The organism is Pseudomonas sp. LAMO17WK12:I1 (assembly GCF_900177315.1).
Lineage (GTDB): Bacteria > Pseudomonadota > Gammaproteobacteria > Pseudomonadales > Pseudomonadaceae > Aquipseudomonas > Aquipseudomonas marginalis.
Genome location: NZ_FWZV01000027.1, coordinates 1 through 51820, shown reverse-complemented (window position 1 = coordinate 51820; position 51820 = coordinate 1). Strand labels below are relative to the sequence as shown.

The 51820-nt window shown below is 62.1% G+C and carries 36 protein-coding genes and 1 rRNA gene; 30 read left to right on the top strand and 7 right to left on the bottom strand.

All coding sequences use genetic code 11. The features are described 5' to 3' along the window. The first annotated feature begins 6 nt into the window (after window positions 1-6). Window positions 7-122 (top strand): 5S ribosomal RNA (rrf, locus tag B9N88_RS32000). 375 nt (window positions 123-497) lie between these two features. Next, a complete protein-coding gene (locus tag B9N88_RS31995; RefSeq protein ID WP_027608051.1) occupies window positions 498-2378 on the top strand; it encodes a methyl-accepting chemotaxis protein in 1881 nt (626 codons plus the stop codon). Window positions 2379-2416: 38 nt separating this feature from the next. Here B9N88_RS31995 and B9N88_RS31990 read toward each other — a convergent pair whose 3' ends face one another. The 5 genes from B9N88_RS31990 to B9N88_RS31970 all read right to left on the bottom strand — a co-directional run bounded on the left by B9N88_RS31990 (window position 2417) and on the right by B9N88_RS31970 (window position 9016). After that, window positions 2417-2881: an SRPBCC family protein gene (locus B9N88_RS31990; RefSeq protein ID WP_027608052.1), complete on the bottom strand. Its 465-nt coding sequence runs from the start codon at window positions 2879-2881 to the stop codon at window positions 2417-2419. 19 nt (window positions 2882-2900) lie between these two features. Further along, a complete protein-coding gene (locus B9N88_RS31985; RefSeq protein WP_027608053.1) occupies window positions 2901-6278 on the bottom strand; it encodes an amino acid adenylation domain-containing protein in 3378 nt (1125 codons plus the stop codon). After that, a complete protein-coding gene (locus tag B9N88_RS31980) occupies window positions 6275-7213 on the bottom strand; it encodes a diiron oxygenase (RefSeq protein WP_027608054.1) in 939 nt (312 codons plus the stop codon). Before B9N88_RS31980 ends, B9N88_RS31985 begins: the two co-directional genes overlap by 4 nt. Next, window positions 7210-7968 (bottom strand): DUF3050 domain-containing protein, encoded by a 759-nt coding sequence (locus B9N88_RS31975; RefSeq protein WP_027608055.1) that lies wholly within the window; start codon window positions 7966-7968, stop codon window positions 7210-7212. The genes B9N88_RS31980 and B9N88_RS31975 overlap by 4 nt, the downstream gene beginning before the upstream one ends. 340 nt (window positions 7969-8308) lie before the next feature. Further along, window positions 8309-9016 carry a GntR family transcriptional regulator gene (locus tag B9N88_RS31970; RefSeq protein ID WP_027608056.1) on the bottom strand — a complete coding sequence of 236 codons (708 nt, stop codon included), beginning with the start codon at window positions 9014-9016 and terminating at the stop codon, window positions 8309-8311. A gap of 265 nt (window positions 9017-9281) precedes the next feature. Between B9N88_RS31970 and B9N88_RS31965 the strand changes: the two genes are divergently transcribed. The 11 genes from B9N88_RS31965 (at window position 9282) to B9N88_RS31915 (ending at window position 22269) form a co-directional block, all read left to right on the top strand. Next, the gene (locus tag B9N88_RS31965) at window positions 9282-10175 is read left to right on the top strand and encodes a TauD/TfdA dioxygenase family protein (RefSeq protein WP_027608057.1); all 894 of its coding nucleotides are present in this window, start codon (window positions 9282-9284) and stop codon (window positions 10173-10175) included. A gap of 14 nt (window positions 10176-10189) precedes the next feature. Then, on the top strand, window positions 10190-11215 hold the full coding sequence (locus B9N88_RS31960; protein ID WP_027608058.1) for an ABC transporter substrate-binding protein: 1026 nt from the start codon (window positions 10190-10192) through the stop codon (window positions 11213-11215). A gap of 1 nt (window position 11216) precedes the next feature. Then, window positions 11217-12068, top strand: a complete 852-nt coding sequence (locus B9N88_RS31955) for an ABC transporter ATP-binding protein (protein ID WP_027608059.1) — start codon at window positions 11217-11219, stop codon at window positions 12066-12068. A 12-nt stretch (window positions 12069-12080) separates the two neighbouring features. Then, a complete protein-coding gene (locus B9N88_RS31950) occupies window positions 12081-12929 on the top strand; it encodes an ABC transporter permease (protein WP_027608060.1) in 849 nt (282 codons plus the stop codon). A 59-nt stretch (window positions 12930-12988) separates the two neighbouring features. Next, window positions 12989-13909 (top strand): LysR family transcriptional regulator, encoded by a 921-nt coding sequence (locus B9N88_RS31945; RefSeq protein WP_027608061.1) that lies wholly within the window; start codon window positions 12989-12991, stop codon window positions 13907-13909. Window positions 13910-14144: 235 nt separating this feature from the next. Next, a complete protein-coding gene (locus tag B9N88_RS31940) occupies window positions 14145-15680 on the top strand; it encodes an MFS transporter (RefSeq protein ID WP_027608062.1) in 1536 nt (511 codons plus the stop codon). Window positions 15681-15695: 15 nt separating this feature from the next. Beyond that, a complete protein-coding gene (locus tag B9N88_RS31935) occupies window positions 15696-16754 on the top strand; it encodes an HlyD family secretion protein (protein ID WP_027608063.1) in 1059 nt (352 codons plus the stop codon). Further along, window positions 16751-18196, top strand: a complete 1446-nt coding sequence (locus B9N88_RS31930; protein ID WP_027608064.1) for an efflux transporter outer membrane subunit — start codon at window positions 16751-16753, stop codon at window positions 18194-18196. The genes B9N88_RS31935 and B9N88_RS31930 overlap by 4 nt, the downstream gene beginning before the upstream one ends. Before the next feature lie 73 nt (window positions 18197-18269). Beyond that, entirely contained in the window at window positions 18270-18779 is a 510-nt protein-coding gene (locus B9N88_RS31925) for a sigma-70 family RNA polymerase sigma factor (protein WP_027608065.1), read from the top strand. Next, a complete protein-coding gene (locus tag B9N88_RS31920; protein WP_027608066.1) occupies window positions 18776-19726 on the top strand; it encodes a FecR domain-containing protein in 951 nt (316 codons plus the stop codon). Before B9N88_RS31925 ends, B9N88_RS31920 begins: the two co-directional genes overlap by 4 nt. A gap of 92 nt (window positions 19727-19818) precedes the next feature. Further along, window positions 19819-22269 (top strand): TonB-dependent siderophore receptor, encoded by a 2451-nt coding sequence (locus B9N88_RS31915; protein ID WP_027608067.1) that lies wholly within the window; start codon window positions 19819-19821, stop codon window positions 22267-22269. Window positions 22270-22374: 105 nt separating this feature from the next. Here B9N88_RS31915 and B9N88_RS31910 read toward each other — a convergent pair whose 3' ends face one another. Next, window positions 22375-23079 carry a DUF3142 domain-containing protein gene (locus B9N88_RS31910; RefSeq protein WP_027608068.1) on the bottom strand — a complete coding sequence of 235 codons (705 nt, stop codon included), beginning with the start codon at window positions 23077-23079 and terminating at the stop codon, window positions 22375-22377. Then, entirely contained in the window at window positions 23076-25238 is a 2163-nt protein-coding gene (locus tag B9N88_RS31905) for a PA5441 family protein (RefSeq protein WP_027608069.1), read from the bottom strand. Before B9N88_RS31905 ends, B9N88_RS31910 begins: the two co-directional genes overlap by 4 nt. A gap of 179 nt (window positions 25239-25417) precedes the next feature. Between B9N88_RS31905 and B9N88_RS31900 the strand changes: the two genes are divergently transcribed. The 17 genes from B9N88_RS31900 to B9N88_RS31820 form a co-directional block, all read left to right on the top strand. Then, window positions 25418-27022, top strand: coding sequence for a glycosyltransferase family 39 protein (locus B9N88_RS31900; RefSeq protein WP_027608070.1), 1605 nt, complete (start codon window positions 25418-25420; stop codon window positions 27020-27022). Between the two features lie 33 nt (window positions 27023-27055). Continuing rightward, complete coding sequence (locus B9N88_RS31895; protein WP_027608071.1) at window positions 27056-27301, top strand: DUF2789 domain-containing protein; 246 nt, start codon at window positions 27056-27058, stop codon at window positions 27299-27301. Window positions 27302-27401: 100 nt separating this feature from the next. Beyond that, window positions 27402-28895 carry a Fic family protein gene (locus tag B9N88_RS31890; protein ID WP_043293823.1) on the top strand — a complete coding sequence of 498 codons (1494 nt, stop codon included), beginning with the start codon at window positions 27402-27404 and terminating at the stop codon, window positions 28893-28895. 644 nt (window positions 28896-29539) lie between these two features. Further along, window positions 29540-29956, top strand: a complete 417-nt coding sequence (locus tag B9N88_RS31885) for a hypothetical protein (protein ID WP_027608072.1) — start codon at window positions 29540-29542, stop codon at window positions 29954-29956. A gap of 412 nt (window positions 29957-30368) precedes the next feature. Then, window positions 30369-30779, top strand: coding sequence for a MarR family winged helix-turn-helix transcriptional regulator (locus B9N88_RS31880; RefSeq protein ID WP_027608073.1), 411 nt, complete (start codon window positions 30369-30371; stop codon window positions 30777-30779). Next, window positions 30776-32854, top strand: a complete 2079-nt coding sequence (locus B9N88_RS31875) for an FUSC family protein (RefSeq protein ID WP_027608074.1) — start codon at window positions 30776-30778, stop codon at window positions 32852-32854. Before B9N88_RS31880 ends, B9N88_RS31875 begins: the two co-directional genes overlap by 4 nt. Beyond that, window positions 32851-33060 carry a DUF1656 domain-containing protein gene (locus B9N88_RS31870; protein WP_012721577.1) on the top strand — a complete coding sequence of 70 codons (210 nt, stop codon included), beginning with the start codon at window positions 32851-32853 and terminating at the stop codon, window positions 33058-33060. The genes B9N88_RS31875 and B9N88_RS31870 overlap by 4 nt, the downstream gene beginning before the upstream one ends. Continuing rightward, window positions 33057-33947: an efflux RND transporter periplasmic adaptor subunit gene (locus B9N88_RS31865; protein ID WP_027608075.1), complete on the top strand. Its 891-nt coding sequence runs from the start codon at window positions 33057-33059 to the stop codon at window positions 33945-33947. The genes B9N88_RS31870 and B9N88_RS31865 overlap by 4 nt, the downstream gene beginning before the upstream one ends. Then, entirely contained in the window at window positions 33944-35386 is a 1443-nt protein-coding gene (locus tag B9N88_RS31860) for an efflux transporter outer membrane subunit (RefSeq protein ID WP_027608076.1), read from the top strand. The genes B9N88_RS31865 and B9N88_RS31860 overlap by 4 nt, the downstream gene beginning before the upstream one ends. Before the next feature lie 81 nt (window positions 35387-35467). Then, on the top strand, window positions 35468-36100 hold the full coding sequence (locus B9N88_RS31855) for a hypothetical protein (protein ID WP_027608077.1): 633 nt from the start codon (window positions 35468-35470) through the stop codon (window positions 36098-36100). A gap of 148 nt (window positions 36101-36248) precedes the next feature. Continuing rightward, the gene (locus tag B9N88_RS31850) at window positions 36249-37745 is read left to right on the top strand and encodes a YdgA family protein (RefSeq protein ID WP_027608078.1); all 1497 of its coding nucleotides are present in this window, start codon (window positions 36249-36251) and stop codon (window positions 37743-37745) included. Between the two features lie 300 nt (window positions 37746-38045). Then, entirely contained in the window at window positions 38046-40526 is a 2481-nt protein-coding gene (pgaA, locus tag B9N88_RS31845) for a poly-beta-1,6 N-acetyl-D-glucosamine export porin PgaA (RefSeq protein WP_027608079.1), read from the top strand. A 12-nt stretch (window positions 40527-40538) separates the two neighbouring features. After that, window positions 40539-42536, top strand: coding sequence for a poly-beta-1,6-N-acetyl-D-glucosamine N-deacetylase PgaB (pgaB, locus tag B9N88_RS31840; protein ID WP_027608080.1), 1998 nt, complete (start codon window positions 40539-40541; stop codon window positions 42534-42536). Window positions 42537-42538: 2 nt separating this feature from the next. Further along, a complete protein-coding gene (pgaC, locus tag B9N88_RS31835; RefSeq protein WP_027608081.1) occupies window positions 42539-43879 on the top strand; it encodes a poly-beta-1,6-N-acetyl-D-glucosamine synthase in 1341 nt (446 codons plus the stop codon). A 2-nt stretch (window positions 43880-43881) separates the two neighbouring features. Continuing rightward, window positions 43882-44364: a poly-beta-1,6-N-acetyl-D-glucosamine biosynthesis protein PgaD gene (gene pgaD / locus B9N88_RS31830; protein WP_027608082.1), complete on the top strand. Its 483-nt coding sequence runs from the start codon at window positions 43882-43884 to the stop codon at window positions 44362-44364. 422 nt (window positions 44365-44786) lie between these two features. Next, on the top strand, window positions 44787-46508 hold the full coding sequence (locus tag B9N88_RS31825; protein WP_027608083.1) for a ShlB/FhaC/HecB family hemolysin secretion/activation protein: 1722 nt from the start codon (window positions 44787-44789) through the stop codon (window positions 46506-46508). 29 nt (window positions 46509-46537) lie between these two features. Next, window positions 46538-51820, top strand: a 5283-nt coding sequence (locus B9N88_RS31820) for a two-partner secretion domain-containing protein (RefSeq protein WP_027608084.1), incomplete at its 3' end; no start/stop codon positions are given.

Here is a 51820-nt window from a genome sequence, read left to right as displayed (position 1 = left end):
GAATTTCTTGACGACCATAGAGCATTGGAACCACCTGATCCCATCCCGAACTCAGCAGTGAAACGATGCATCGCCGATGGTAGTGTGGGGTTTCCCCATGTGAGAGTAGGTCATCGTCAAGATTAAATCCCAGAACCCCTGTCTGCTCATGCAGACAGGGGTTTTGTCGTTTAGAGGGTTTATGAACTCTGTAAGCGAGCAGCAACTACGCCTACCTAACTCCAAAATCAGGTTCATGGCACTGACCTGCTTTAAGAGCACGACGCAGGTAATAGGGAAGAATTTTTACTTCTAAATCTTGTACGACAACCTTTGGTCGGTTTCCTACGTAAAAGGACGATTCATCCCACAATTCCCTAAGCTTTCCTCCAGCTTGGCCGAAAGCCTGATGAGCCATGCGTGCACCGAAATAGAGCGGCCCGAGACGCCGCCTATACCGTACATGGAATGTTCCTCTCGGCACGCTCACCCCCATTTGGCAAAAAGAAGTCGATGAAATGAATCTCAAATTCAGTCATAAAATTCTGTTGGCCGCGTCAGGCGTTGTGGTTCTGGCCTTCGCGTTATTCACGCTTTACAACGATTACCTGCAGCGCAGCACCATCAAACAGAATCTGGAGTCGTCTATCCAGCAGTCCGGTGAGCTCACCGCGAGTAGTGTGCAGAACTGGCTTAGCGGTCGAATACTGGTGCTCGAAAGTCTGACGCAAAACGTTGCCCATCAGGGTAGTGCTGCTGATCTTCCAGGGTTGGTTGATCAACCGGCGTTCACCTCGAACTTCCAGTTCACCTACGTTGGCCAAACCAACGGTGTGTTCACCCAGCGCCCGGACGCAAAAATGCCTGACGGCTACGACCCTCGTCAGCGTCCCTGGTACAAGCAAGCCGTGGCTGCCGATAAACCCATGCTCACGCCGCCCTATATGGCCGCCGTGGGTGGGCAGATCGTAACTATCGCTATGCCGGTGAAAAAGAACGGCGAGTTGCTCGGCGTGGTCGGCGGAGACCTGAGCCTGCAAACCCTGGTGAAAATCATCAATTCGGTGGACTTCGGCGGCATCGGCCATGCGTTTCTGGTCAGCGGCGACGGCCAAGTCATCGTAAGTCCTGACGAAGACCAGGTGATGAAAAACCTCAAGGACATCTACCCGGGCACTAACGTCCGTATTGAGAAAGTTAATCAGGACGTAGTTCTCAAGGGCCAGGATCGCATCCTGTCGTTCACACCTATCAGTGGCTTGCCCGGTGCAGATTGGTATATCGGCCTGTCGATTGATAAAGACAAAGCCTACGCACCGTTGGGCAAATTCCGTACGTCTGCATTGATCGCCATGCTGATCGCCGTAGTCGCGATTGCCGTGCTCTTGAGCCTGCTGATTCAAGTGTTACTGCGGCCCCTGACCACCATGGGTATTGCCATGCAGGACATTGCCCAAGGTGAGGGCGACCTGACCCGCCGCTTGACGGTCACCAGTAAAGACGAGTTCGGTGAAGTGGGCAGCGCGTTCAACCGGTTCGTAGAGCGTATCCACGCCTCGATTTCCGAAGTGTCTTCTGCAACACGTCAGGTGCATGACCTGTCTCAGCGTGTGATGGCGTCATCCAACGCCTCGATCATCGGCTCTGATGAGCAAAGCGCACGCACCAACAGCGTGGCCGCCGCAATCAACGAACTGGGGGCTGCCACCCAGGAAATCGCGCGTAACGCCGCCGATGCCTCACAGCACGCCAGCGGTGCCAGCGAGCAGGCCGATGATGGGCGCAAAGTGGTCGAGCAAACCATCCTGGCAATGTCGGAGCTGTCGCAGAAAATCAGCCTGTCCTGCACTCAGATCGAAACCCTGAACGCCAGCACCGACAATATCGGCCACATCCTTGATGTGATCAAAGGCATCTCCCAGCAAACCAACTTGCTGGCACTGAACGCTGCGATTGAAGCAGCACGTGCCGGGGAAGCCGGACGCGGGTTTGCCGTGGTCGCCGACGAGGTGCGTAACCTGGCTCACCGTACCCAGGAGTCGGCTGAGGAGATTCATAAAATGATCACTTCGCTGCAAGTGGGGTCGCGTGAAGCAGTGACCACCATGAATGCCAGCCAGACCTCCAGTGAGGAAAGTGTCCAGGTGGCCAACCAGGCCGGTGAGCGCCTGGTCAGCGTAACGCAGCGAATTGTCGAGATCGACGGCATGAACCAGTCCGTCGCTGCGGCCACCGAGGAACAAACTGCCGTGGTGGAAACCCTCAACGTCGATATCAACCAGATCAACCTGCTGAACCAGCAGGGCGTGACCAACCTCAACGAAACCCTGAAAGACTGCGATGCGTTGTCGCAACAGGCCAATCGGTTGAAGCAGCTGGTCGACAGCTTCAAGATCTGAGCCGCTGAGTGTACGAGTAGGAGCGAGCCGGTTCGCTCCTACTGCTTACCCAGCAAGCGGCGAACATTGTCCAGCGCGCTGTCTGCGAAGCCTTGTACAAACTGTTCAAATCCTTCCTGTGCCGTCTCCAGGGGGTCGGCAATGATGGTCCAGGTTACCTTGGAGCAGTGTGCTCCAAGCGCTTCCACTTTGATTGCGGCCCACAACCTGGCCACGCCCAGGGTGTTGTAGATCGTGGTCCAGGTCATGTGCATCGCTTGCTCATCCCGGCTATTGAGTTGTTCTACGACGCGGTTGCCATCGCGGAAAAATTTCGTGCGTAAAGCGCCCACTCCGGTGCCGATCATTTCGATATGCGTCAAGGAAGGGATGAACGCATCGAAGCCTGCAAACTGCCCCACCATGTTCCATAGACGATTGGCATGGCAGTCGATCACCATAGAGGACACTATCGGCTGGCCGTTCGGGTTATGAATTAACGTATCGGGTTGCAGCGGTTTCATGAAGTTGTCCTGAAGCGGTTCAAAGAAAGCCGATGGCCTTGAGGTAGTTGCAGCCTTTACTCAGCAGTGCCGGGTCTTTTTCGGGGTATTGCTCACCCATCTGCTGAACGCCGCGTTGCGCGTTGTCATGGAGGATCATCGAGGTGTCACCGATGTCTTCATCCAGTCGATCAAGGTAAAACCCGAGTACACCAAACATCGCATTGTCCTGGCTTACCGTTCGCAGCGCCTGCTGCCAATGCGCAGTACTGACCCGCTCGAACCGGTGGCCCGCCCGGTTGAATGCATCCAGGTAGTGCTCCCAGCTCAGTGGTTGTGGGTTATGCAGGTTGAATACGCTTCTATCGGCTTGAAAGCGATTGCAGTGGAACGCAATGAAGCGAGCCAGAAAGTCCACGGGCATCAGGTCGAAATTCAGGTCCAACCTCGGCAGCATGCCCAACTGCAGCGATCCCTTGAGCATCAACATCAGGCGATTCTTCTGTGGTTGGCAGATACCGTTATGGCTGTTGAAGCTGATATTTCCAGGGCGATGGATGTTCACCCAGGCCCCTTGCTCGATTGCACGCCCCAGGATCCGCTCGGCGACCCACTTGGACAGGTTGTAGCCATTTCGGATGTACAGCGGCAGGGTGGTTGCCGCCGGAGCTTCGAGCACATGCCCCGTCGTGCTGATGCTGCTGGCGGCCGACAATGTCGAGACAAAGTTGAAGACTTTCTTGCAGCGGGTTTCGCACAGACGCAGGCATTCGAATATGGGGTCGACGTTGTCCCTGGCCAGTGAGGCGTAGTCCAGCACGTGGTTGACCCGTGCTGCGTTGTGCACCAGCGTGCCAAAGTCTGCGGCGAGTGCGTCATACGCGTCACAGGCCAAACCCAACCGCGGCAGGCTGACATCGGCGGCGAATACTCGCACCCTGCTCAAGTCCAGATGTTCCAGTTGGTAGTCACGCAACGCCTGGGTAAAACGAGCCATCGCAGGACTCCCCGGCAAGTCACGCACCAGGCACGCCACCTCGGTGGCCCCGGCGTTCAACAACGCCTCGACAATATGGACGCCGACGAAGCTGTTGGCCCCTGTCACGATCACCTTGTGCGGATTGCCTGCGCGGTCCCCTTGCAACGGATTGATTTCCCACTCCCGTTGAGCGTCCACGGCTGCTCGGGCAGAGGATGCGTCTGGCAGTTCACCTTCCTCCATCAGCGTTGCGAGCGTACGAATAGTCGGTACTTCAATGAAATGGCTTAACGCGAAACTACGGCCAAATTGCTCGCGAACGCGCAACAACAGCGTCGACAGCAAAATCGAATGGCCGCCCAGTGCAAAGAAGCTTTCATCGATGGGCAACTGGCTGGTGGGCAAGCCCAGCAGCTCACCCCAAAGGTCGCTCAATCGCGCTTGAAGCGGCGTGTGCGCGGCGCCGGGAGTGGCCTGCAAAATGGGGAGGAAGGGGCGCGACAGCAGCCCCTTGCGGTCGACCTTGCCGTTGTCGCTGTGCGGAATGGCTGGCAGTTCCACCCAGAAACCAGGTTGCATGTAGCCCGGTAGCCACTGGCGCGCATGCTGCTGCAAGGCCACCAGCGTAGCGTTGGGTTCGGGCTGGGCGACAAAGGCGCAGATCCTGCTTTCATGGTCGATCACCACGGCCAGCTCGCGATACAGCCTGCTGCTGCGCAGGCATTGTTCAATCTCCCGGGGGTCGACCCGAAAACCGCGGATCTTTACCTGGTCGTCGCGACGCCCACCCAGCACAATCCCTGCGGCGCTCCACTGCGCCAAGTCGCCGCTGCGGTAGGCCCGCAGCCTTTGGCCGCCCGGCACCAGCAGTTCGACGAACGGGCTGTCAGCCTGCCGCGGCGCATTCACATACCCCAGGCTCACTCCGGGCCCGACGATGTACAACTCGCCCATCACCTGTTCATCCACCGGTTGCAGATCGTCATCGAGGATCAGCACCTGGCTATTGGCGATGGGGTAGCCGACATTACGATTATTGTCATCGGGGGCGAACGTCCGGTGCGTAATCAGTACCGTGGTTTCGGTGGGGCCATAGAGGTTGTGCAACTGGCACCGTCCCGCCAGCCGCTCGATTACATGGGGTTCGCAGGCATCGCCACCGGTGAGCAGATGCGTCACGCCCAGGGGGGGATCCGGCGGCAGGATATTGAGCAGCGCAGGCGGCAGGAAGGCATGAGTGACACGCTGTCGGCGGAGCAATTCCAACAGTTGCCCAGGGTCGCGTCGCTGTTCCTCACTGGGTACGATCAACTCGGCGCCGGCAATCAGGGCGGGGAAGATTTCGATCAATGACGAGTCGAAACCCAAGGGCGAAAACTGCAGGACGCGGCTCCGTTCATCCTGCGTCATGCAGGACCCGAACCAAGCGGTGAAATGCGCCAGGTTAGCTTGGCTGAGCAGCACACCCTTGGGCTGGCCCGTACTGCCCGATGTATAGAGCACCATGCACGGCATATCCGAACAGGGGCGATCGTGCATCAGCGAGGATGCGGAATTGGCGTTGTGCGCCTCGACTGTGCTGACATCCAGTGAAATGAAACGCTCCCGCAATGGATGTTGGCCGGCGTCCAGCAATACGCGGGCCCCGGCGTTTTCGAGCATGGCCCGATGGCGTTTTGTGGGTTGATCAGGTCCCAGTGGCAGGTACACCGCGCCACTGCCCAGTACGGCAAGAATGCTGGCATACAATTCCACGGATTTTTCCAGGCATACAGCGATCACCGGTGGCGCCTCAAGCGTCTCCAGCAGCGGGCGCAATCGCAGCTGAATCGCCATGGCCTGTAGGTGCAGTTGGCGGTAGGTCACGGTGTGCCCCGCAATGTTCAGCGCCGGCCGGTCGGTGAACAGGTGAAGGCTGGCCTGCACCCGTTCGATCACCGGTACCTGGGCTTCCTGGATCAGGGCAGGGTTTGCCGTACGATTGAATCGATGCATAAATGCCAACGGCTCAAGCTCGTGCAGGCCGTGGTCGGGCCAGTCAGTGGCAATCGCGCGTGTAGAGAGAGACTCGGGGTCACGTGAGAAGCCACTGACCAGCAGCGCGACCCAATCCACCAGCGCGGTTGTTGCCTGCCGACGCAATCGCTGGCCGTTGCCACTGGGCTCCTCGGCGATGTCCAGCACGGCGAACAAACGTCGGCCATAGTCATAGGCGCGCACTTGCAGCGCAGGCAACCCACCGTCGCTCAACGGGCCAATCCCCAGGCGCAGACTTATACAGGTGGTTTCGCCCACGTCATCCGGCAACGGCAGGCTGCCGTCTTCAATCCACAGGTCGGTGGCCTCATCCCCTGAAACATGGCCGTACTGTTCCAGCATTGGCCTGATTTCGCCCAGTGCCTTGCTTGTGCCGCACCAGCCGATGGTCAGGCACCTCATGGCGACACCGACAGGTAGTCGTTCAGCACTTGTCCCACGCTCGGCGTTTGCAGCACGCCGCTGTGTTGCAGGAAGCCCATGATATTGGCCATCAACGGGTGCTGGCGGGTGATGGGGAACGCCAGCGCTGATATTTCATCGCGCAGCACACCGCGCAGGCGCTCGCTGATGTCCAGATGTTCGATCAGGCGCAGGTCGAAGTTTTTCTGCAGGTCGTTGGTCAGGTAATGTGCCAGGAATATCGGCAGTACGTGAGCGATGCTGTCACGGTCCTCCGGGCTCGCGGCTTGCCAGTAGATGCGCACCAGCCGCGTCCAGAACTGCGCGTGGCGACCTTCGTCAAACAGGTGGTCGTCCATCAAGCCCCGTATGGAGGCCTTGACACTGCGGTCCTTGGAAAACGCTGCGACATCGTGGGTCACGGTGTTTTCGGCGATGGCTACGCCAATCAGCTCCACAGCATCGCTCAGGTGTTCCGGAGCCTGCGCCTGCGCCGCCGGCAGCGCGCGACTCAGTTCGATATGCCCGGGCAGGTCAATCGGCTGTATGCCCGTCATTGCGACAGTCTGTTGCATGAAATCCAAGGCCACCAAGGCGTGATAGTCCTCGTCCACCACAACCGTCATCGCATCAACGCGACAGGCAAGCGGGAAGGGCAGCGAGAAGCGATTCTTGGCAATGCTGCGCGCGGTCTTGTCGACGATTTCGGTTTCGAAAATCACCACATCGTGGATGAACTTATAGAAGCTTTGCACCAGCACGAAGTCGCGCCATTGCGAGCAATGTTCCATGAAGGTCGCGTTGAGTACCAAGGGCTGACGGCACAGTGGGTAGATCAGCTTGTTGTCGTCTTCCAGCAGGCGACGAGGGCGGGTTCGGATGGTGGCGCGGCGTTCCCAGTCGTCGGCGATGGTGGTGTAGCCGGCGGTATTCATGGGTGCACCTCGTGCAGCGCGGCGCGCACCTCGTCCCAGAACGTGATACGGCTTTCTACGGCGGCAAGGGCTGCGTCATGGGCCTGTTGCGGATAAGCCGGGTCTGCACCCACCAGGCGTTCGAGCAGCTCCTCAGCTGCTGGCCCGTGATGTTCAGTATCCAACTCGATGTGGCGCCTGAAATAGCCACACAGGGCCGGTGCCTGGCGATGGATGAGCGTATCGGGCTGCAGGAGGTGTTCGAACATACTTGGTATGACACGCTCACGCCCATGAAGGAATGCGGCGGCTACGCAATGGGTAGGGGCTTGCAGCGCAATGTGCAGCGTGTCGCTGACGAAGCGCGCGGCCCCAGCAGGAACATCGGCCATGCGCAGGGCCGTGCTTGCTTCCACGCCCTGGTGCAGCAGTGCAATGAAACGGTGTATCGCCGAGGTGCTGGCGCCGACTTCGACCATGGCTTCCAGGTACCACTCGAAGTGGCTGCAATGGCCTTGCCTGGGGCGTGAGTCTGATTCTTCGCCCAGCACAATCTCATTGATCAAGCGTGCTGCTTGCGGGTCGGCCGGTGGCAGCCAGGGTAGGCGAGTGCAGGTCAGGTCCTGCTGCAGGCGTTTGGTGAGCGTCATGAAGTCCCAGACAGCGAATACATGGTTTTCCATGAACAGTCGTAACTTTTCCAGCGAAGTTATTTCCAGAAATAACGGATGGCTGCACAACAGCCGTTTTCTTTGTTCCAGTAAAGGTGGGTACATAGTTGATGCCTATAAATTATTGCGTCGTCGCTAAAACAACGTTGGACTTTTGTATGCCGCAAAAAAAGATAAGAAAGATGTAAACCAGGCTTTGCGCGCACGCGCGCTCACGCAAGTGGGGCTGCACGGTCGAATTAAGTGGCTGGTTTAGTAATGAAAGATAATAAGCGGGTTAAACAAGTTGGCCAGTATATGAATGCATTAGATGTTTTTCTAAATAATATAAGCTGTCGGTAACTTACTTTATAAGAGTGGGAAGTTTCTTCTGCGCGGGGCGCTACTTGGCCAGGTAGGGAACCCCGCAGTGCTCGACGGGCAAGCCGAGCGACCTTACGCCATGTTAGAGCGTCTTCTTTGCGGCGGCGTCGAGGTTATCGAGATAGGTTGTGATCACGTCCATCCCGCGCATCAGGTGATTACGCAGCGTCAGGATGCTTTCCTCGACCTTCTTTTGTGTCACCAGGTTCAGCAGTTCACGATGGTCTTCCTGGGAAGTTTCGCCCAGCCCCATCGCCTCGAGGTTGAAACGCAGGAAGCGCTCCTCCTCATTCAGCCCGTGCTCCACCAGCTTGAGCAGCCGCTGGTTGGGGGCCTTGCCATACAGGGTCATGTGGAACAGGCGATTGAGACGGCCAATCTCGGTGTAGTCTTTTTCCTGTTCCAGGGCACAGATGAGCGTGTCTGCCTCGGCGATATCGGCTTCGCTCAGCAAGGGAATCGACAAACGCAGGGCTTCAGACTCCAGCAACATTCGCAGCTCATAGGTCTCAGCCGAATTGTCTTCGATCAACGGTGCAACCACGGCGCCCTTGTGGGTGACCACATGCAGCAGTGACTGCGCCTCCAACTGACGCAAGGCTTCACGCACCGGCATGCGGCTGACCCCGAACAGGCTGGCCAGCTCCTGCTGACGCATGGCGGTACCGCAGGGCAAGCGGCCATCAAGGATGGCATTGCGCAAGGTTTCTTCAATCACGGAGCGAGCAAGATGGGCGGGAATAGGGCCGGTGATCTTGATGCTGTTCAACGGGTTCGGCTTCTGCGTCACGGTTACGCTATCCTCCTTATTAAAATAGGGTGGCTAATTGGATCCAATGCACACTAGAGGCTGCCCATAGGCTTGTCAAACGGGCACGGTTTCGGCTTGTAAGCGTTTCAACGCTCGACTCCGGCGGCCCACGCGCGGGTTTTGCCAGGTCTGACACGCCGCTGGTGTATTGCGACATTACCGCATATATATATTCCCTAACGGTATTTAAATTACCGTTCTTATGCCTATAAAGTCACTCTCCTGTCTGACCGGGAGTGAACTCATGTCCGCCACCTCTACTGTTCCAACAGCGACCCTTGCCACTCAAACGTTCGAGATTCGACCACTGCCCGGCAGCGTCGGTGCCGAGATTGTCGGCCTGGATTTGTCCCGGCCAGTCAACGACCAGGATTTCGCCCGCATTCATCGCGCGCACCTGGATCACCACGTGGTGGTGTTCCGCGATCAACGCATCACGCCCGAACAACAGATCGCTTTCAGCCGCCGCTTTGGCGTCCTGCAGATCCACGTGCTCAAGCAGTTCCTGCTGGCCAACCACCCGGAAATCCTGATCGTCTCCAACATCATCGAAAACGGCCAATCCATCGGCCTGGGTGACGCAGGCAAATTCTGGCACTCGGACCTGTCCTATAAAGAGCTGCCGAGCCTGGGCTCGATGCTCCACGCCCAGGAGCTGCCGTCCGAAGGCGGCGATACCCTGTTTGCCGACATGCACAAAGCCTGGGACCAACTGCCCGAGCACCTGCGCAAAGCCGTGGAAGGCCGCAGTGCCGCACACTCTTATACCGCGCGCTACAGCGAAACCAAATTCGAAGGCAACTGGCGCCCGACGTTGACGCCCGAGCAGCTTGCCCAAGTCGCGGAAGTGGTTCACCCCATCGTGCGCACCCATCCGGAAAACGGCCGCAGGGCGCTGTTCGTCAGCGAAGGCTTCACCACCCGCATCGTCGGCCTGCCGGAAGATGAAAGCCGCGAACTGCTGGCCCAGCTCTACGCCCACAGTGTGCTGCCGCACAACATCTACCGCCACCAATGGCAGCCCCACGACCTGGTGTTCTGGGACAACCGCTCGCTGATCCACCTGGCCGCCGGTTGCCCGAGCCATCTGCGCCGCAAGCTGTTTCGCACCACCATCCAGGGCGACGCGCCTTTCTGATTCGGAGCATGACCATGTCCAGGAAAACCCCATTTGCACGGCTGGCCATGACCGTCGGCCTCGGTATGAGCCTGTTGGCCGGCAGCCTGCTGGCTCCGACGGCTGCGCAGGCCGAAGGCGAGATCCGCATCGCCGAACAGTTCGGTATCGTCTACCTGCTGCTTAACGTAGTGCGCGACCAGAACCTGATCGAAAAATACGGCAAGCAGGAAGGTCTCGACATCAAGGTCGATTGGACCCAGCTGTCCGGCGGCGCAGCGGTCAACGACGCACTGCTCTCCGGCTCGATCGATATCGCCGGTGCCGGCGTCGGCCCGCTGTTGACCATCTGGGACCGCACCCATGGCAAGCAGAACGTCAAGGCCGTGGCCTCCCTGGGTAACTTCCCCTACTACCTGGTCAGTAACAATCCCAAGGTCAAGACCATTGCCGATTTCACCGACAAGGACCGTATCGCCGTGCCCGCGGTGGGCGTGTCGGTGCAGTCGCGCTTCCTGCAATACGCCGCCGCCAAGCAATGGGGCGACAAGGAATTCAATCGCCTCGACAAGTACACCGTCGCCGTCCCGCACCCGGATGCCACCGCCGCCCTGATCGCCGGCGGCACTGAACTGACCGGGCACTTCTCCAACCCGCCGTTCCAGGATCAGGCCTTGGCCAACCCGAACGTGCATGTGGTGCTGAACACCTACGACCTGCTGGGGCCGAACTCGCCAACGGTGCTGTTCGCCACCGAGAAATTCCGCAACGACAACCCGAAAACCTACAAGGCATTTGTCGAGGCGTTGACCGAAGCCGCGCAATTCGCCCAGAACGATAAAGGCGCGGCGGCCGACACTTACATCCGCGTCACCAAGGCCAAGATCGACCGCGCCGAATTGCTGAAAATCATCGACAACCCTCAGTTCGAATTCAGCGTCACGCCAAAAAACACCTACCCGCTGGCGGAATTCCTCTACCGCGTCGGCGCCATCAAAAACAAGCCTGAATCGTGGAAGGACTACTTCTTCCAGGATGCCAAGCCCCTGCAAGGAAGTTGAGATGAACGCGCCCTTGCAAGGCCACACGGCCAGCAACCTGCACACCGCCGCACCATTGCTGGCGGTGGATAACGTCAGCCTGGAATACCGCACCCCCGAGCGCGTGGTGCGCGCCACTCACCAAGTCAGCTTCGAGATCGACCCGGCGGATCGCTACGTGTTGCTCGGCCCATCGGGTTGCGGCAAATCCACACTGCTCAAGTCCATTGCCGGGTTTATCAAGCCCTGCGAAGGCGAGATCCGCCTGCTGGGGCAAAAGGTCGAACAGCCGGGCCCGGACCGCATCGTGGTGTTCCAGGAGTTCGACCAGCTGCCGCCGTGGAAAACCGTCAAGCAGAACGTGATGTTTCCGCTGCTGGCGTCGAAGACCTTAGCGCGTCGCGAAGCCGAAGAACGGGCGCTGCACTACCTCGACAAAGTCGGCCTCAGCGCCTTTGCCGACGCTTACCCGCACACCCTTTCCGGCGGTATGAAAGCCCGCGTGGCCATCGCCCGCGCCCTGGCCATGCAGCCGAAAATCCTGCTCATGGACGAACCCTTCGCCGCCCTCGACGCCCTGACCCGGCGCAAGATGCAGGAGGAATTGCTGCTGCTCTGGGAAGAAGTGCGCTTCACCCTGCTGTTCGTCACCCACTCCATCGAAGAAGCGCTGGTGGTGGGCAATCGCATCCTGCTGCTGTCGCCGCATCCGGGGCGTGTGCGCGCGGAAATCCACAGCCATCAATACGACCTGCACAGCCTCGGTGGCGTGGAGTTCCAGGCGTCGGCGCGGCGGATTCATCGCCTGTTGTTCGATGAAGCGCCCGAGGCCGAACGTGAGTTGGGTTTCGCCGACATCCGAATCGCTTACTAAGGGGACAACCCAATGCGCCAGGAATACGAAATCAACCTTGAGCCGCTGCTCAGCGTCCCCGTGGAACGCGAACTGCCCCTGCGCCAACGCCTGTGGCAGCAAGGCTGGCTACGCAAGGGCCTGATCCTGATCGTGCTCGCGATCCTTTGGGAAGCCGTCGCGCGCTACCAGAACAACGACCTGCTGCTGCCGAGTTTCCTGCAGACCTTTCACGCGCTCTATGACGGCCTGCTCAGTGGCGAACTGCTGGGCAAGGTGAGCATCTCGCTGGTGGTGCTGGTCAAGGGCTACCTGATCGGCATCGTGCTGGCGTTTGCCCTGACCACCCTGGCGGTGTCGACGCAACTGGGCCGTGACCTGCTGAGCACCCTGACCTCGATGTTCAACCCACTGCCGGCCATTGCGTTATTGCCGCTGGCGCTGCTGTGGTTCGGCCTGGGCCAGAACAGCCTGATTTTCGTGCTGGTGCATTCGGTGTTGTGGGCGCTGGCGCTCAACACCTATTCCGGGTTTCTCGGTGTGTCCGAAACCCTGCGCATGGCCGGTCGCAACTATGGCCTCAAGGGCATGCGTTTCGTGTTGTTCATCCTGATCCCGGCGGCACTGCCGTCGATCCTCGCCGGGCTGAAAATCGGCTGGGCCTTCGCCTGGCGCACCCTGATCGCCGCCGAGCTGGTATTCGGTGCGACCAGCGGCAAGGGCGGCCTGGGCTGGTACATCTTCCAGAACCGCAACGAGCTGTACACCGACAAGGTATTCGCCGGCCTGGCGGTGGTGATCCTGATCGGCCTGCTGGTGGAAAACCTGGTGTTCGACACCTTCGAGCGCCTCACCGTGAAACGGTGGGGCATGCAGCGCTGATACCCCCAGCCTGCTACGATTGCGGCCAGCTCACTCCCGACTGACCACGAGTGCTTGGCATGCAACTACCCGACATGAACCTGTTGGTCGCCCTCGACGCCTTGCTCGACGAGGGCAGCGTGGTGGGCGCCGCGCGGCGGATGAACCTCAGTCCGGCGGCCATGAGCCGTACCCTCACACGTATTCGCGAAGCGGTGGGCGATCCGATCCTGGTGCGCGCCGGTCGCGGCCTGGTGCCGACGCCCAAGGCCTTGCAGTTGCAAGGCCAGGTGCGCAACGTGGTGGAGCAGGCGGCGTTGCTGTTTCGCTCGGCGGATCAGGTTGATTTGAGCACCTTGCGCCGTCGCTTCAGTGTGCGCGCCAATGACTTTTTCATCGGCGTGTATGGCGGTCGGCTGTTCGACACCATGGAGCGCATGGCGCCACTGTGCGAGCTGTGTTTCGTGCCTGAAGGCGACACCGATGATGAAGCCCTGCGCGAAGGGCGGCTGGACCTGCGCGTGAGCAACACCATGCCGGTCACTCCGGAAGTGAAGGTGCAGAACCTGTTTTCCACCACCTTCGTGGGCCTCGCGCGGGAGGACCATCCGTTGTTTGACGACGAGATCACCGCCGCGCGCTTCGCCAGCTATTCCCATATCAGTATCTCGCGACGTGGCATCGCCCGTGGGCCGATCGACACCGCGTTGAATGCCCAGGGCCTGGAGCGGCGGGTGGCGATGATTGCGCCGGGTTTTCACGGTGCGATGTTCATGTTGCCCGATTCCGACCTGATTCTGCCGGTGCCCAAGGAAGCCCTGTTGAGCGCCAACCGCTTGAAGCTGCCACTGCGCGCGTTTGCGTTGCCGATCTCGCTGCCGACGTTGGTATTGGCCCAATCCTGGCACCCGCGCTTCGACAAAGACCCGGCTCATAAGTGGCTGCGCGAAACCATGCGCGAAAGTTGCCACGCCACCTGGCTGGAAGCCCAACCCACCTGATCTACAAGCCATGCGCGGTCAAAATGTGGGAGGGGGCTTGCTCCCGATTGCTGTGTGCCAGACCCAGATTTTCTATCTAATCCAGCGCAATCGGGAGCAAGCCCCCTCCCACAAGGGTTCTATAGTGAGTCCAGGATTGCGCCTGGCGCACTTATATCCTGCCAACATGTAACTTTTTGTCATGGATGTGCCTGATTAAACTGCTCGGGTATTTCTAATCCCGAGCTGCCTGTTCATGACTTCCCTCGCTGCCCCCACCCTTGCGGCCGCAGCCAGACCCACCGCCATCACCCCGCCTGTATTCGGCCCGCGCATCATCATCGGCCTGGTCGGCGTGTTGCTCGCGGTGCTGGTGTCCGGCCTCAACGAGATGGTCACCAAGGTGGCCCTCGCGGATATTCGCGGTGCGCTGTACATCGGCTTTGACGAAGGCACCTGGCTGGTGGCCGCGTACACGGCCACTTCCGTGTCGGCCATGGCCTTTGCGCCCTGGTGTTCGGTGACGTTTTCCCTGCGGCGCTTCACCCTGTGCGCCATTGGCCTGTTCACCGTGCTCGGGATCCTGTGCCCGTTTGCGCCGAACTACCAAAGCCTGCTGCTGCTGCGTACCGTCCAGGGCCTGGCGGGCGGTGCCTTGCCGCCGATGCTGATGACCGTGGCGCTGCGCTTCCTGCCGGCCAACGTCAAGCTGTATGGTCTGGCTGGCTACGCACTTACCGCCACGTTCGGGCCGAGCCTCGGCACGCCGTTGGCGGCACTGTGGACCGAATACGTCGGTTGGCAGTGGGCGTTCTGGCAGATCGTCGGGCCGTGCCTGCTGGCCATGGCCGCCGTGGCCTACGGTTTGCCGCAAGACCCGCTGCGCCTGGAGCGCTTCAAGCAGTTCAACTGGCGCGGACTGCTGCTGGGGTTTCCGGCGATCTGCATGCTGGTGATCGGCATTCTGCAGGGCAATCGCCTGGACTGGTTCGAGTCGGGCCTGATCACCTTCCTGCTGTGCGGCGGCAGCGTGCTGCTGGTGCTGTTCATGTTCAATGAATGGTCGCACCCGATGCCGTTTTTCAAATTGCAGATGCTAGGCCTGCGCAACCTGGCGTTTGCCCTGATCGTGCTGGCAGGCGTGCTGATGGTGCTGACCTCGGTGATCATCATCCCCTCGAGTTTCCTCGCCCAGGTCCAGGGTTATCGCCCATTGCAAACCGCGCCGGTGATGCTGCTGATGGCGCTGCCGCAATTGATCGCGCTGCCGCTGGTGGCGGCGTTGTGCAACCTGCGCTGGGTCGATTGCCGCTGGGTCCTGGGGATCGGGCTGGGGATGTTGGTGCTGTGTTGCGTGGGCAGTGCGCACCTGACCTCGGCATGGATTCGCGACGATTTCTACGGCCTGTACCTGCTGCAAATCTTCGGGCAGCCCATGGCGGTGTTGCCGCTGCTGATGCTCTCCACCGGCAGCATTCAACCGGCGGATGGGCCGTTCGCCTCGGCCTGGTTCAACACCGTCAAAGGCCTGGCTGCCGTGATTGCCACCGGCGTGCTGGATGCGTTGACCACCCAGCGCCTGCACTTTCACTCGACCATGCTGGTGGACCGCCTGGGTAACTCGCCGCTGGCCGACGGCGATGCACCGGGCCTGGCCCAGCGCCTGCACGAGCAGGCCGTGGTGCTGACTTCTTCGGACCTCTATTACGTCATGGCCGCTGTCGCGGTGGCGTTGATCCTGCTGATTTTCTGGATGCCCACGCGGATTTTTCCGCCTCGCGCACCGACCTAGCCACAAGGACTTCCCATGAAACGCAAAGACAAAATCGCCGTCTCCGTTATCGCCGTGTTTGCCGTCGGCGTGCTGGTCTACCTGGTCGCGCCCGGCCTGTTGGGCAACAAGCGCCAGGCCACCAACGACGCCTTCGTCGCCGCCGATTTCACCCTGGTGGCGCCACGTGTGGCGGGCTTTATCAAGGAAGTGCTGGTGGAAGACAACCAGCGCGTCAAGGCCGGGCAACTGCTGGCGCTGATCGACGACCGCGATTTTCGCGCCGCCGCCCAGGCCGCCGACGCCGACACCCTGGTCGCCCAGGCCCAGCTGAAGAACGCCACCGCGACCCTGGAGCGCCAAACCTCGGTGATCGCCCAGGCCCAGGCCACCGTGGCGGCAGACCGCGCCGAAGTGGCCTTCGCCGAACATGAGCTGAACCGCTACAACCACCTCGCCGGCGTGGGCGCGGGCACCGTGCAAAACGCCCAGCAAGCCAAGACCCGCATCGACCAGGCCACCGCGCGCCTGGCTAACGCCACGGCGGTGCTGGCGGCCGAGCGCAAGCAGGTGGAAATCCTCACGGCCCAGCGCGATGCCGCCGAAGGTGGGCTCAAGCGTGCCCAGGCCGCGTTGGAAATGGCCAGTTATCAGCTGTCCTACACGCGCATCGTCGCGCCGGTGGATGGCATGGTCGGTGAGCGCGCGGTGCGGGTGGGGGCCTATGTGACCCCGGGCAGCAAGATCCTCGCGGTGGTGCCGTTGGCCGAGGCCTACGTGGTCGCCAATTTCCAGGAAACCCAGCTGTCCCATATGCACGCCGGCCAGACAGTGCAGGTGCGGGTCGACAGCCTCGACGGGGAGCTGCTCAACGGCCACCTGGAGAGCCTCGCACCTGCCACGGGTGTGACCTTCGCATCGGTCAAGCCGGACAACGCGACCGGCAACTTCACCAAGGTGGTGCAGCGTATCCCTGTGAAAATCGTCCTCGAACCCAACCAACCGCTGACCGAGCGCCTGCGGGTCGGCATGTCGGTCGAGGCCAGCGTCGACACCCAGCCGGTCGCGCCGCAGCGTGAGGTGGCCCAGCAATGAGACACCTAGCCTGGCTCACCTTGAGCGTTATCAGCCTGAGCGCCTGCACCGTCGGCCCGGACTTTCAGCGCCCGCACACGCCGCAAGCCACGCGATGGAGCGAACCTCAAGGGCGACAAGCCGCCAGCCGAGCAGTGAGTGATCCGCTGCAAGAGCGCTGGTGGGACGTGTTCCACGACGAGCAACTGTCGGCCCTCACGCGCCGCGCGCTGACCGATAACCTCGACCTGAAACTGGCCAGCAGCCGCCTGCAACAAAGCCGTGCGGTGCGCCAGGTGACTACCGCCGAGCGCTATCCCACTGTCGACGCCACGGGCGCCTACCAGCGCAAACGCAACAGCGGCAAAGGCTTGAACGACCCCTCCGGCGAAAACGGGCGTTCCGCGTTCAACCAGTGGGACGCGGGCTTCTCGGCGTCGTGGGAGCTGGACTTCTGGGGACGGGTCAAACGCGAAACCGAAGCCGCCGACGCCACCCTGCAAGTGGCGGAAAACGACCGCCGCGCCGTGCTGTTGTCGGTACTGGCCGAGACCGCCCAGGACTACATCCAGCTGCGTGGCGTACAGAACACCCGCGCGGTGACCGAGCAAAACCTCGACGTCGCCCGCCACAGCCTCAAGCTCTCGCAGTTGCGCCTGGCCGACGGCGTGGCCACCGATCTGGATGTCGCCGAAGCGGCCGCCCAGGTCGCCGCCATCGAAGCGCGGCTGCCGGATCTGCAGCAACGCCAGGACCAGTTGATCAACGCCCTCAGCCTGCTGATGGGCGAGCCACCCCAGGCCCTGCACGCGCAATTGTCCAAGTACGCCGCCGTACCGCAGACCCAACGCCAGGTCGCCATCGGCCTGCCGTCGGAACTCGCCGAGCGCCGTCCGGATATACGCCAGGCCGAGGCGCGCCTGCACGTCGCCACCGCCAGCATCGGCGTGGCCAAGGGCGATTTTTACCCGCGTATTACCTTGTCCGGCAGCCTCGGCTCCCAGGCCATGCAACTGTCGGATTTCGGCTCCTGGGGCTCCCGCGCGTTTGCCTTCGGCCCGCAAGTGAGCCTGCCACTGTTCAACGGCGGCCGCCTGCAAGGCATGCTGGACCTGCGCGAAGCCCAGCAACAGGAAGCGGCCCTGGCCTACCAGCACACCGTGCTGCGAGCCTGGCATGAAATCGACGACCAACTGACCCGCTACAACGCCAGCCAACTGCGTCGCGATAGCCTCGCCGAAGCCGTGCGCCAGAACCAGATCGCCCTGACCACCGCGCAGCACCAATACGTTGAAGGTGTGGTGGATTTCGTCAACGTGCTCACCGTGCAAAGCGCGCTGCTGGCCACGCAGGAGCAGTGGGTGGAGAGTTCTACTGGCGTGTCGTTGGCCATGGTCGGCTTGTACAAGGCGTTGGGCGGGGGGTGGGAATCGGTGTATCCGCTGCAAACCGCCGAGCGCTGAACCACAAAGAGTTTTGCCAGCCGCGAAACAAGGTGTAATGATAATTGCTCTCAATAATGTATCTGAGCTTTTCATGGACACCGCGACTGACGGCCAGCAACAGCTTCACCTCCTGTACCGTGACCATCACGGCTGGCTGCAAGGCTGGCTGCGCAAGCGCCTGGGCGACCGCGAACACGCCGCCGATGTGGCGCAGGACACCTTCCTGCGCCTGCTGGTCTCCGGTCGTTACCCCGGTGACAAGGAAAGCCGCAGCTACCTGGTGCAGATCGCACGCAACCTGGTGATCGACCAATGGCGCCGCCTGCGTATCGAGCGTGCCTACCTGGAAAGCATCGCGCATTTACCCGAGCCCGAGTCGCCGAGCCTGGAAACCCGTGCGCTGATTCTCGAAACCCTGATGCAGATCGACGCCATGCTCGACCGCATGCCCGACAACGTACGCCGCGCGTTCCTGCTCTCGCAGTTCGAAGGCCTGAGCTACGCGCAGATCGCCGAGCGCCTGGGCGTCACGGTCAGTTCGGTGCAGAAGTACATGACCCGCGCGATCGTCGCCTGTTACCAGGTGGCGTACGCAGAATGAGGCCCGACGCCCCCATCGCCCCGGCCATTGTCGAGCAAGCCAGCGAATGGCTGATGCTGCATTGGAGCGGCGAGCTGCAAGGCGAGCAACGCCAGGCGTTTGTGCAATGGCAGGCGGCGGATCCGGAACACCGTCGCGCCTGGCAACGTCTGCAGCACCTGCAACAAACCCTTGGCAGCGTGCCTATCGACAGCGCCCGTGCGGTGTTGCGCGACACCCCGGACACCCAGCGCCGCGCCGCGTTGAAACTGCTCGGCCTGCTGCTGGTGGCGGGTGGCAGCGGCTACCTGGTGCAGCGCAGCGAACCCTGGCAGGCAGCCTTTGCCGACTACCGCACCACCACCGGCGAGATTCGCCACGTGACCCTCAGCGACGGCACGCGCCTGGACCTCAACAGCGACAGTGCAGTGGACCTGCGTTTCAGCGCCAGCGAGCGGCGCATTCGCCTGATCCGTGGCGAGATCCTGTTGACCAGCGGCCACGACCCGGTGTGCCCTTTGATCGTCGAAACCCCGGCCGGTGACGTGCAGGCGCTGGGCACCCGTTTTGCCGTGTGCGAACTGCCCGATGGCAGCCGCGTCGACCTGTATGAAGGCCGCGTGCGGGTCACCCCGTTGCAGGGCCCGGCGGTGCAGATGAATGCCGGCGACAGCCTGTGGTTCAACTCGCGCCAAAGCTCGGCGTTGCCTGCGGTAAGTGCCAATGCCAGCAGTTGGACCGAGCATCGGCTGATCGCCGAGCGCCAGCCATTGGGCGAGTTTGTCGCGCAACTGAGCCGCTATCGTCCAGGCCTGTTGCGTTGTGATCAGGCGGTGTCTGGCCTGCTGCTGACGGGGGTGTTCCCGTTGAACGATACCGACGCGATCCTCGCGGCTCTGGAGCGTTCGCTGCCGGTGCAGGTGCAGTCGGTGACGCGCTACTGGGTGACCATCAAGGCACGGGCCTGAAAATTTTTTTATCGATGCTTGTCGGTTTGCGCGCCCCGTTCGGGATACCTCTTGAAAGCCAATCAAGAAGCGTTCTCACGGGGAGTCCTGCAATGCCGCACCACCCAATCCAACCCTTGGCCCGCGCCTTGCGCCGTGGCCTGTTTGTCAGCCTGCTGGCGACGGTGCCGATGCTGCCGACCCAGGTACATGCCGAAGACAGCACCGAAGCGCTGCGTGCCTACAACATTCCGGCGGGCAGTCTCGATCAGGCCTTGAACCAGTTCGCCAGTGCGTCGGGCATCTTGTTGTCGGTCGATGCTTCCCTTACCCAAGGCAAGCGCACCACAGGCCTGCAGGGAAGTTATGGCGTCGGGTCCGGCCTGGAGCGGCTGCTGGCAGGCAGCGGCCTGGTGGCGGTGCAGGCCCAGGGTGGTTGGTCGTTGCAGGCGATGCCATCCGCCGGGCCGTTGCAGCTCGGCGCGACTCAGATCAGCGCCCAGCAGGCCGAGGAAAGCGCCTGGGGCCCGGTGGACGGCCTTGTCGCCACGCGCAGTGCGTCCGGCAGCAAGACCGATTCGGCATTGGTGGAAATCCCCCAGACCATCAACGTGATCACCGCCGCCGAGATCAAGGCTCGCGGCGCCCAGAGCGTCACCCAGGCGTTGCTCTACACCCCGGGCATGACCGCCGGTGGCTTTGCCGACCGGGTCAAGTTATTCGACGAACCTACCTCGCGCGGCTTCACCCCCACGCCCTTGTACCTTGACGGTTTGCACCTGCCCTACGGCGGCGGCAGCACGGGTGGCGCGCTGCAGATCGAGCCCTACTCCCTGGAGCGCATCGAAGTGCTCAAGGGCCCGGCCTCGGTGCTGTATGGGCAAAACCAGCCTGGCGGTATCGTCAATATGGTCAGCAAGCGCCCCAGCGAAACCCCGGTGCACCGGGTGGTGCTGGAAGCCGGCACCTACGAGCACAAGAGTGCGGCCATCGACCTCAGCGGCCCGCTGGATGAACAGGGGCAATTCCTCTACCGCCTCACCGGCCTGGCCAACGACGGTCAGGACGAGATCAACTACGTCGAGAACAAACGCCAGTTCATCGCCCCCAGCCTCACCTGGCGCCCCAACGACGACACCCGTGTGACGCTGTTCGCCCAATACCAGAAGGACAAGGGCGTGCCCGAGGCCCAAGGGTTGCCGGCGTCCGGCACCTTGTGGGCCAACCCCAACGGCAAGATCAAGCGCGATGTGTTTATCGGCGAGCCCGGCGTCAACCAGTACAACCGCGAGCAGTACGTGCTGGGCTACGAGATTTCCCATCGCCTCAACGACACCTGGACCCTCAAGCAGAACGCGCGCTACGCCGAAGTGGACGACCGCTACACCGCACCGCTGCACGGCTACCGCTTCGTCGCCAACCCGGCCACCGGTGTGCAGGACCAACGCTACCTGCAACGCTTCGGCGTGGACTGGGCGCAGAACAACAAAGTGTTTGGCGTGGACAGCATCGCCCAGGCCGAATTCGACACCGGTGCGTTGTCCCATACGGTGATCGTCGGCCTGGATTACTACCACTCCGGCTCGCTGTTCCATGGCCTGTATGACCGCAACCCACCGGTAATCGACCTGTTCAAGCCGGTCTACGGCCAGCGCCTGAATTTCGGCCAACCGTACCGCTGGGACCGCACCCTGAGCCAGACCGGCCTGTATGTGCAGGACCAGATCAAACTGGATAAGTGGGCCCTGGTGCTCGGTGGGCGTTATGACTGGGCCAGCGTGGTGAACAAGGAGCCGCTGCAAGGCACCCGCTTCGCCAGCAAGGACGAAGCCTTCACCGGCCGCGCCGGCCTGGTGTACCTGTTCGATAACGGCCTGGCGCCTTTTATCAGCTATTCCGAATCGTTCCTGCCGCTGACCGGCACCGACGCCCAGCGCAAACCGTTCGACCCCTCCACCGGCAAGCAATACGAAGTGGGCATGAAGTACCAGCCGCCGGGCCAGAAGAGTTTCGTGCAGGTCGCGGTCTACCAGCTCGACCAGGAAAACGTGCTCACCACCAACCCCAACGACACCTTCAGTACCCAGAGCGGCGCCATGCGTTCCCGCGGCGTAGAGCTGGAAGCCAAGGCCGCCCTCAGCGACGCCTGGGAGATCATCGCCTCGGCCGCGCGCAACGACATCAAGTACACCAAGGACGAAGAAGGTCGCCAAGGCCGCCACCCCGCTGGCATCTCGCCGCTCACGGCGTCGATGTGGGTCAACTACACCGTACTGGGCGACACCCCGCTCGCCGGCCTCGGTGCCGGCCTGGGCGTCCGCTACGCGCGCCAAAGCCTGGGCGATTACTACGAAGGCGCGTTCAGCGTGCCGTCGTACAGCGTCTACGACGCCAGCCTGAACTACGACCTGGGCGCCTCGCCGCTCAAGCTCAAAGGCGTGAAACTGGCGATGAACGTGCAGAACCTCACCAACAAGACCTATGTCTCGCAGTGCACCAGCGACCTGGATTGCTACTACGGGGAGGGGCGTACGGTGGTGTCCAGCCTGACCTATGACTGGTAACCACCTTCCAATGTAGGAGCGAGCTTGCTCGCGAAAAACGTTAACGATGACGCGGGTCTTTCTGAATGCTCGCGGCAATCTCAGGTTTTCGCGAGCAAGCATCCATCAAGGATTGCGTAAAAACACCACATACCCCCGAAACCACTCACTCCCCTGCAAATACCCCGGCTCCTCCCACTCTCCACCCTGAATCAAACCGATCTTGAACGGCAGCCCCATCCGGTTCATCCGTGGCAAATACGCCGCGTAATCCGGGATGCTCTGGCGCCCTTGATAGGTCTGCACCACCACCTCATCCACCACGTCTTTGAGCTGGGCGATGGCGGTGGGGTCGGCGTTGCTGCTCCAGTCCATCAGGCCGGTGATACTCAGTTTCAGATCGGCCGGCAGGCGCTGGCGCAGGTCGCGCAGGAAGTCGGCGTATTCGTGCAGGTATTGGGTGCGAGCATCGAAGTCGATCTGGATGCCGACCACCGGGTTGCCTGCGTCGCGCCAGCGTTGTACCTGGCCGAGCAGTTGGGTGTAGACCTGTTCGGGCCAGCGCAGGGTGTGGGCGCGGTAGACCACCCAGACGTCGCCTCGGGTGAGGCGCGGCACGCTGATGCCTTGGGCGATCAGTTGCACACCGCGCAGGGGCGCGCGGCGGGTGGCGTTGATCTGGCCCTGGAGGATGTACAGGGTCTTGGCCTGCTTGAGTACCGGCTGGGGCGTGACGCCGCTCCACAGCCAGAAGGCGTCGTAGTCGCGGGCATCGACGGCACCGAAGGCCGGGCTTGCCAGCAACAGCACGCCCAGCCACAGGTGCTTCACCAGTAGTACTGCAGCGATTTGCCCCACTGGGTGTCGGCGAAACCACTTTTCAGTTGGCGGAACCAGGCTTTGCGCACGCCAGGTTCGACGTCCTTGCCGCCGCAGCTGTTGTAGCCGGCCGGCGCGTAGCAGTTGATGGCGCGGAACAGGGCGTAGGCCTTGTCGTTTTTCGGCGCCTTGGCGTTGCCGATGACCTGCTGGTAACCGTCGAGCCGCGAGAAGGTTTCACCCTTGAAGTCCGAAGCGGTGCTGCCCAGGCTGCCGGCGGCGCGGGCCTGCTCCAGAGGCATGCCGTCCAGGCCGTTGCGCAGGATGAATTCGCCGAAGCAGTTCAAGGCCTGGGGGTTTTTCGCGTCTGTCTGCAAGGCCGCTGCGGTTTGCGCGATGCTCGGGCAGGCGTAGCCGGATTCGGCCTTGTCGCCGTTCCACTGGAACAGCTTAAGCGTCTGGCTGGCGCTGTAGACATAACCCAGGCTGGTGCCCAGCTTGTCCTCGGGGGCCTGGGCCGGCAGTTGCTTGAGGTCTTCGGCGAAGGTGGCGAACTGGCCGTGCAGCAGGTCTTTGTAGAGCAGCACGAATTGCGCGGTCTGGCGTTCCAGCGGATCGCTCGCCTGGGCGATCTGCTGGCGCAGCAGTTCAGGCCCGGCGATGTTGCGCAGCAGGATGTAGCGCACCTGTTTGGCGCTGATCGGCGAATCGCTGGCGAACACCTTGGCCAACTGGCCGCTGCGCTCGTAGTTCATGGCCAGGGCCAACTCCAGCTGGTCGCGTTGCAGCGGCAGTTTTGCCAGCGGCAACAGTTGCAGCCACAGCGCTTCGGCGCCTTTCCAGTCCTGCTTGGCTTCCAGGGCCAGGGCGCGCAGGGTCTGTTGGCTGAAGGCGAAGTAGTTGAGGCTTGCCGGCACGCTCTGCGGCAACTGCTTCAAGGCGGCGTCCGGTTGATGCTCGATGTACAGCGCACACACGGCCAGCAAATACTCATAGAGCTCCGGCTCGCTGGCGAACGCGGCTTTTTGCTTCTCGAGGTCTGCGCGGTTGAGGGCCGGCTGGTTGCCGCCGCGCATCACCATCAGGTCGCTGACGAGCTGGATCATCGGGGTCTTGACGGTATCGCTGTTGACCATCAACAGCTTGAGGTCAGCTTCTTCTACCAGCTCATCCTCAGACACATTGCGCTGCTCGTCGGTGGCCGTCAGTGCCCAGGCGAACGCGTCGGCGAGCTGGGTGTTGTCGTCGGCCAGCCAGTACACCCGGCGCAGCAGGCCGTGGGCCGAGGCCGCGTATTCGCCCTGTGGATAAGTCTTCAGGTAGGCCTTGAAGCCCTGTTCGGCCGTGGCCAATGCGGGTTTATCCACACGGTCCAGGTGCGGCACGCCGTCTTCGTCATAGGTGTCGGCCTGGGCCTGGTTGAGCGCTGTGCGGGCGGTCATGTACAGCGCAGTTTCCTTCAGCCACGGCGACTGTGCACTGCCGACGCCAGCAAAGCCTTGCGCGGCCTCGGCGAAGCGGCCGCTGTAGAAATCGGCGGCGGCTTGCAGGTAGGTGCGAAACAGTTGGCCGTCGGCTGACTGGATCTGCTGCGCCTCGGCGATCACCGGGCCATCCCAGGTGCAGGTGGTGAGCAGTTGCAGCCGCGCCTTTGCCAGCAGCGCGCGCTCGGCCGCCGGCATGTCGGCCTTGACCACCTGGCGGATAAACGCCGTGGCGCTGTCATCGTCGTTGCTGCGGCAGCGGCTGCCTTCGCCATTGAGGAAGGCTTCGCCGGCGGTTTTGTACGCCTCGCGCTTGATGCCCAGGGGCGTCAGCAGGGTGTCCAGCTCGGCGGTAGGCGAATCGTCCGAGTCGGGCTCGGTCTCTGCACTGGAGGCAGCGGCCAGGCGATACACCGGGAACGGCACCGGGCCGAAACCCTGGGCCAGGTCATCTTCGCTCAACGCCCTGGGCGCCAACGGCGCGGCCTTTTTGTCCGCCAGCAACAGGCGCAGGTTGGCCCGGCTGTCATTGCCCGGGCTCAGGAACGGCACGTTGTTGCAAGGGTCGAGGCTGTCACGCGAGACACGCCAATCGGGGTAGCACGAATCGTCGGAACTGGCCTGGGCCTGCTGGGAAATACCGGCCAGCAGGGCCAGTGCCAGGGGGGAGAGAAAACCGATACGCATGACGTGTCCTTGATCCTGGGTCCTTGGAGGGCGGCAATCATAGCGTGTTCCTGCGGGCGCTTCGGTGAAGCCCTACACAAATTGCTGATTTGTCCGATTCCAGAAGCGAACCGGGGGCTTTTGTCCTAGAGTGGCGGTGTTTGCGCTGAGGCACTCAAGGCAACAGCGGGGGAATCGAGGTGCGCCGGTCTGTGGTAGAGCAAAACGAAAAGGTCGGGGCGTTGCCCGCATTCAATCGTCTTACGTGGGAACGCGTCGGTTGGCTGAGCCGACTGTGGTGGGTGCCGATCCTGGGACTGGCCATGGCCCTGCGGTTTTACCGCCTGACATCGGCGGCGATCTGGGGCGACGAGGGCTCCAGCCTGCTGCTCAGTGAATACGCCGCTGCCGACCTGTGGTTTCACGCCGCTCACGATGTGCACCCGCCGTTGTACTTCTTCATGCTGCGCGGCTGGATCGAGCTGTTCGGCGACAGTATCTGGTCGATTCGTGGCATGAGTGCCATCCCCGGCGTGGTTGCGGTGGGCCTGGGTGTCTGGCTGACACGGCAACTGTCTACCCGGCGTGCTGCCGTGCTGGCGGGGATCCTGCTGGCGCTGCTGCCCACGGCGGTGCGCTACAGCCAGGAAGTGCGCATGTATTCGCTGCTGGGCGTGTGGCTGCTGGGGGCCACGCTGGCGCTGGTGTACTGGGTACGCCAGCCCGAGCGGCTGCGCTACCTGGCCATGTATGTGGCGTTGATGAGCGCCGGGTTCTACACACATTACTTCACCGCCCTGTGCGTGCTGGTGCATTGGGCTTACCTGGGGGTGCTGTGGCAGGCGCAGCCGCGAGGCCGACGGCTGATCGCACGCCCGGCCTGGTGGGTAGCCAATGCCGCGATTGTGCTGTTGTACGTACCGTGGCTGCCGAACCTGCTGGACCTGGTGCAGCACGTCGAACAACTCAAGGTAGGCGGGGACATAGGCTGGGAAGAACCGGTCAGCCTGTTTTCCCTGCCTTCGATGATCTGGCAGTTCGTGTTACAGGATGAAGGTATCGGCTTCTGGCCACCGCTGTTCTGGTTTGTCCCGCTGTTACTGATGGCCGTGGTCGTGATGACGGCCGCGCGAGACCGCGAACGCCATCGGCCCGCTTGCCTGCTGGCGCTGTTTTTCCTGCTGCCGCTGTTGCTGGTCTACGGGGTATCGTTTATCTCCCCGGTGTTTATCGAGCGCTACCTTACGGTGTACGCCTTGGGTTTGCCGATCCTTGTCGCCATGGCGATCGACCGCCTGCCTGCGCGCTTGTCGCTGCTGGGTGCGGCGCTGTTCGTGCTGTTTGTCGGCGTGGAGCTGGTGGGCCTCAAAAACAACTTCACGGTGGATGAGCACGACCAATTCAATGTGCCGGTGGAGTTCGTCAATCGCAATTACCAGGAAGACGATCGCATCGTCCTCAGCGACATGATGTGGTACCTCAGCTATGTGTATTACGACCAGACCGACGCCCAACTGCAGCTCTACACCCCGCCCAAGCCCGATGGCACGCCGACCCGGCCCAACGCCTACGGCTTCGGCACCCTGGTGGACCAGGACGGCGGGCGCATTTACCTCGACCGCCTGTCGGCACTGCCCGCCGACACCCGCCGCGTATGGCTGATCAGCAGCAACGAAGTGCTGGACGATTTCGCGCCACTGCCCCAGGGCTGGCGCGAACTCAGTCGCCAGGACGGTGGTGGTGCCAGGGTGCGTTTGTTCGTGTTGTGCAACGTGCCGCCACCACAACCCGAGGGCTGCCGCTAGACTCGGTTAAATACCTTTTTTCAGGAGTCCGTCATGGAATCGCCCGTGCACAGCTTGCCGTCACTGTTCAAACAGCTTGGGCTGCCGGATGACCCGGTCGGTATTGATCAGTTTGTGACCGCCCACTCGCCACTCAAGCCGGATTTGAAGTTGGCTGAGGCGTTTTTCTGGACAGACAGCCAGAAAGCATTTTTGCGTGAGGAAATCTTGGACGATGCGGATTGGGCGGAGGTGGTGGATGAGTTGAATCTGATGTTGCGGGGTGGGCGAGGGGTGTAAAAAAATCTTTTGAAAATTGTGTTTTTGTAAAAAAAAAAGGTGAGCAGTAAAAAAATCTGGGCTTTAATCGCCTGGGTTATTTTTTCTTGGGGGATTCACCTTGGCAACAGTCGGATATGCCCATCTATGTGAAGTCCTGGACCTAAAGATTATTGCGCCCTCCCGTGTTGCGATGATTAAACCCGTGACCAGAATCACTCGAATCGGCACTTGTCTGGCTGTGCCGGCCGCTGTGGCGCCCGCGCATGCTGCGTTATTTGAGCATGTGCTATTTGCTCTCAAGCATGAAGGCGTGAACCTGGCCGTGCTCGCCCAGGCTTTTGAACGGCTTGGTCCTGAGCCCTTTTTGGTTGCCTTGGCGGATTCGCCCAATGGTGCGTTCATTCGCAAAGCTTGTTTTCTATGGGAGGGATTTACCGGGCAGGCCCTGGATTATTCAAAGCCCGTTCGAGGCCGCGTCGTTGCCTTATTCGATCCCGAGCGCTACGTAACCGGACCCAGCATCCGCAACAGCCGCTGGCGCGTGGATTTCAACGGCTTGGGTTCTTTGCATTACTGCGCCACCGTGGAGCGAACGCCTGAGCTGGACGCGTTGTTGGCGCTCAATGTGCTGGCCCGCGCCAAATCCTTCATGGCCACCCTCCCACCCGAAATGATGGACCGTGCCATCCAGTGGGCCTACCTCCACGAAACCCGTGATTCGTTTGCCATCGAAAAAGAACAACCCAGCGAAGAAAAATCCCGCCGCTTCGTTCAACTGTTACGCCAGGCCCACGAAGGCCGCTTGCTGACCGAGGACTACCTGGTAGATCTGCAGAACAGCACCGTCTCCAACCCCTTCGACAAAGCTGTCGCGTTTCGCCATGAGCAGAATCATCTGCACAACGGCCTGCGCGGCGCGGCGGGCGTCAGCTATGTTCCTCCAGCCCCTGAACTTTGCCGGGAACTGATGGAAGAGCTGATGGCCTTCGCCAATCAGCCAGTACGTGAAGTCGACCCCCTGGTAGCGGCGGCAGTCACTGCCTTCGGCTTCGTATTCCTGCACCCGTTTATGGACGGCAACGGGCGATTGTCGCGCTTCCTGATCCATCAGACGCTCTGCCATTACGGTGCACTGGAAAACGGCCTGCTGCTACCGGTGTCCGTCGCAATGAAGCACGAAGAGCAAGCTTATCTGGCCGCTCTCAAAGCCTTTTCCCAGCCGACGCGGGAATTCTGGAACGTCACGTGGCTGGACGGCGATCAAATGGCCTTCGACTTCATCGGCCACCCCTCGATCTACCGCTACTGGGACGCCACCCACTGCGTCGAATTCACCCTGCAAATGGCCCGCCGCGCGTTGGAAGTGGAACTGCGCGAAGAAACCGAATTTCTCGACCGCTACGACCGCGTGATCAAGGCCGTGAACCAGCGCTTTGATGTGCGCGGCAGTGATCTATCAAAGCTGGTGATGATGTGCCTGGATAACGAGGGCAAGGTTTCCAAGAACCGACGCAAGCAGTTTCAGTACAGCGTATCGGAGGAGGTGTTTGAGTTTATTGAGGAGGAGGTGGGGCATGCTCTGCGCGACACTGGGAAATTTCCTATCGACTAAACGGAAGTGGACGGTAGTGGCCGGTGGGAGGCGCTCGCTATTAACAGGCGCTAACTCCCTGCTCTGGACACAACATGAAACGCTTGGTCCCACGCAGCGAAATTGAAAGCTATGAACTCACAAAGATCGAGAGTCCCTATTTTGCAAGACTAAAAGTCCGAGAGTTTTTTCGTGCCCCGTATGCGTTGCCCGGGTTGAGTGAACTGCTCAGTGAGTGCGGTCTTTCTCCCGTTTGCTGCTCCGCTGAAAAAGACCAACGGCGGGTCTTGGATAAACTGGCAGCCGGTGATTGGTTGTTTGTGATGGACTATCCCTTTCTCCCTTTAAGTCGCGAATGTCGCGTCAAATATGGACATCTAATGGGACGCCGACTGTATGTTGGGCCTGGCAAATGGGAGAAGGGTATTTCTCTCGGATGGGAAAGATCTCGCGAACACCACTAGCGTTATGACTCAACGGTGGGTAAGGCTTGATAGTCGAGATGATCAATTTACTCACCGATCAGTTGAGCGTCGATATGGAGAGCTGCGGTATATAAAACAACGTTATCTGGAGGGCGATGACAGCTGGCAGGTGGGTGGTAAGTCATGGCATTGGCAGCCTGTAACACCGGATGTGGCCTATGAGTACAAGGAAGCAGGAAGATGACGCGCAAGCATGTTTTTTGGTTTTGGGGAGTCATGGATGCCCTTTATCTGATTCGGTATGCAGTGGCCAGCGCAATAGAGGGAAGGATTCCTTATTTAAGCGATTTTGAAAGTGCTTTATGGGTGCTGCGTGATCATAGTGTTGTGCAGTTATACATGTTCGGCTTTGCCATGCTGCTGCAAGCTTCCATCGTAATCTCGTGCTTACTGTTCTTTCTTGGACGTGAACAGGTGAGGTGGGTTACTTACCTTCAAACACCCTTGCGATTGGCTTTTATTGTGCCTTCTGTTTCGCTGTTGCTGGTAGGTGCTCAGTTTTTTCCTAACTACAACTTGGTGTTAATGGCTGCGTTAGTCGTTGCGTCCGAGGCAGTGAAAATCTGGAGCGTCTGGCGGTGGAGCAAAAGGTGCTGATGTTTTCCAGCAGGGCCGCTTAGGAGGCTGAGCGGGCAATAAGCCGGTTGCACAGACCCAACCATCCCCTTGGTCACGGCCACACGGATCCCCCTTCGCGAGGTGATGGGCCAAAACAAGCGCCACCTGGATGGCGAGGCCGCACAGCAATCCTGAAGCCGACACCGATCCAAATGTGGGAGGGGGCTTGCCCCCGATGGCGGTGGATCATCTAACGAATCTGTTCACTGACACTCCGCTATCGGGGGCCAGCCCCTCCCACATTCGGCCTGCGGCGTTGCCACTGAATCGCTCCACCCATCCGCTAAATTGTTTCAAAACTTGACGCAATTCGATCCCTCGGCCATATTGATAGTTAGCAAACTAACTGTATGCGAACTATCCAGTGCCTCAATCCCTCGAACAACTCCAGATGAACCTCAGCAGCAGCATGGTGGTGGGCGCCCGTAACTGGCGCAAAATCTGCCAGAGCACGCTGGTCAGCTATGGCATCTCCGAAGCCTGCGCCGTGCCGCTGTTGATGATCGGCCGCCTGGGCGACGGGGTGCACCAGGTCAAAGTGGCCCAGGCCTCCGGGATGGAAAGCCCGTCCCTGGTGCGTCTGCTCGACCGGCTGTGCCATGACGGCTATGTGTGCCGTACCGAAGACGTCCACGACCGCCGCGCCAAGGCCCTGAGCCTCACCGAGCGTGGTCGCGAGTTGGTGCAGGCGGTGGAGGTGCAATTGGTGCGCCTGCGCCGCGAAGTGCTGGCGGACCTTCCGACCGCCGACATGGAAGCCGCACTGCGCGTACTGCGGGCCTTTGAGGCGGCGACGCTTTGAACGGATTTTTTACCGGCTTTCCGCCCGCCCGTGACTGGTTCTATGGGGTTCGTACCTTCGCCGCGTCGATGATCGCGTTGTACATCGCCATGCTGATGCAAATGCCGCGTCCGTACTGGGCGATGGCCACGGTGTATATCGTCTCCAGCCCGTTTGTCGGGCCTACCAGTTCCAAGGCCCTGTACCGCGCCATCGGCACCTTGATGGGGGCGGCGGCGGCGGTGTTTTTTGTGCCGATGTTCGTGCAATCGCCGTACATCCTGGTGGTGGTGATCGCACTGTGGACGGGCACCTTGCTGTTCCTCTCCATGCACCTGCGCACCGCCAACAACTACGCCTTGATGCTCGCCGGCTACACCTTGCCGCTGATCGCCCTGCCGGTGGTGGATAACCCGCTGGCGGTGTGGGATGTGGCCGAGGCGCGGACCGAGGAAATCTTCCTCGGCATTGCGGTCGCGGCGGTGGTGGGCGCGATGTTCTGGCCACGGCGGCTGATGCCGGTGTTCGATGGCGCGGTGGCCAAGTGGTTTGGCGACGCCCAGGTCTACAGCCAGCGTTTTCTTTCTCGCAATGTGCAACCGGAAGAAGTCAGCGCCCTGCGCGGCGGCATGGTCGCCACCTTCAATACCCTTGAATTGATGATCGGCCAGTTGCCCCACGAAGGCGCGCGGCCGCAGACGGTGCGCAATACCAAGGAATTGCGCGGGCGCATGATCCACCTGCTGCCGTTGGTGGAGGAGCTCGACGATGCGCTGTATGCCGTCGAACAGCGTGCGCCGCAGTTTCTCGAGCAACTGGCGCCGCTGCTGGAAGCCACCCGGCAGTGGCTGGAAAACACCACCGAAAGCGCACCGCTGGAACGCTGGCGTGCCCTGCGTGACCAGGTCGACGCCCTGCAACCCCAAGGCGAAGCCCTGGACGAGCGCCCCACGCTGTTGTTCTCCAACGCCCTCTACCGCCTGGGCGAGTGGATCGACCTGTGGCAGGACTGCCGCAGCCTGCAAGCCGCCATCCAGTGCGAAAGCCAGGACACTTGGCGTGCCGTGTACCGTCACTGGCGCCTGGGCCGGCTCACGCCGTTCCTCGACCATGGCCTGATGCTTTATTCGGCGTTTTCCACCGTCACCGCGATCATCGTCGCGTCGGTGCTGTGGATCCTGCTGGGCTGGACCGACGGCGGCAGCGCGGTGATCCTGGCAGCCGTGGCCTGCAGCTTTTTCGCTTCTATGGACGACCCGGCGCCGCAGATCTATCGGTTCTTTTTCTGGACCGCCATGTCGGTGCTGTTCGCCAGCCTCTACCTGTTCCTGGTACTGCCCAACCTGCACGATTTCCCGATGCTGGTACTGGCGTTCGCGGTGCCGTTCATCTGCATCGGCACGCTGACCGTGCAGCCGCGTTTTTACCTGGGCATGCTGCTGACGCTGGTGAACACCTCGTCGTTCATCAGCATCCAGGGCGCCTACGACGCGGACTTCCTCAACTTCGCCAACGTCAACCTGGCCGGGCCGGTGGGCCTGCTGTTCGCCTTTGTGTGGACGTTGATCGCCCGGCCCTTCGGCGCCGAACTGGCGGCCAAGCGCCTGACCCGTTTCAGCTGGCGCGACATCGTCGGCCTGACCGAGCCCGCCACCCTGAACGAACACCGGCACCTCGCCGCACAGATGCTCGACCGCCTGATGCAACACCTGCCACGCCTGGCGATGATCGGCCAGGACACCGGCATCGCCCTGCGCGACCTGCGCGTGGCGCTCAACCTGCTCGACCTGCTGGCCTATTCGCCGCGCATCCTCGGCGTGCCGCGGGTGCTGCTCAACCAGGTGGTGGAAGGCGTGGGCGGTTACTTCAAGGCCTGCCTCAAGGCGGGTGAACGCTTGCCTGCGCCCAGCGGTCTGCTGATGACCCTCGACCGCACACGCCGCGCCCTCAATGGCCAGGGCCTGCAAGACGAAGACGACACCCGCCTGCACCTGCTGCACGCGCTGGCCGGCCTGCGCCTGGCACTGCTGCCGGGTGTGGAATTCATTGGCGGCACGGAGATGGAAGCGCCGCTACCCGATGGAGCGCCTTTATGATCGGTGATCTGGATATCAGCGGGGTGTTCCTGCCCACGCTGCTGGTGCTGATGGGCATTACGTACGTGTTATTCCTGGTGGTGCACGGGCTGTTGACCCGCGTCCACTTCTATCGCCTGGTCTGGCACCGGGCATTGTTCAATGTGGGGCTCTACGCGCTGTTGCTGGGCGCGGTGGACTCACTCAGTCGATACCTGATGACATGAAAAAACCTTTTTTGACCATCGGCCGTGTAGTCCTGACGTTGTTGATCGTGAGCTTCGCGGTCGTCGTTGTGTGGCGCATGGTCATGTACTACATGTTTGCGCCCTGGACCCGTGACGGTCACATCCGTGCCGACATCGTGCAGATCGCGCCGGACGTGTCCGGGCTGATCCAGCGCGTCGATGTGCACGACAACCAGCTGGTGACCAAGGGCCAGGTACTGTTTGCCGTCGACCAGGACCGCTTCAAGCTGGCCCTGCGCCAAGCCCAGGCCGCCGTGGCCGACCGCCAGGAAACCCTGGCCCAGGCAAGTCGCGAGTACAAGCGTAACCGTGGCCTCGGCAACCTGGTGCCCAGCGAGCAGCTGGAAGAAAGCCAGTCCCGTGTTGCCCGCGCCCAATCGGCCCTGGCCGAAGCGCAAGTGACGGTGGACTCGGCCCAACTCAACCTCGACCGCTCGGTGATCCGCAGCCCGGTGGACGGCTACGTCAACGACCGCGCACCGCGTACCCAGGAGTTCGTCACCGCCGGGCGGCCGGTGCTGTCGGTGGTGGACAGCAATTCCTTCCATATCGACGGCTACTTCGAAGAGACCAAGCTCGACGGCATCCACGTCGGCATGGGCGTGGACATCCGTGTGATCGGCGACAACGCCCGCCTGCACGGGCATGTGCAGAGCATCGTCGCCGGTATCGAAGACCGCGACCGCAGCAGCGGCTCGAACCTGCTGCCCAACGTCAACCCGGCGTTCAGCTGGGTGCGCCTGGCCCAGCGGATTCCGGTGCGTATTGCCTTTGACGATGTCCCGGCGGACTTCCGCATGATCGCCGGGCGCACCGCCACGGTGTCGATCATTGGCGACAAACCCAATGACGGAGCCAAGCCATGAAGCCGCTGTGGGCAACCGCTGCGCTGGGGTTGTTACTGTCGGCCTGCCAAGTGGTGGGGCCGGATTACCAGTTGCCGCAAACGTCTGCCGTCAACCGCGCTGACCTGCAAGGGCAACTGGCGGGCAAGGGCAGCGACGTGGTGTCGGCGCCGGTGCCGGCCGACTGGTGGAAGCTGTACAAAGACCCGCGCCTGGACGAGCTGGTACGCCAGGCCATGGCCTCCAACACCGACCTGCGCGTAGCCGCAGCCAACCTGCAGCGCGCCCGTTATCAGACCCAACAGGCTGAATCCGCCGGCGGCTGGAGTGCCGGCGCCAAGGCCGAGGTGCAGCGCCTGCAGGAATCCGGCGAAGCGTTTTTGCAGGCGGACAAAGTGCCGGTGGATAACATCGGCAGCATCGGCATTACCACCTCGTACCAATTCGACCTGTTCGGCACCTTGCAGCGCGGCATCGAAAGCGCCCAGGCCAGCGCCGATGCGGCCCAGGCCGCCGCCGATATCGCGCGCATCACCCTGGTGGCCGATGTGGTGCGCTCCTACACCCAGGTGTGCGCGGCCAACGAAGAACTGGCGATTGCCAACGAATCCCTCGACCTGCAAGCCCAGAGCACCAAACTGACCCAACGCCTGCGTGACGCGGGCCGTGGCGATGAAACCCAGGTCACCCGCTCGCAAACCCAATACAAATCCCTGCGCGCCGACATGCCGCGCTATGAAGCGGCGCGCCAGGCCGGGCTGTTCCGCCTGTCGATGCTGCTGGCCAAGCCCGTGGACCAACTGCCGGCGGGCACCGGCACCTGCGCCGAGCTGCCGCACATCGCCCAGCTGTTGCCGGTGGGCGATGGTGCGGCGCTGCTGAAACGTCGCCCCGACGTGCGCCAGGCCGAGCGCCAACTGGCCGCCGCCACCGCGCGTATCGGCGTGGCCACCGGCGCCTTGTACCCGGACATCGCCATCGGCGCCACGGTGGGCACCGTGGGCCTGCTCGACAACCTCGGCCAGCCGGCGACCAACCGCTGGGGCTTCGGCCCGATGATCAGTTGGACGGTGCCGACCAACGGCGCCCGTGCGCGCATCCACGAGGCCGAAGCCGCGACTCAGGGCGCCCTGGCGCATTTCGACGGGGTGGTCCTCAACGCCATCCGCGAAACCCAGACCGGCCTGGCGCAATACACCGCCGTGCTGCAACGACGCGAGGCGCTGGCGGACGCCGAGCGCTCGGCCCAAGAGGCGGCGGACCAGACCCACCGCTTCTTCCAGGCCGGCCGCGAATCGTTCCTCGCCGACCTGCAAGCCACCCGCACCTACACCGCGATGCGCGCGCAACTGGCGGCGGCCAATACCCAGGTTGCCATGAGCCAGATCGATCTGTTCCTGGCCCTGGGCGGCGGCTGGGAAAGCGGACGAACGCAAGCGTCACAGCCCGGCAAACCCTGAGCGAATAGCTATGCTTGGACAGGCGGGTCGCCGTGACGACTCGCCTGACACTGCTCGCGTTTGCTCATGGGGATTCCAATAATGAAAAACCCTTATGCTCCCGCTTTCTGGTGCGTGCTCTTCGCACTGGTGTTGTTATCGGCCGCGTATTTCTACGGCGTCATGCTCGCCCATCAACTCGACAAGGCCATGGTGTTTCTCGACAGCGCCTGCCTGGTGATCGGCTCCCTGTCCATCGGCGTGGTGGCCTGGGCGTCCTACCAGAACCAGCGCGTGAAGAAAAAACTCCTCGAACAAGGCAAGACCCGCGTCGCGATCTGGGACACCAAGGTCGCTCTGCGTCGGGTCGAAACCGTGTTCGACCGCTATTTCTGGGGCAGCTATTGGCAGCCGGGGCGCACCTTCCAGGAAGTCATGGGCGACCTTACCGGCACGCCCCTGGAAAAAAGCCTCGAAGTCCTGAAAAAACAGTGCGTGGCCCTCGATCGGCAGGTCGCCGATGGCCGGCATTGGCTGAATAACGCGCGGGAATTGTCCGACGTCGCCACGCAGATGGCCCGGGAGCGCTACCAGCTGGACTTCTGCGACCCCAAGTCCGACACCCCCGGCAATGCGGTGATACACCGCGAGTTTGAGGTGCTGGTGTACACCTGGACGGCGCGCCTGAAGAGTTTTGACCACCAGCTCGACGAGATCGAGTTGGAGTATTCGTGAACCAACTGCACGCCTGACCCCTCTGAGAAAGCTGGGCCGTTTGCGGCCGCCAGTGCTAATCTTCCCCCGTTTTCGGCGGGCTTGAGCCAACCCTTTCGGGGTTCAAGGAAGACAGCCCACTTCTCACAGGATTTGATCAGGTCACTTCATGAATAAGCCAGCAGTCGTTCTTTTGGGTTTAGTTGTCGCCGTAGGCGTCGTCAGTGCAGGCGGCGCCTGGTACACCGGTAAACAACTGGAACCGGTGCTGCAAACCGCGATCCAGAACGCCAACAAGGAACTGCAGACCTCCATGGCCGGCGTCGACGGCACCGTGGCCCTGGAGCTGGTGTCCCTGGAGCGTGGCGTGTTCAGCAGCACCGCGCACTACCGCCTGAAGGGCCAAGGCTCGGTGTTCGGCGAAGAAAACCCTAATCCGGAACTGCTGTTCGTCGACCATATCGAACACGGCCCGCTGCCGTTCTCGCGCCTGGTGACGCTCAAATGGCTGCCGGTCATGGCCACCAGTCACTACGAACTGGAAAAGAACCCCACCACCGAGAAGTGGTTCGCCGCCGCCAAAGACGTGTCGCCGCTCAAGGGCGTGGCCAATATCGGCTACAGCCGCTCGGTCAACGGCAACATCGAATTGCTGCCCTTGACGTTCAAGGACGACACGTCTTCGGTGAACTTCTCCGGCGCCAACATGAATTTCGACAGCACCGCCGAAGGCCAGAAGGTCAAGGCCGACGGCTTCATGAACAGCCTCAAGATCGCAGCGGTCGATGCCAAGGGCGACGCCTTCGAGGCCGAACTGGCTGGCCTGACCATCGCCAGCAACCTGGAAAAATCCACCTTTGGCTTCTACACCGGGCAAAACACCGTTGAGCTGACCGACAGCACATTCACCTTCGGCCCGCAGAAAGCCGTGCTGACGGTCAAAGGCTTCGAGCAGAAAGACTCCAGCGAAACCAAGGACAACAACCTGGCCGGCCGTGTCGACTACAAGATCGACGAGATCGGTTACCAGGGCAAACCCGTGGGTTCGGCGGCCATGGCCCTGAGCATGAAGAACGTCGACATCCCGGCCATGCTGGTGTTGACCAAGCTGTACCAGGACAAGATGCAGCCGGTGCAAGCCGCTGCCGCAGCGGGCCAGCCCGCGCCTGAGCTGCAATTGACCGAAGCCGAGCAGGCCTTGGCCGAAGCCAACGTCAACCAGGTATTGGCCGCCAAGCCGCAGATCGCCGTGGAAAACCTGTCGCTGAAAACCACCCATGGCGAAAGCAAGTTCAACCTGCTGGTGGACCTGGCCAAGCCGGCCTCCATGGAGTTGCCGCCGGTTGAGCTGGGCAAGCAGATGATTGCATTGCTGGATGCCAACCTGACCCTGTCCAAGCCGATGATCGGTGACGTGGCTGCCCTGCAGGCGCAACTCGGTGGCGTGACCGATCCGAAAGCCATCGAGCAGCAGTCCCAGATGGCCGCCGAGATGGTCAGCGGCATGGCGGTCGGCACTCAGTTGGCGACCCTGGTCGGCAGCGATGTGGTGTCCAAGTTGCACTACGCCAACAATGAAGTGACCTTCAACGGCCAGAAGATGACCGTCGAGCAGTTCATTGGGTTTGTGATGGCCAAGTTCGGCGCGGTCAGCGGCGCGCAGTAAAGAGTTCGCCATCGCCCGGAAATAAATAATGTGGGAGCGGGAGTGCCCGCGATAAGGGTCAAACAGTCGACGCACCTGTCGGCCGGCACCCCGTTATCGCAGGCAAGTCCGCTCCCACATTCACATTTCAGGCGGTCCGCGCAATTCTGAACAATTGTTCCGGATTGGTCTTTTTCCTACTTTCCTGAGAGATAGTTCACACAGGAAAGCTAGGCCGGGTCATTGGACGCCGGCACCCTGCGGCAATTCGCTCAGGACCACCTATCGTTACAGCTTTCCGTGTGTAAGGAAGCTCACGATATGTTGCGAAACCTACCACTCAGTGCATCAGGCCGGTTGCGACTGCTCGTCGGGGCCGCCTTATGCAGCCAATTACTGATCCCCGCCTTCGCCATGGCCGATCCGGCCTATGACGCGCTGATCATTCAGGCGCGCAACGGCAACTTCACCCCCGCCCTGACTCAATTGCGCCAACTGTCCGCCGAGCGCCAGACGCCAGGCCAGGTCAGCGATCATGTGGTGATCGCCGGTTGGGCCGGCCAGGACGCCGAAGTGCTGAAGGTGTACGAGGCCCAGGGTAAACATCGCAACCTCAGCACCCAGGCGCTCGCCACTGTCGCGCGGACCTATCGCAACCAGAAGCAATGGGCCCAGGCCGAGGCGGTCTATCGCCAGGCGTTGCTGCGTGAACCGAATAACGTCGACCTGCAACTGGGCCTGGCCCTGACCCAGGCCGACGGCGGCAAGGCGGACGAAGCGGTACAACGTACCCGCGCATTGGTCGCCGCCAAGCCCGATGACCCCAACCGCCGCATGGCCCTGGGTTATGCACTGACCCGCGCCGGCTTGAACTACGACGCGCTGTTCGAGTTCGACCAGGCGTTTATCCGCGCCGGCGACAAGCCTGACGTCGCCCGCGAATACATCGTCGCCCTGCAAAAGGCCCGCCTGCCGGAAGCCGCGTTGCGCCTGTCGGCCCAGCGTCCTGGCCTGCTGGACCCGGTGACCCAGCGCCGCCTGGAAGGCGATCTCGCTGCCGAGCGTGTGCGCATGGCCGAGTTCGCCACACGCAGCGAAAAAGAACGCTACGTGATTGCCGACCGCGCCCTGGCGGATTACGACAAACTGCTCGCCCGTTGGACCCCGGACGCCAGCGCCCATGACGATGTGGTGCGCTGGCGCATCGACCGTCTCGGTGCACTCAAGGCGCGGGCGCGTACCGCCGAGGTGATCCGCGAATACGAGACGCTTAAGGCCGAAGGCGTGCAACTGCCGACCTACGCCGTGCGTTGGGTGGCCGCGGCCTACCTGGACCAGCGCCAGCCGGAAAAAGCCGAGCCGCTGTATCGCCAGGCCCTGAGCGCCACCGACGCCGAGCCCGATGATCGGGTCGAAGACACCACTGCGCTGTTCTACGCCTTGCAGGAAAGCGATAAAGCCGAGGACGCCAACGAGGTCGCCAAGGGCCTCGCCAACAGCCAGAACCCGCGGGTCGAGCTCAAGGGCTTGCCCATCGGCAACCCCAACGACGCGTGGATGGACGCCCAGCAACTGTCGGCCCAGGCCGGCGTCTACGGCGGCGACCTGCCGGGCAGCGAAGCCGGCCTCGAAGCGCTGGTGGCGAAAGCCCCGGGCAACGTCGGCCTGCGCCTGGCCCAGGCTGACATGTACCGCGCCCGCGACCTGCCACGGCGTGCCGAAGGCATCCTGAAGGAAACCGAAGCCCAGGCCCCACGGGATATGGGCCTGGAAGTGAGCCAGGCCTACACCGCCATGGACCTGCAGGAGTGGCGCCAGCTCGACGTGCTCACCGACGATGTGCTCGCCCGCAACCCGGACAATCGCCAGGTGCAGCGCCTGAGCCGCCTGCGCGACGTGCATGACATGGCCGAACTGCGTGTCGAGGCGTATACCGGCAAAAGCTTTGGCGGCGGCAATGACAGTGACGCGGGCGCCGTCGCGGGTAGCCGCGACTGGGGCATTGAGAGTCGGATCTACACGCCGCCCATCGACGAAGACTGGCGTGTATTCGCCGGCGCCGGGTACGCCAAGGCCGACTTCAGCGAAGGCACGGGCCAGCATCGCTGGCAGGTGGTGGGCGTGGAGCGGCGTACCCGCGACATGACCATTGAAGCCGAGGTGTCCAACCACTCCTACGGCGATGGCGCCAAACAAGGCGCCGCGGTGTCGATTGCCCGTGACATCAACGACAACTGGCAATACGGCGGCAGCCTGGGCTACCTCCTGAGCACCACGCCGCTGCGGGCGTTGAATGACGGCGTCACGGCCAACGGTGGCAGCGGCTTTATCCGCTGGCGCGCCAACGAAAGCCGCGAATGGAAACTGACCCTCAGCCCCTCCCATTTCAGCGATGGCAACGACCGCTTCGAAGCCTTGCTCAGCGGCCGCGAAGGCCTCTACAGCTCGCCGAAGGTGCAAGTGGACCTGGGCCTGGAAGTCGGTGCCAGCCGCAACAGCAAGGAAGACACGGTGTACTTCAACCCGAAGTCGGATTTCACCGTGCTGCCCGTCCTCAACATCAACCATGTGCTCTATCACCGCTACGAGACCCAGTGGAGTCAGCAGTTCCAGGTCGGTGCGGGTACCTATAGCCAGCGGGATTATTCCACCGGTGGCATCGGTCTGGTGGGCTACGGCCAACGCTTTCGCTGGAATGACGTGCTGGACGCCGGCGCCAACCTGAGCCTGATCAGCCGACCTTATGACGGGGATCGCGAACGCGATCTGCGTCTGCTCGTCGACCTCACTTACCGTTTCTAAAAGAGCCTGACCATGACCTTCCTCAGCCGTTGCTTGTTGGTTCTGGGCGTATTGCTGGCCAGTGCCTGCGCCCAGCAACCCGCGCCTTTCACTCCACCCGCCGAGCGGCCGACACCGGCCAACGAAACGGCGTGGCCGAAAAACCATTTCCTGGGCATTGCCTACCATGACGTGTCGGACCGTGACCCCGACCAGGCCGTGGTGGCGGTACGCACCGAGCGATTGATCGAACAGTTGGCCTGGCTGCGGGAGAACGGCTACCAGGCGGTCAGCGTTGACCAGATCCTGGCTGCCCGCCGTGGCGGCCCCGCGTTGCCGCCCAAAGCCATCATGCTCAGCTTCGATGACGGCTATTCGAGCTTCTATACCCGCGTGATGCCGATCCTGCGTGCCTATCGCTGGCCGGCCTTGCTGGCGCCGGTGGGCTACTGGATCGACACGCCGATGAACAAACCGGTGGACTTCGCCGGCTCGCCACGGCCGCGCGGCGAGTTCCTCACCTGGCAGCAGATCCGCGAAGTGTCTCAGTCCGGCCTCGTGGAAATCGCCGCGCACACCGATGCCAGCCACACCGGGATCCTCGCCAACCCCCAGGGCAACCTCGAGCCGGCGGCGACCTCGCTGCGCTATGACCCGGCCACGGGCCGCTATGAAAGCCAGGCCCAGTTCCAGGCGCGGATGCGGGCGGATGTCTCGGCGATCTCCAACAAGATCCAAACCGTGACCGGTAAGAAACCACGGGTATGGGTGTGGCCGTACGGCGCCGCCAAGGGCACCTCGCTGGCGATCGTCAGCGAGCAGGGCTACCAGATGGCCCTGACCCTGGAAGACGGCCTCGACAGCTCCAGTGACCTGATGAACAGCCCCCGCTTCCTGGTGGCCTCCGACCCGGACGGCGAGCATTTCGCCAACAGCATCGTCGCCGTGCAAACCCCGGCACCGCTGCGGGTGCTGCATGTGGACCTGGACAACGTCTACGACCCGGACCCGGCCCAGCAGGCGCGCAACCTCGACCAACTGGTGCAGCGCGTGGTGGACATGGGCGCCGGTACGGTGTTCCTGCAAGCCTTCGCCGACCCCAAGGGTGATGGCCTGGTGCACGAACTGTACTTCCCCAACCGTCACTTGCCGGTGCGCGCCGACCTGTTCAACCGCGTCTCCTGGCAGTTGCACACCCGTGCCCATGCCGCCGTGTATGCGTGGATGCCGGTGTTGAGTTTTGCCCTCGATCCCAAGCTGCCCCGCGTGACGCGTTGGGACCCGGAAACCGGCCAGGTCGGCACCGACCTGGACCAATACAAACGCCTGTCGCCGTTCGACCCGCAGGTGCGCAGGATCATTGGCGAGATCTATGAAGACCTGGCGCGTAACAATGCCATCGACGGCGTGCTGTACCACGACGACGCAGTGCTCTCGGACTTCGAAGACGCCAGCCCTGCCGCGCTCAAGGCCTATGCCGCCAACGGCCTGCCGGGCAGCATCCAGGCCCTGCGCGCCGACCCGGCGGTGATGCAGCGCTGGACGCGCTTCAAGAGCCGCTACCTGATCGACTTCACCAAAGAGCTGACCGCCAAGGTCCACGCCATCGGTGGGCCGCAGGTGCAGACCGCGCGCAATATCTTCGCCGAGCCGATGCTCAACCCGGCGAGCGAGGCCTGGTTCGCCCAGAACCTCGATGATTTCCTCCAGACCTATGACTGGACCGCGCCGATGGCCATGCCGCTGATGGAAGGCCAGGAGTACAAGACCTCCAATGCCTGGCTGGAGAAGCTGGTGGCGACGGTCAAGGCGCGTCCCGGCGCGATGGAACGCACCGTATTCGAACTGCAGGCCAAAGACTGGCGCACCAAGGCCGCGCCGGATATCGACGCTGTGCAGATGGCTGAATGGATGGGTGTGCTCAAGCGCCAGGGTGTCACGAGTTTTGGCTACTACCCGGACAACTTCCTGGAAAATTCCCCGGACCTGAAGACTGTGCGTCCGGCCCTTTCCAACCAATGGAATCCTTGACCATGTTCGACAGAATCCTGGCGTTATTCGTGCTGGCACTGGTATTAGGCGTGCCCCTGGGCCTGATCTTCCTGGTCACCGGGCAGTTCCTGATGGACTTCGTGTTTTTCTACCCGCTGTTCATGTCGGCGCTGTGGATCGCCGGTGGCTTGTACTTCTGGCTGCATTGGGAGCGCCACTGGCCCTGGGAGGAAGACACTCCGGCACCGACCCTGGCCGGCAACCCGCTGATCTCGATCATCATCCCTTGCTACAACGAGGGCGATAACGCCGCCGACACCATTCATGCGGCGCTGGGCCAGCTGTACCCGAACATCGAAGTGATCGCGGTCAACGACGGCTCCAAGGACAACACCGCCGCCGTCCTCGATGCCCTGGCACTGGAGCATCCGCGCCTGCGCGTGTTGCACCTGGCGCAGAACCAGGGCAAGGCCGTGGCCTTGCGCATGGGCGCCGTGGCCTCGCGCAGCGAATACCTGGTGTGCATCGACGGCGATGCGCTGCTGGATAAAAACGCGGCGGCCTATATGGTCGCGCCGATGCTCGACAACCCGCGCCTGGGCGCCGTGACCGGCAACCCACGCATCCGCACACGCTCGACCTTGATCGGCCGCGTGCAGGTGGGCGAGTTCTCCTCGATCATCGGCTTGATCAAGCGCACCCAGCGCGTGTTCGGGCGGATCTTCACGGTGTCGGGTGTGGTGGTGGCGTTCCGTAAAAAGGCGCTGGACCGCATCGACTACTGGAGCACCGACATGATCACCGAGGACATCGATGTCAGTTGGAAGCTGCAGCTCGATCACTGGAGCATCTTCTACGAGCCGCGCGCGCTGTGCTGGATCCTGATGCCCGAAACCGTCGGTGGCCTGTGGAAACAGCGCCTGCGCTGGGCCCAGGGCGGTGCCGAAGTGCTGTTCAAGAATATCCGTGGCATCTGGCAATGGCGCCATCGCTACCTGTGGCCGCTGCTGTTCGAATACTGCCTGTCCACCGGTTGGGCCTTCACCTTCCTGCTCTCGGTGATTTTCTGGGGCCTGGGCAAATTCATCGTGCTGCCGCCGGCAATCACGGTGGACTCCCTGGTCCCGCCGGCCTTTACCGGCCTGGTGCTGGCGATGGTGTGCCTGGTGCAATTCGCGGTGAGCATCCTGATCGACCGCCGCTACGAGAAAGACCTGTGGAAAACCCTGTTCTGGACCGTGTGGTACCCGATGGTGTTCTGGCTGGTCAGCCTGTTCACCACCCTGGTCAGTTTCCCCAAGGTGCTGTTCAACCAGCACCAGAAGCGCGCGCGCTGGGTCAGCCCGGATCGCGGTATCAAACCTGTTGAAGAGGAGGCGTGAGCATGAAACTGGTCAGAACTCGCCAAAGTACCGTGATGTGGATCATCGACGTGATCCTGACCTTGATGGCCTGGGCCGGACTGGTCTGGCTGCTGGCGCGCGGGATCACTTCGATGCTTGAAACCCACGGCGGCCCGCGTATCGAGGCGCCGATTTTCGCGGCGCTCAATACTTTGCAGGTCTACCTGTGGATCGCACTGTTCAACGCGGTGATCCTGGTCACCTGGGCACGCTACCAGCAACGCAAGGGGCGCAAGTTCGCCCAGCGCCGCGCCGAAGCCAAGGCCCTCACCGACAAGAACCTGAGCGAGAGCTTCAGCCTCGCCGAGGGTGACCTGGAGCAACTGCGCCGCCCGGGCGTACTGGTGATCCACAACGACGAAGACGGCGGCGTGTCGGAAGTCAAAGCCCACGTCTCCCGCGACGTGGAAAAACCAGGCTTGACCCTCGTGCCTGGCGCGTCTCAGAACAAAGACGCCAGCTAGTGGTGTAAACCACAATCCAATGTGGGAGGGGGCTTGCCCCCGATTGCGGTCGATCAGCTAATGAATGCTTGGCTGACACCTCCCTATCGGGACTCTTACCCTGCCGATCCCGATTATTGGGATCCAATTCACAAAACTCCCGCGAACTTATCTGCTTTTTTCGGTACTAACTTATCTCGGAAAGAACTTGATGGCCAAGTAATGGCAACTTATAAGTTCTCCGACGAATCGCTATCAGAACAGCTGCCGCCTGTCGGAATAATATTTCCAGTTTCAGGCCGTGTATCTTTTTGATGATTTTTTATTGTTATTAATCAATGTGTTGCGTGAATAACTAGCACGGGCATGCAACTGACTCTGTTTCTTGGGTTACTGCTAGTTCGATGTTAGTTTCGCGGCCCCTGATTTTCGACGGACCGAACATGTCTTTTTTATTGCCACGGACTCGGTACTTGCTATGCACTTTGCTGCTTGCTTATTTGAGCGGCAACAGTGCCTTGGCCGCCCCTACGCCGGGGGATCAGGACCTTATCCGCGACCGCCAGAACCGGCTTCTCGAAGAGCAGCGTAGGCGCCTGGAAGAGCTCCAGGACCTGCCCGGCAAGAGCAATCAGCCACAGGCCCCGGCACAGCCTGCTGACACCCGCTGCTTCCCCATCCAGGACATCGAACTCAAGGGCGCCGACAGCCTTTCCGCTGCCGACCGTAACCGCCTGCTCAAACCCTATATCGGCCAATGCCTGGGCGTTACGCAGCTCAATGAACTGCTCAAGGTCATCACCGATTACTACATTGCCAAGGGCCGCGTCACCAGCCGGGCCTATCTGCCGCAACAGGACCTTTCCAGCGGCCACCTGCAAGTGCTGGTGGTCGAAGGCAAACTCGAAGGCCTGAAGGGCGCCCAGGGCAGCACGGTCACCGACCGCGAGCTGGCCATGGCGTTTCCCGGCAAGGTCGGCGAGGCCCTCAACCTGCGTGAGGTCGAGCAACTGGTGGATCAACTGAGCCGCCTGCCGTCCAAACAGGCGCAAATGGAACTGACCCCCGGCACCCAGATCGGCGGCAGTGAAGTGCTGGTCAAAAACCAGCCGCAAAAACCCTGGCGCGCCAGCCTGTCGCGCAACAACGATGGCCAGAAAAGCACCGGCGAACAGCAGTGGGGCGCGGGCCTGGAATGGGACAGCCCGTTGGGCCTGGCCGACCAACTGATCCTGCGCGGCGGCCACGACGCCATCAGCGACCACCAGAAAACCTCGAAAAACAGCATGCTCTACTACAACGTGCCGTGGGGCTGGTGGAACTTCAGTTACACCTACAGTGAGAGCGATTACCGCACGCCGGGCAGCGTCGATGACTTCAAATACAAGCAATGGGGCGACAGCCAGAATCACCAGCTGCGCGCCGAGCGTGTGGTGCATCGCGATGACGTGAGCAAGACGTCGGTCAATGTCGGCCTCACTCATTTGCGCACCAACAACTACATCAACGACACACGCCTGGGCGTCAGCAGCAACCGCCTCAGCGAATTCCAGGTGGGTATCAGCCACGGGCGCCGTATTGGCAGCGCGTTCGTCAACCTTGATGTGGGCATGCAAAACGGTATCGGTGCCTTCGACGCGCAAAAGGATGAGCAGACCCGTATCCGCGGCAACCTCACGCCCACGCCGCGCTACCGCAAATACACCGCCACCCTGAGCTACCTGCAGCCGTTCACGCTGTGGGGCGAGTCATTGAGTTTTTCCAGCCTGGCCACCGGGCAGCGCAGTGAAGACGTGCTGTACGCGCCGCAACGCCTGAGTCTTGGCGGCTCGTACTCGGTGCGGGGTTTCAAGGACCAGCAGTTGAACGGCGACAGCGGCGGCTACTGGCGCAACGAAGTGCGTTGGGCGCGCCCGGTGACCCTCGACTGGATGCGCCCGGCCTTCGCCGAGTACGGCGCCAGTGTCGGCTACGACCAGGGCGTGATTCGCAACGATCGCTACAACGATGACCAGCACGGCCGGGTATCGAGTAACTCCCTGGAGCTGTTTGCCCGCGGCAAGCACGTCAGCACCAGCGTGACGTTCGCCCATTCGCTGGAAAGGCCTGGCGTCGTGACCGAACGCGAAGCGCCGATCTATTTCCGCCTGGATTTCTTCCTGTAATTCAACACCGCTGCCTTGAGATTTTGAATATGGACGTTCGCCCTGTTACTGCCCTGAAAAGCCTGAGCCAACGCGGCCTGGCCCTGATCCTGGCCAACGCGCTGTTCTGGCAGCCGCTGCTGGCCCAGGCCGAGGGCATTGTGGTCAGCGGCCCCGGCACTACCCTCGGGCAGGCGGGCAACGGCGTGCCGGTGGTGAACATCGCCACGCCCAATGGCAGCGGGCTGTCCCATAACCAGTTCAAGGACTATAACGTCGGTCCCAACGGCGTGATCCTCAACAACGCCACGGGCATGGTGCAGAGCACGCAGCTGGGCGGGATCATCGTCGGCAACCCGAACCTCAAGGGCGGCGCTGCGAATGTCATCCTCAACGAAGTCAACGGCGGCAGCCCCAGCCAGTTGCGCGGCTACACCGAAGTGGCGGGGCAGTCCGCCAAGGTCATCGTGGCCAACCCGTATGGGGTGAGCTGTAACGGTTGCGGCTTTATCAATACCCCCAACGTCACCCTGACCACCGGCAAGCCGATTCTTGACCAGGCCGGGCGCCTGGACCGCTACCAGGTGGACGGCGGTGCGGTGACCATCGACGGCCAGGGCTTGAACGCCAGCAACGTCGACCGCTTCGAGATCATTACCCGTTCGGCCAAGATCAACGCCAAGATCAATGCGCGCCAGCTCACCGTGATTGCCGGACGCAATGACGTCGACGCCCAAAGCCTGAAAACCACCGCGCGCGCCGACGACGGCAGCACCAAGCCGGAACTGGCCATCGACTCGTCGGCCCTGGGCGGCATGTATGCCGGTGCGATCAAACTGGTGGGCACCGAAGCCGGCGTGGGCGTGAAGCTCGACGGCACGCTCGCTGCCAGTGGTGGCGATATTCAGCTCGACGCCAACGGCCACCTGAGCATGGCCCAGGCCGCCGCCAGCGGTGCGGTGGACATCAAGGCCGCGAGCCTGGAGACCAAGGGCGCCGTGTACGCGGGCACCACCCTCAAGGCACAGACCAAGGGCACCCTGAAAAACAGCAAGACCCTCGCCGCCCGCGACAGCATCACACTGACCAGCAACGGCCAACTGACCAACAGCGGCATCGTCGAGGCCGGGGTCAACGCCGATAACACGCGCAACACCGTCGGCGACGTCAAGCTCGAGGCCCGGCACATCAGCAATACCGGCACGGTGATCGCCAATCGCGAGCTCGGCGCCACCGCCAATACCCTGGACAACCAGGGCGGTACCATGAACGCCAGGCAGGTACTGAACGTCACCGCCGCCAGCGTCGACAACCGCAACAACGGTCGCCTGCTCAGCGACGGCACGCAGACCCTCACCGTCAGCGGCCTGCTGGACAACAGCCAGGGCGGCATCATCGACAGCACCGGTGCCTTCACCCTGCACGGCGATACCCTGGACAACAGCGCCGGCAGCCTCACCGGTGGCGGCGCAATCACCCTGGACCTGATCGGCGACCTGATCAATCGCAACGGCAAGCTGGCGAGTGCCGGCCCGTTGCTGATCCAGCGCGCCGCCCACGTTGACAACCAGGGAGGCAAGCTCGCCAGCCAAGGTTTGCTGACCCTGTTCGCCAACAGCATCGACAACCGCAACAACGGCACCCTGGCCGCCAACGATGGCCTGACCCTGACCACCAGCGGCCTGCTGCAAAACGGCGGCAACGGCCTGATCCACAGTGAAAAGTCCGGCGTGACCATCACCGCCGGTACGCTCGACAACGACGGTGGCCGCATCGCCGCCAAAGCCGGTGATGCGCAGATCGACGCCACGGATTTCAACAACGGCAGCGGCGCGCTGTTTGCTCGGGATCGCGTGCACCTGACCGGTATGAATGTGGATAGCGGCGGCGAGATCGCCGGCAACCGGATCGACGTCAGCCTGACCGGGGCCCTGGTTAACCGTGGCCTGATCGAGAGCGCCACCGCCCTCGACGTCGACACTGCCAGCCTCACCAACAGCGGCCAGATGCGCGCCCTCGGCACCACCGGCAAGACCCGCTACGCCATCGGCGGCCTGCTCAACAACAGCGGTAGCCTCGAGACCGCCAACGACCAATTGAGCCTCGCCGCCACCCGCTTCCAGAACACCGGCGGCAAGGTATTGCACGTGGGCACGGGTGCACTCGACCTCAGCGGCATCAGCCTCGACGATGTCGGCGGCAGCCTGGTGACCAATGGCGACCTGATCCTCGATAAAGCCAACTGGACCAACAGCACCGCGATCCAGGCCGGGCGCCTGACCGTCAACGTCGATAACCTGCAACAGACCGCCACCGGCAAACTGCTCGGCACCCGCGCCCTGGTCGGCAGCGGCAAGGACTGGACCGTGGGCGGCAGCGTCGCCAGCCAGGGCAGCCTGGATCTTTCGGTGGACAACCTGCTCAACGACCACGGCCTGATCTTCAGCGGCGGCGACATGAACCTCAAGGTCGACCGCCTGAAAAACCTCGGCGCCGCGATCTACGCCATGGGCAACCTGCGTGTCGACCGCGACGGCCAGGGCGGCCTGGCCACCAGCATCATCAACAGCTCGGGGACGATCGAGAGTGAGCGCAACCTGATCCTGGCGGCCAGCACGCTCCAGAACATCCGTACTGTGCTCACCACCGAGTCCGGCATCTACAGCGCCTCCATCACGCCCATCGCCTGTATCGACGGAGTGACCGGTGGCGACTGCGAAGGCGGCAAGCAGAACCGGCCGTTCCAGATTACCCAGCGTGATCACTTCATCGTCAGCGATGCCACGGCAGCGTCCAGCATTACCTCGGGCGGCAACATGCTGCTCACCGGCGGCGAGCTGCTCAACAGCAGCAGTAGCATCGCCGCCGGCGGCAACCTCACGGCCATCGTCAATCAACTCACTAACGTCGGCGTCGTGACCCACGATACCCAGTATGACCGCGTCTTTACCTCAGCCCGCGAGCGCAAGCCCGGAGGCTGGTACCGTGAAGCCGCGGCCTTCACTCAACGCTATTCGGCAGGCCAGGACATGACCGGCGTCGAAGCCGGCCTGGCGTCGTTCATTGGCAAAATGGAGAGCGAGAAGACCGACCTGCGCAAAACCACCCAGCTGATGGTGCCCGACCAGAGCTACGCCGCAGTCATCCAGGCCGGTGGCGCGGTGGATGTGAAGGCCCAGGCCGGCATCGACAACAGCGTCGTGCAAGGTGGCTACACCTACGTCGGCAGCGGCGCCAATACCAAGGCGCCGGGCTACTCGACCCTGGTCAGTCTCAACCCACAACTGCCACCGGACGTTGCCCAGCAGCAGGTCAACCCGCTGGGCCTGCCCGGCTTCGACCTGCCCACCGGCCAGAACGGCCTGTTCCACCTCAACGACCGCGATGGCGCAACCGGGCTGCCCACCAGCCAGTTCGCGGCCAACCCGCACAAGTACCTGATCGAAACCAACCCGCTGCTCACCGACATGCGCCAGTTCATGAGTTCGGACTACATGCTGACCAAGCTCGGCTACGACCCCGACACCGCGCAACGCCGCCTGGGCGACGGCTTCTATGAACAACGCCTGATCCAGCAAGCCGTGCTCGCCCGCACCGGCCAGCGCTTCATCGATGGCCAGACCAGCGACGCCGACCTGTTCAAGCACCTGATGGACAACGCCATCGGCAGCAAAACCGCGCTTAACCTGTCGGTGGGCGTAAGCCTCACCGCCGAACAAGTCGCCGCCCTGACCCACGACATCGTGTGGCTGGAAAACGCCACCGTCGCCGGGCAACAAGTGCTGGTGCCGGTGCTGTACCTGGCCCAGGCCAATAACCGCCTGGCACCCAACGGTGCATTGATTTCCGGCACCGACGTCAACCTGATCACCGGCAGCCACCTCAACAACGCCGGCACCTTGCGCGCCACCGGCAACCTGCTGGCGAACGTCGGCAGCAACCTCACCAACAGTGGGTTGATGGAAGCCGGTGGTCGCCTCGACCTGCTCAGCGGCAACAACCTGACCAACCGCGCAGGCGGTGTGATCAGCGCGGGCAACGTCAACCTCGCCGCCGGCGCCGACCTGCTCAACGAACGCAGCGTCACCACCCACGAAAGCGCCAGCAGCTACCGCACCGAACGCAGCGACTTCGTCGACAGCGCCGCGCGCATCGAATCGGCCAACGATCTGGCCATGCAGGCTGGCGGCAACATCAACAACGTCGGCGGCGTGCTCAAGAGCGGTGCCGACACCACGGTCAAAGCCGTGGGTGACGTCAACATCACCGCCTCGAAAAGCCTCGACAGCGGCGCCATCGGCAACCGCTCCAGCTTCACCACCATCGCCCAGCAAGGCTCGGTGGTCGAGGCCGGCCGCGACCTGCATGTGATTGGCGGGCGCGACATCAGCGCCGTGGCCAGCCAGATCAATGCCAAACGCGACGTCAACCTGATTGCCACCCGCGACCTCAACGCCATCGCGGCAGCCAATGAGCAACACTCCACGACCAACACGAAAAAGGTCAAGAGCATCGAAGACCACGTGCAGCAAGTGTCCAGCGTGATCAAGGCCGGCGGCGACGCCACCCTGAGCGCCGGGCAGAACCTGCAACTGGTCGCCAGCCAGGTCAATGCCGACAACGAGGCTTACCTGGTCTCGGGTAAAAACCTCGAGCTCAAAGCCGCGCAAGACCAGGACTACAGCTTCTACAGCAAGACCAAGAAAACCTCCCAGGGCAAGAAATTCCGCCTGGATGAAACCGACGTCGTGAACAACGTCGGCAGCCTGGTCAGCGCGGGGACGAACAGCACCGTCGTCGCCGGTGCAGACCTGCTGCTGGCCGGCAGTGCCGTCACTGCCGAAAAAGGCGCCACCCAACTGGTCGCCGGCCAGGACGTGAACATCCTCGCCGTCAGCAACGCCGACAGCGCCCGCCACGAACGCAAGGAAAGCAAAAGCAGCTGGGGCGGCCTCAAGTCGAGCAAAGTCCAGGACAAAGTCGACGAAAAACGCACCACCGCCCTGGGCAGCATGGTCTCCGGCGAAACCGTCACCGTCGCCGCCAAGCGCGATGCCACGGTCACCGGCTCGTCCCTGGTCAGCACCGGCGACCTCGCCGTCCAGGCCGGCCGCGACCTGACCATCGACGCGGCGCAAAACACCTTCGCCCGCACCGACATGCACAAGGAAAAAAATCGCGACCTCACCGGCGTGCTGACCGGCAACAAGCTCGGTCTGGACGACATGACCGGCAACCAGAAGCTGTACATCAACAGCTCGAAGCACAACGGCACGGCCAATGAAATGACCTTGACCGGCAGCACGATTGGCTCGAGCGCGGGCAATGTGTCG

What these genes read in the sequence shown, in the direction of transcription:
- B9N88_RS31995 (WP_027608051.1), top strand. Translation starts at nt 498, where the DNA reads ATGAATCTCAAATTCAGTCATAAAATTCTGTTGGCCGCGTCAGGCGTT.
- B9N88_RS31990 (WP_027608052.1), bottom strand. Translation starts at nt 2,881, where the DNA reads ATGAAACCGCTGCAACCCGATACGTTAATTCATAACCCGAACGGCCAG.
- B9N88_RS31985 (WP_027608053.1), bottom strand. Translation starts at nt 6,278, where the DNA reads ATGAGGTGCCTGACCATCGGCTGGTGCGGCACAAGCAAGGCACTGGGC.
- B9N88_RS31980 (WP_027608054.1), bottom strand. Translation starts at nt 7,213, where the DNA reads ATGAATACCGCCGGCTACACCACCATCGCCGACGACTGGGAACGCCGC.
- B9N88_RS31975 (WP_027608055.1), bottom strand. Translation starts at nt 7,968, where the DNA reads ATGTACCCACCTTTACTGGAACAAAGAAAACGGCTGTTGTGCAGCCAT.
- B9N88_RS31965 (WP_027608057.1), top strand. Translation starts at nt 9,282, where the DNA reads ATGTCCGCCACCTCTACTGTTCCAACAGCGACCCTTGCCACTCAAACG.
- B9N88_RS31960 (WP_027608058.1), top strand. Translation starts at nt 10,190, where the DNA reads ATGTCCAGGAAAACCCCATTTGCACGGCTGGCCATGACCGTCGGCCTC.
- B9N88_RS31955 (WP_027608059.1), top strand. Translation starts at nt 11,217, where the DNA reads ATGAACGCGCCCTTGCAAGGCCACACGGCCAGCAACCTGCACACCGCC.
- B9N88_RS31950 (WP_027608060.1), top strand. Translation starts at nt 12,081, where the DNA reads ATGCGCCAGGAATACGAAATCAACCTTGAGCCGCTGCTCAGCGTCCCC.
- B9N88_RS31945 (WP_027608061.1), top strand. Translation starts at nt 12,989, where the DNA reads ATGCAACTACCCGACATGAACCTGTTGGTCGCCCTCGACGCCTTGCTC.
- B9N88_RS31940 (WP_027608062.1), top strand. Translation starts at nt 14,145, where the DNA reads ATGACTTCCCTCGCTGCCCCCACCCTTGCGGCCGCAGCCAGACCCACC.
- B9N88_RS31935 (WP_027608063.1), top strand. Translation starts at nt 15,696, where the DNA reads ATGAAACGCAAAGACAAAATCGCCGTCTCCGTTATCGCCGTGTTTGCC.
- B9N88_RS31930 (WP_027608064.1), top strand. Translation starts at nt 16,751, where the DNA reads ATGAGACACCTAGCCTGGCTCACCTTGAGCGTTATCAGCCTGAGCGCC.
- B9N88_RS31925 (WP_027608065.1), top strand. Translation starts at nt 18,270, where the DNA reads ATGGACACCGCGACTGACGGCCAGCAACAGCTTCACCTCCTGTACCGT.
- B9N88_RS31920 (WP_027608066.1), top strand. Translation starts at nt 18,776, where the DNA reads ATGAGGCCCGACGCCCCCATCGCCCCGGCCATTGTCGAGCAAGCCAGC.
- B9N88_RS31915 (WP_027608067.1), top strand. Translation starts at nt 19,819, where the DNA reads ATGCCGCACCACCCAATCCAACCCTTGGCCCGCGCCTTGCGCCGTGGC.
- B9N88_RS31905 (WP_027608069.1), bottom strand. Translation starts at nt 25,238, where the DNA reads ATGCGTATCGGTTTTCTCTCCCCCCTGGCACTGGCCCTGCTGGCCGGT.
- B9N88_RS31895 (WP_027608071.1), top strand. Translation starts at nt 27,056, where the DNA reads ATGGAATCGCCCGTGCACAGCTTGCCGTCACTGTTCAAACAGCTTGGG.
- B9N88_RS31885 (WP_027608072.1), top strand. Translation starts at nt 29,540, where the DNA reads ATGACGCGCAAGCATGTTTTTTGGTTTTGGGGAGTCATGGATGCCCTT.
- B9N88_RS31880 (WP_027608073.1), top strand. Translation starts at nt 30,369, where the DNA reads ATGAACCTCAGCAGCAGCATGGTGGTGGGCGCCCGTAACTGGCGCAAA.
- B9N88_RS31870 (WP_012721577.1), top strand. Translation starts at nt 32,851, where the DNA reads ATGATCGGTGATCTGGATATCAGCGGGGTGTTCCTGCCCACGCTGCTG.
- B9N88_RS31865 (WP_027608075.1), top strand. Translation starts at nt 33,057, where the DNA reads ATGAAAAAACCTTTTTTGACCATCGGCCGTGTAGTCCTGACGTTGTTG.
- B9N88_RS31860 (WP_027608076.1), top strand. Translation starts at nt 33,944, where the DNA reads ATGAAGCCGCTGTGGGCAACCGCTGCGCTGGGGTTGTTACTGTCGGCC.
- B9N88_RS31855 (WP_027608077.1), top strand. Translation starts at nt 35,468, where the DNA reads ATGAAAAACCCTTATGCTCCCGCTTTCTGGTGCGTGCTCTTCGCACTG.
- B9N88_RS31850 (WP_027608078.1), top strand. Translation starts at nt 36,249, where the DNA reads ATGAATAAGCCAGCAGTCGTTCTTTTGGGTTTAGTTGTCGCCGTAGGC.
- pgaA (WP_027608079.1), top strand. Translation starts at nt 38,046, where the DNA reads ATGTTGCGAAACCTACCACTCAGTGCATCAGGCCGGTTGCGACTGCTC.
- pgaB (WP_027608080.1), top strand. Translation starts at nt 40,539, where the DNA reads ATGACCTTCCTCAGCCGTTGCTTGTTGGTTCTGGGCGTATTGCTGGCC.
- pgaC (WP_027608081.1), top strand. Translation starts at nt 42,539, where the DNA reads ATGTTCGACAGAATCCTGGCGTTATTCGTGCTGGCACTGGTATTAGGC.
- pgaD (WP_027608082.1), top strand. Translation starts at nt 43,882, where the DNA reads ATGAAACTGGTCAGAACTCGCCAAAGTACCGTGATGTGGATCATCGAC.
- B9N88_RS31825 (WP_027608083.1), top strand. Translation starts at nt 44,787, where the DNA reads ATGTCTTTTTTATTGCCACGGACTCGGTACTTGCTATGCACTTTGCTG.